This is a genomic window from Arthrobacter sp. Dra40 (assembly GCF_059091905.1).
Genome location: NZ_JBNHHB010000011.1, coordinates 1 through 56,374 on the forward strand (window position 1 = coordinate 1; position 56,374 = coordinate 56,374).

53 protein-coding genes, 3 tRNA genes and 1 pseudogene (1 of these 57 cut by a window edge) are annotated in these 56,374 nt (G+C 67.0%); 24 read left to right on the forward strand and 33 right to left on the reverse strand.

The genetic code is table 11. The annotated features are described in order from the left end of the window. From AC5RWT_RS07725 to AC5RWT_RS07770, 10 genes and pseudogenes are all read left to right on the forward strand, one after another. On the forward strand, positions 1-2,006 hold a 2,006-nt coding region (locus AC5RWT_RS07725; protein ID WP_494079781.1), incomplete at its 5' end, for an RNA degradosome polyphosphate kinase. Then, the gene (locus AC5RWT_RS07730) at positions 2,006-2,965 is read left to right on the forward strand and encodes an NUDIX hydrolase (protein WP_494079782.1); all 960 of its coding nucleotides are present in this window, start codon (positions 2,006-2,008) and stop codon (positions 2,963-2,965) included. The genes AC5RWT_RS07725 and AC5RWT_RS07730, both read left to right, overlap by 1 nt. Positions 2,966-3,084: 119 nt before the next feature. After that, entirely contained in the window at positions 3,085-4,941 is a 1,857-nt protein-coding gene (locus tag AC5RWT_RS07735; RefSeq protein ID WP_494079783.1) for a hypothetical protein, read from the forward strand. After that, positions 4,938-5,345: a GntR family transcriptional regulator gene (locus tag AC5RWT_RS07740; RefSeq protein ID WP_494045872.1), complete on the forward strand. Its 408-nt coding sequence runs from the start codon at positions 4,938-4,940 to the stop codon at positions 5,343-5,345. The genes AC5RWT_RS07735 and AC5RWT_RS07740 overlap by 4 nt, the downstream gene beginning before the upstream one ends. 98 nt (positions 5,346-5,443) lie before the next feature. Then, on the forward strand, positions 5,444-6,205 hold the full coding sequence (locus AC5RWT_RS07745; protein WP_494079853.1) for a thymidylate synthase: 762 nt from the start codon (positions 5,444-5,446) through the stop codon (positions 6,203-6,205). A 191-nt stretch (positions 6,206-6,396) separates the two neighbouring features. Next, positions 6,397-6,921: a dihydrofolate reductase gene (locus tag AC5RWT_RS07750; protein WP_494079854.1), complete on the forward strand. Its 525-nt coding sequence runs from the start codon at positions 6,397-6,399 to the stop codon at positions 6,919-6,921. A 171-nt stretch (positions 6,922-7,092) separates the two neighbouring features. After that, positions 7,093-8,250, forward strand: coding sequence for an aspartate-semialdehyde dehydrogenase (gene asd, locus AC5RWT_RS07755; protein WP_494045871.1), 1,158 nt, complete (start codon positions 7,093-7,095; stop codon positions 8,248-8,250). Positions 8,251-8,447: 197 nt separating this feature from the next. Then, positions 8,448-9,714, forward strand: a pseudogene (locus AC5RWT_RS07760) (IS3 family transposase). 372 nt (positions 9,715-10,086) lie between these two features. Next, complete coding sequence (locus AC5RWT_RS07765; RefSeq protein ID WP_494079784.1) at positions 10,087-11,856, forward strand: HNH endonuclease; 1,770 nt, start codon at positions 10,087-10,089, stop codon at positions 11,854-11,856. A gap of 34 nt (positions 11,857-11,890) precedes the next feature. Then, positions 11,891-12,394 (forward strand): hypothetical protein, encoded by a 504-nt coding sequence (locus AC5RWT_RS07770; RefSeq protein WP_494042588.1) that lies wholly within the window; start codon positions 11,891-11,893, stop codon positions 12,392-12,394. A gap of 62 nt (positions 12,395-12,456) precedes the next feature. On the opposite strand, the gene AC5RWT_RS07775 is transcribed toward AC5RWT_RS07770, so the two are convergent. The 7 genes from AC5RWT_RS07775 to AC5RWT_RS07805 form a co-directional block, all read right to left on the reverse strand. Then, positions 12,457-13,536, reverse strand: coding sequence for a UDP-N-acetylmuramate dehydrogenase (locus AC5RWT_RS07775; RefSeq protein WP_494079785.1), 1,080 nt, complete (start codon positions 13,534-13,536; stop codon positions 12,457-12,459). Between the two features lie 35 nt (positions 13,537-13,571). Next, a complete protein-coding gene (locus AC5RWT_RS07780; protein WP_494079786.1) occupies positions 13,572-14,000 on the reverse strand; it encodes a MaoC family dehydratase in 429 nt (142 codons plus the stop codon). Further along, entirely contained in the window at positions 13,997-14,458 is a 462-nt protein-coding gene (locus tag AC5RWT_RS07785) for an FAS1-like dehydratase domain-containing protein (RefSeq protein WP_364644091.1), read from the reverse strand. Before AC5RWT_RS07785 ends, AC5RWT_RS07780 begins: the two co-directional genes overlap by 4 nt. 33 nt (positions 14,459-14,491) lie before the next feature. Beyond that, positions 14,492-14,746 (reverse strand): hypothetical protein, encoded by a 255-nt coding sequence (locus AC5RWT_RS07790; protein WP_494079787.1) that lies wholly within the window; start codon positions 14,744-14,746, stop codon positions 14,492-14,494. An 81-nt stretch (positions 14,747-14,827) separates the two neighbouring features. Further along, on the reverse strand, positions 14,828-15,736 hold the full coding sequence (locus AC5RWT_RS07795; RefSeq protein WP_494079788.1) for a DUF2797 domain-containing protein: 909 nt from the start codon (positions 15,734-15,736) through the stop codon (positions 14,828-14,830). A gap of 135 nt (positions 15,737-15,871) precedes the next feature. Further along, positions 15,872-15,945 (reverse strand) — tRNA-Met (locus AC5RWT_RS07800). Between the two features lie 57 nt (positions 15,946-16,002). Then, positions 16,003-16,074: transfer RNA gene (locus AC5RWT_RS07805), tRNA-Thr, on the reverse strand. A 287-nt stretch (positions 16,075-16,361) separates the two neighbouring features. On the opposite strand from AC5RWT_RS07805, the gene AC5RWT_RS07810 reads away from it, so the two are divergent. Next, the gene (locus AC5RWT_RS07810) at positions 16,362-17,162 is read left to right on the forward strand and encodes a putative protein N(5)-glutamine methyltransferase (protein ID WP_494079789.1); all 801 of its coding nucleotides are present in this window, start codon (positions 16,362-16,364) and stop codon (positions 17,160-17,162) included. Between the two features lie 136 nt (positions 17,163-17,298). Here AC5RWT_RS07810 and AC5RWT_RS07815 read toward each other — a convergent pair whose 3' ends face one another. The 7 genes from AC5RWT_RS07815 to AC5RWT_RS07845 form a co-directional block, all read right to left on the reverse strand. Next, positions 17,299-19,260 (reverse strand): DEAD/DEAH box helicase, encoded by a 1,962-nt coding sequence (locus AC5RWT_RS07815; protein ID WP_494079790.1) that lies wholly within the window; start codon positions 19,258-19,260, stop codon positions 17,299-17,301. Between the two features lie 365 nt (positions 19,261-19,625). Continuing rightward, a complete protein-coding gene (locus tag AC5RWT_RS07820; protein WP_494079791.1) occupies positions 19,626-20,174 on the reverse strand; it encodes a PadR family transcriptional regulator in 549 nt (182 codons plus the stop codon). Between the two features lie 16 nt (positions 20,175-20,190). Continuing rightward, positions 20,191-22,215: an oxidoreductase gene (locus AC5RWT_RS07825; RefSeq protein ID WP_494079792.1), complete on the reverse strand. Its 2,025-nt coding sequence runs from the start codon at positions 22,213-22,215 to the stop codon at positions 20,191-20,193. A gap of 169 nt (positions 22,216-22,384) precedes the next feature. Further along, a complete protein-coding gene (locus AC5RWT_RS07830) occupies positions 22,385-23,044 on the reverse strand; it encodes an MOSC domain-containing protein (RefSeq protein WP_494079793.1) in 660 nt (219 codons plus the stop codon). A 31-nt stretch (positions 23,045-23,075) separates the two neighbouring features. After that, positions 23,076-23,531: a VOC family protein gene (locus AC5RWT_RS07835; protein ID WP_494079794.1), complete on the reverse strand. Its 456-nt coding sequence runs from the start codon at positions 23,529-23,531 to the stop codon at positions 23,076-23,078. Between the two features lie 119 nt (positions 23,532-23,650). Beyond that, positions 23,651-24,811, reverse strand: coding sequence for a cystathionine gamma-synthase (locus tag AC5RWT_RS07840; protein WP_494079795.1), 1,161 nt, complete (start codon positions 24,809-24,811; stop codon positions 23,651-23,653). A gap of 11 nt (positions 24,812-24,822) precedes the next feature. Then, positions 24,823-26,199, reverse strand: coding sequence for a cystathionine beta-synthase (locus AC5RWT_RS07845; RefSeq protein WP_494079796.1), 1,377 nt, complete (start codon positions 26,197-26,199; stop codon positions 24,823-24,825). Positions 26,200-26,352: 153 nt separating this feature from the next. On the opposite strand from AC5RWT_RS07845, the gene AC5RWT_RS07850 reads away from it, so the two are divergent. Next, complete coding sequence (locus AC5RWT_RS07850; RefSeq protein WP_494079797.1) at positions 26,353-27,396, forward strand: DNA-3-methyladenine glycosylase family protein; 1,044 nt, start codon at positions 26,353-26,355, stop codon at positions 27,394-27,396. A gap of 105 nt (positions 27,397-27,501) precedes the next feature. Here the strand turns inward: AC5RWT_RS07850 and trxA are convergent, their stop codons facing one another. Continuing rightward, complete coding sequence (gene trxA, locus AC5RWT_RS07855) at positions 27,502-27,891, reverse strand: thioredoxin (protein WP_494079798.1); 390 nt, start codon at positions 27,889-27,891, stop codon at positions 27,502-27,504. A gap of 213 nt (positions 27,892-28,104) precedes the next feature. Between trxA and AC5RWT_RS07860 the strand changes: the two genes are divergently transcribed. Next, complete coding sequence (locus AC5RWT_RS07860) at positions 28,105-28,512, forward strand: hypothetical protein (RefSeq protein WP_494079799.1); 408 nt, start codon at positions 28,105-28,107, stop codon at positions 28,510-28,512. Positions 28,513-28,586: 74 nt separating this feature from the next. Here the strand turns inward: AC5RWT_RS07860 and AC5RWT_RS07865 are convergent, their stop codons facing one another. From AC5RWT_RS07865 to AC5RWT_RS07875, 3 genes are all read right to left on the reverse strand, one after another. Further along, positions 28,587-29,660, reverse strand: coding sequence for a lipid II:glycine glycyltransferase FemX (locus AC5RWT_RS07865; RefSeq protein WP_494042605.1), 1,074 nt, complete (start codon positions 29,658-29,660; stop codon positions 28,587-28,589). A gap of 175 nt (positions 29,661-29,835) precedes the next feature. Continuing rightward, positions 29,836-29,917, reverse strand: a tRNA-Tyr gene (locus AC5RWT_RS07870). Between the two features lie 95 nt (positions 29,918-30,012). Next, positions 30,013-30,453: a hypothetical protein gene (locus AC5RWT_RS07875; RefSeq protein WP_494079800.1), complete on the reverse strand. Its 441-nt coding sequence runs from the start codon at positions 30,451-30,453 to the stop codon at positions 30,013-30,015. 165 nt (positions 30,454-30,618) lie between these two features. On the opposite strand from AC5RWT_RS07875, the gene AC5RWT_RS07880 reads away from it, so the two are divergent. Then, the gene (locus AC5RWT_RS07880; RefSeq protein WP_494042607.1) at positions 30,619-31,110 is read left to right on the forward strand and encodes a YajQ family cyclic di-GMP-binding protein; all 492 of its coding nucleotides are present in this window, start codon (positions 30,619-30,621) and stop codon (positions 31,108-31,110) included. 74 nt (positions 31,111-31,184) lie between these two features. On the opposite strand, the gene AC5RWT_RS07885 is transcribed toward AC5RWT_RS07880, so the two are convergent. The 4 genes from AC5RWT_RS07885 to AC5RWT_RS07900 form a co-directional block, all read right to left on the reverse strand. Then, a complete protein-coding gene (locus AC5RWT_RS07885) occupies positions 31,185-32,354 on the reverse strand; it encodes an NAD(P)/FAD-dependent oxidoreductase (protein WP_494079801.1) in 1,170 nt (389 codons plus the stop codon). 174 nt (positions 32,355-32,528) lie between these two features. Continuing rightward, the gene (locus AC5RWT_RS07890; protein ID WP_494079802.1) at positions 32,529-33,212 is read right to left on the reverse strand and encodes a histidine phosphatase family protein; all 684 of its coding nucleotides are present in this window, start codon (positions 33,210-33,212) and stop codon (positions 32,529-32,531) included. Between the two features lie 7 nt (positions 33,213-33,219). Beyond that, entirely contained in the window at positions 33,220-34,089 is an 870-nt protein-coding gene (htpX, locus tag AC5RWT_RS07895; RefSeq protein ID WP_241914637.1) for a zinc metalloprotease HtpX, read from the reverse strand. A 135-nt stretch (positions 34,090-34,224) separates the two neighbouring features. Then, positions 34,225-35,505 carry an MFS transporter gene (locus AC5RWT_RS07900; protein WP_494079803.1) on the reverse strand — a complete coding sequence of 427 codons (1,281 nt, stop codon included), beginning with the start codon at positions 35,503-35,505 and terminating at the stop codon, positions 34,225-34,227. Between AC5RWT_RS07900 and AC5RWT_RS07905 the strand changes: the two genes are divergently transcribed. From AC5RWT_RS07905 to AC5RWT_RS07915, 3 genes are read left to right on the forward strand one after another with little or no spacing between them, the layout of a single operon-like run. Then, positions 35,504-35,671: a hypothetical protein gene (locus tag AC5RWT_RS07905; protein ID WP_494079804.1), complete on the forward strand. Its 168-nt coding sequence runs from the start codon at positions 35,504-35,506 to the stop codon at positions 35,669-35,671. The two genes, AC5RWT_RS07900 and AC5RWT_RS07905, sit on opposite strands and share 2 nt — an antisense overlap. A gap of 28 nt (positions 35,672-35,699) precedes the next feature. Next, positions 35,700-36,161 carry a Fur family transcriptional regulator gene (locus AC5RWT_RS07910; protein ID WP_494079805.1) on the forward strand — a complete coding sequence of 154 codons (462 nt, stop codon included), beginning with the start codon at positions 35,700-35,702 and terminating at the stop codon, positions 36,159-36,161. Then, on the forward strand, positions 36,162-37,661 hold the full coding sequence (locus AC5RWT_RS07915; protein WP_494042612.1) for a catalase: 1,500 nt from the start codon (positions 36,162-36,164) through the stop codon (positions 37,659-37,661). It begins immediately after the preceding gene. A gap of 99 nt (positions 37,662-37,760) precedes the next feature. On the opposite strand, the gene AC5RWT_RS07920 is transcribed toward AC5RWT_RS07915, so the two are convergent. Beyond that, positions 37,761-38,150, reverse strand: a complete 390-nt coding sequence (locus AC5RWT_RS07920) for an ankyrin repeat domain-containing protein (RefSeq protein ID WP_494079806.1) — start codon at positions 38,148-38,150, stop codon at positions 37,761-37,763. A 107-nt stretch (positions 38,151-38,257) separates the two neighbouring features. Beyond that, positions 38,258-38,860 (reverse strand): TetR/AcrR family transcriptional regulator, encoded by a 603-nt coding sequence (locus AC5RWT_RS07925; RefSeq protein WP_494079807.1) that lies wholly within the window; start codon positions 38,858-38,860, stop codon positions 38,258-38,260. Between the two features lie 329 nt (positions 38,861-39,189). Here AC5RWT_RS07925 and AC5RWT_RS07930 point away from each other — a divergent pair, with 329 nt between their 5' ends. Beyond that, positions 39,190-39,375: a hypothetical protein gene (locus AC5RWT_RS07930; RefSeq protein ID WP_494079808.1), complete on the forward strand. Its 186-nt coding sequence runs from the start codon at positions 39,190-39,192 to the stop codon at positions 39,373-39,375. A 58-nt stretch (positions 39,376-39,433) separates the two neighbouring features. On the opposite strand, the gene AC5RWT_RS07935 is transcribed toward AC5RWT_RS07930, so the two are convergent. From AC5RWT_RS07935 to AC5RWT_RS07975, 9 genes are all read right to left on the reverse strand, one after another. Continuing rightward, positions 39,434-40,861 carry an FAD-dependent oxidoreductase gene (locus AC5RWT_RS07935; protein WP_494079809.1) on the reverse strand — a complete coding sequence of 476 codons (1,428 nt, stop codon included), beginning with the start codon at positions 40,859-40,861 and terminating at the stop codon, positions 39,434-39,436. Between the two features lie 191 nt (positions 40,862-41,052). Next, the gene (locus AC5RWT_RS07940) at positions 41,053-41,574 is read right to left on the reverse strand and encodes a hypothetical protein (RefSeq protein WP_494079810.1); all 522 of its coding nucleotides are present in this window, start codon (positions 41,572-41,574) and stop codon (positions 41,053-41,055) included. Positions 41,575-41,741: 167 nt separating this feature from the next. After that, positions 41,742-42,644, reverse strand: a complete 903-nt coding sequence (locus AC5RWT_RS07945) for a hypothetical protein (RefSeq protein WP_494079811.1) — start codon at positions 42,642-42,644, stop codon at positions 41,742-41,744. Between the two features lie 106 nt (positions 42,645-42,750). Continuing rightward, positions 42,751-43,206 carry a hypothetical protein gene (locus tag AC5RWT_RS07950; RefSeq protein ID WP_494042619.1) on the reverse strand — a complete coding sequence of 152 codons (456 nt, stop codon included), beginning with the start codon at positions 43,204-43,206 and terminating at the stop codon, positions 42,751-42,753. A gap of 73 nt (positions 43,207-43,279) precedes the next feature. Beyond that, complete coding sequence (locus tag AC5RWT_RS07955) at positions 43,280-43,735, reverse strand: hypothetical protein (protein ID WP_494079812.1); 456 nt, start codon at positions 43,733-43,735, stop codon at positions 43,280-43,282. A gap of 81 nt (positions 43,736-43,816) precedes the next feature. Then, entirely contained in the window at positions 43,817-46,645 is a 2,829-nt protein-coding gene (locus AC5RWT_RS07960) for a hypothetical protein (RefSeq protein ID WP_494079813.1), read from the reverse strand. A gap of 119 nt (positions 46,646-46,764) precedes the next feature. Continuing rightward, positions 46,765-47,142, reverse strand: a complete 378-nt coding sequence (locus AC5RWT_RS07965) for a DUF6507 family protein (RefSeq protein ID WP_494042622.1) — start codon at positions 47,140-47,142, stop codon at positions 46,765-46,767. A gap of 71 nt (positions 47,143-47,213) precedes the next feature. After that, a complete protein-coding gene (locus AC5RWT_RS07970; RefSeq protein WP_494042623.1) occupies positions 47,214-47,519 on the reverse strand; it encodes a hypothetical protein in 306 nt (101 codons plus the stop codon). A 108-nt stretch (positions 47,520-47,627) separates the two neighbouring features. Beyond that, positions 47,628-47,975, reverse strand: a complete 348-nt coding sequence (locus AC5RWT_RS07975; protein WP_127512820.1) for a hypothetical protein — start codon at positions 47,973-47,975, stop codon at positions 47,628-47,630. A 269-nt stretch (positions 47,976-48,244) separates the two neighbouring features. Between AC5RWT_RS07975 and AC5RWT_RS07980 the strand changes: the two genes are divergently transcribed. The 6 genes in view from AC5RWT_RS07980 to AC5RWT_RS08005 are tightly spaced (at most 20 nt apart) and all read left to right on the forward strand, a layout consistent with a single transcriptional unit that may run on beyond the window. Beyond that, on the forward strand, positions 48,245-48,574 hold the full coding sequence (locus tag AC5RWT_RS07980) for a hypothetical protein (protein WP_494042624.1): 330 nt from the start codon (positions 48,245-48,247) through the stop codon (positions 48,572-48,574). Positions 48,575-48,576: 2 nt separating this feature from the next. Further along, positions 48,577-49,902: a type VII secretion integral membrane protein EccD gene (eccD, locus tag AC5RWT_RS07985; RefSeq protein WP_494079814.1), complete on the forward strand. Its 1,326-nt coding sequence runs from the start codon at positions 48,577-48,579 to the stop codon at positions 49,900-49,902. A gap of 20 nt (positions 49,903-49,922) precedes the next feature. Further along, the gene (locus tag AC5RWT_RS07990) at positions 49,923-51,023 is read left to right on the forward strand and encodes a nucleotide-binding protein (RefSeq protein WP_494079815.1); all 1,101 of its coding nucleotides are present in this window, start codon (positions 49,923-49,925) and stop codon (positions 51,021-51,023) included. Further along, positions 51,020-55,066 (forward strand): type VII secretion protein EccCa, encoded by a 4,047-nt coding sequence (gene eccCa, locus AC5RWT_RS07995; RefSeq protein ID WP_494079816.1) that lies wholly within the window; start codon positions 51,020-51,022, stop codon positions 55,064-55,066. Before AC5RWT_RS07990 ends, eccCa begins: the two co-directional genes overlap by 4 nt. Then, positions 55,059-55,496: a hypothetical protein gene (locus AC5RWT_RS08000; RefSeq protein ID WP_494079817.1), complete on the forward strand. Its 438-nt coding sequence runs from the start codon at positions 55,059-55,061 to the stop codon at positions 55,494-55,496. Before eccCa ends, AC5RWT_RS08000 begins: the two co-directional genes overlap by 8 nt. After that, positions 55,493-56,374: the 5' portion of a DUF6177 family protein gene (locus tag AC5RWT_RS08005; RefSeq protein ID WP_494079818.1), read on the forward strand. The gene runs 117 nt beyond the window's last position; only the first 882 of its 999 coding nucleotides appear in the window; the start codon lies at positions 55,493-55,495; its stop codon lies beyond the right edge, outside the window. Before AC5RWT_RS08000 ends, AC5RWT_RS08005 begins: the two co-directional genes overlap by 4 nt.

Below are 56,374 nucleotides of genomic sequence, written 5' to 3' on the forward strand. Positions count from 1 at the left end.
TGCTGGAACGGCTGAACTTCCTGTCCATCTTCGCCTCCAACCTGGACGAGTTTTTCATGGTCCGGGTGGCCGGCTTGAAGCGCCGGATCGCCACCGGACTGGCCGTGCCGTCCGCCGCCGGCCTCTCGCCCAGCGAGCAACTGGAACAAATCAAGATCGCGGCGCACAAGCTGCAGCACCGCCATGCCCGGATCTTCGCCGAGCAGATCCGCCCGGCGTTGGCGTACGAGCACATCCACATTGTGCGCTGGGATGAGCTGGACGAGGCGGCCCGCACCGAGCTCTCCGTGATGTTCCGGGAGCGGGTCTTCCCGATCCTGACCCCGCTGGCGGTGGACCCGGCCCACCCGTTCCCCTACATCTCCGGGCTCTCGCTGAACCTGGCCGTGATTGTGCGCAACCCGGTGAGCGAGAAGGAACTCTTCGCCCGGCTCAAGGTTCCCGACCAGCTCTCCCGGCTGATCTCCGTAGACGGCCCCCGCGCCGGATCGGTCCCGGGCCGCACCGCACGGTTCATCCCGCTGGAAGACGTCATCGCCCAGCACCTGGACCTGCTCTTCCAGGGCATGGACGTGCTGGAACACCACACCTTCCGGGTCACCCGCAACGAGGACCTGGAAGTCGAAGAGGACGACGCCGAGAACCTACTGCAGGCGCTGGAAAAGGAACTGCTGCGCCGCCGCTTCGGCCCACCGGTGCGGCTTGAAGTGGCCACGGACATCAACCCGAGCGTGCGCGAACTGCTGGTGCGCGAACTCGGCGTCGAGGAATCCGAGGTGTACGCGCTGCCGGCACCGCTGGACCTCCGCGGCCTGGAAGCCATCTACCGGATCGACCGGCCGGACATGAAGTACCCCAAGCAGTTGGCGCACACCAGCCGCTTCTTGAACGAGAGCGAAACGTCCAAGGCCGCGAATGTGTTTGCTGCCATGCGCCGGCGCGACATCCTGCTGCACCACCCGTACGATTCGTTCTCCACCTCCGTGCAAGCCTTTTTGGAGCAGGCCGCCGCAGACCCGAAGGTGCAGGCCATCAAGCAGACGCTCTACCGGACCTCGGGCGATTCACCGATCGTGGACGCGTTGATCGACGCCGCCGAAGCCGGCAAGCAGGTGCTGGCCCTGGTGGAGATTAAGGCCCGGTTCGACGAGCAGGCCAACATCGACTGGGCCCGGAAGCTGGAGCAGGCCGGCGTCCACGTGGTCTACGGCATCGTAGGCCTGAAGACCCACTGCAAGCTCTCGCTGGTGGTGCGCCAGGAGGGCGACGGCCTGCGCCGCTACTGCCACATCGGCACCGGCAACTACCACCCGCGCACGGCCCGCTACTACGAGGACCTGGGCCTGCTGACGGCCAATTACCAGGTGGGCGAAGACCTCTCCAAGCTGTTCAACCAGCTCTCCGGCTACGCCCCGAAGTCCACCTTCAAGCGCCTCTTGGTGGCACCGCGTTCGGTGCGTTCCGGCCTGATCGACCGGATCGAGAAGGAAATCGCCAACAGCAGGGCCGGCCTGGCCGCCCGCGTGGTGATCAAGGTGAACTCCATGGTGGACGAGGCCATCATCGACTCGCTCTACCGCGCCTCGCAGTCCGGCGTGAAGGTGGACGTCATTGTCCGCGGCATTTGCGCCGTCCGCCCGGGAGTGCCGGGGCTCAGCGAGAACATCCGCGTCCGCTCCATCCTGGGCCGGTTCCTGGAGCATTCCCGCGTGTTCAGCTTCGCCAACGGCGGCGACCCGGTGGTCTACATCGGGTCCGCCGACATGATGCACCGCAACCTGGACCGCCGCGTGGAGGCCTTGGTGCAGCTGAACTCGCGCGAGGACATCAACGACCTGCTGGCCGTGTTGGACCGGTACATGGACCCGGGCACCGCCAGCTGGCATCTGGACAGCGACGGCACCTGGACCAGGCACCACAAGGACGACGACGGCAACCCGCTCTCGGACATCCAGTCCTGGCTGCTTGCCTCCCGGTCCCGCCAGCGCACCCTCGCCCGCCGCTGATGACGCAGAACAAAACCGTCGACGCCGGTGCTCCCCCGGGCGTCAAGGTCACCGCTGCGGGGGCTCTGTGCTGGCGCGTCCGCCAGGGCCGGCTCGAAGTACTGCTGATCCACCGGCCGCGTTACGACGACTGGTCCTGGCCCAAGGGCAAGCTGGACAGCGGTGAAACCACGCCCGAGTGCGCCGTCCGCGAGGTCGACGAGGAAATAGGCGTGCAGATCCGGTTGGGCATTCCGCTGCCCACCATCTACTACAAGGTGAACCCCGGGCTCAAGCAGGTGCTGTACTGGGCTGCCAAGCTGGACAAACAGGAACCGGTTCCGGACGGCAGCGAGGTGGACCGGGTGCTCTGGTGCGCGCCGGCCAAGGCCCGCGAGCTGCTGACCAATCCTTCCGACGTCGAACCGCTGGACGCGCTGGAGGCCGCGCACCGGCGGGACGAGCTCGATACCTATCCATTCGTCGTCGTCCGCCATGCGAAGGCCAAACCGCGGTCCGCGTGGTCCCAGGCCGAAGGCGAGCGCCCGCTGGTGGCCACCGGACGGCGGCAGGCCCTGGCGGTCTGCCGGATGCTCTCCGCGTGGAAACCCAAGCGGATTGTTTCCAGCCCGTGGCTGCGCTGCGTGCAGACCGTCACCCCGTACGCCATGCATACCCAGACCAAACTGCGGACCGTCGAGGCCATCACCGAACACAACAACGAGCGCAACCCGAAGAAGGCCCGGGCCGCGCTGGTCCAGATGCTGGAGAAGGGCAAACCGACGGCCGTCTGCACCCACCGGCCCGTGCTGCCGAACCTGTTCAAGGTGCTGGCAACCCGGATGGACCCCCTGCTCGCCGCGAAACTGCCCACCGAGGACCCCTACCTGCGGCCCGGAGCCGTGCTGGTCTGCCACATCTCCAAGAAGAAGAACGGCAAAATCGTGGCGATGGAGATCCTCGACGCCTACGACGACTGACGGCACCTGGCCGGCGGCGGTCCTTCAGCCCCTTCGCGGTCGGTGCCTCCTGAGCCCGAACCCTTGACCCCTTGCCGCTTTGTATCAAATACTTGATCCATTGATACAGCACGAGGGGGATGGTGGACTCACTGACCAGCACCATCAGCGGCCTGCTGATCGGCGCCGTCATCATCTACGGCGTGCTGCGGATCATCGCCGGCAGGGCGGGCGCAAGTACCGCCGCCCTCGCGGTGCCCGGCTCCGGCGTGGACTCCGGCCCTTCGGATCAGGCCGGACGGGATGCCGCCCGGATGCACGCGTTCTGGACGGCCCTCATCGCGTTCTTCGCCAGCGGCCTGTCCGCGGCCTCCGACGTTGGCTTGGTCCCCGCGCACCATTACGCCCCAGGCCACGAACCGGAACCCTCGTGGCTTGCCGGACTGCTGACCGTCCTGGTGCCGCTGGTCAGCTTGGCCGGAATCTACATCATCGGCCAATACACCTGGCCCAAGCCTCGCGGCAGGGTCCGCCGCGCCGACATCACCATCCGGCGCATCCGCGACTACCTCCCCACGGCACTGCTCTCAGTGATGATTGCGGCGGCGGTGCTGGCCGTGACCGCGGCGACGGCCGTCTGGGACCTGCCCGGCATGGAAGGTTTCAGCGGCTCCCGATCCTTCGACGGTGTTGAAGTCTCCGGCGAGCACAACGGGCGCCAGCCCGGCAGCTACTTTGCTCCGGTCCTGCTGATCGGCATCCTGACGCTCGCGGCCGGCGTCGCCACGGCGACGGCGGTCATCGTGCGGCGGCGCTCCGTGGACTCCCTCAACCGCGAGGACAACGACATCTTGCGGCGCATCCTGATCAACCGTCTGTTCCGCACGGCCACCCTGCTTTTCGCCTCGCTCGGCACCATGGCGGTCAGCTTCGCCAATCAACAGGTGCCGGCCCTCATCCTCGACGGACCCGCACCGGCCACGGGCTGGGAACCAGTCCGGCAACTGGCAGGCTGGCTTGCGGTCGCACTGATGATCGCCATGGCCCTCTGGCGCCCGCCCCTGTTGGCCCCCGATGGCACTCCGGGCCGTCCGCTCATTTACCCGGGCAGCTATGCCGCGGGGCAGGAGATCACGGAGTCCATGCATACTGTCGCGATGGTCTTCACCGCAGTTGCGCTGGTTGCTGTGGGAGGCTGGGCCGGTTTCCTGGTACCTGAGGCCACCCTCTCTGACGACGGGAACCCCGTCATCGCTGCGTCGCCTCTACAACTACTGCCTCTGGCGTTTGCCGTGCCGGTCGCCGTGTTTTTGGCTGTTGTTTCAGCCGGTGAAGTTCGGCTGTGGCGCGGCCACACCAGAACGTCCGACCGGTCCGCTTCCGGCTCGCCCGGTCACGGCCGGCCGGTGCCTGTGTCCCGGCCGGTCCCGCGCCCGTTCCTTGCCGCCCTTGCCGGCGGCGCGGTGCTGCTGGCCGCCGCCATCGGCTTCAATGCTGCCGCCCCGGGCCGACAGCCCGGCCTGCTGGCAGCCTTCGCCGTGGCCGGTGCCGGCCTGCTCTTGCTCGGCGCAGCGGCCCTCCTGGTGGTGCACCGCCGTCCCCGGCTGTTCGAGGCAACCCGGGAGGCGGACAACCTGCTCCGCTGCATCTCCGGCTTCCGTGTTGCGCGGATGACCGCCGCCGGGCTGTTCGCCCTGACCGCCCAACTGCTCAACGCACATCCCGCGGGCTGGGGCTGGTTCCTTAACGGCAGCATCTCGATGAACGTGCACCAGCTTTCCCCCGGCCTGCACACCGCGCTCCGCATCACCACGGCCGTGCTCTACCTGGCCGCCGTCGTGCTGGCGCTTCTCCCGGGAGCATCGCACCCGCGCCGTTCGGTGGCCGGTTACATCGGCCACCCTGTTTCGCGCCACTCCGGCAACACCGTCGGCGGCCCTCCCAGCCTTGGCCAGGATTCCGACCGGCCCGCTGTCCGCCGGGACCGCACGCCGTGAGCACCCAGATCCGGGTGGACCTGGCCGCACCGACTCCCCCGTACGAACAGATCCGCAGCCAGGTGGCCTCGCTCATCGCGGTGGGCACGTTGGCCGCCGGACAACGCCTGCCCCCGGTGCGCAGTCTGGCCGCAGACCTGGGTGTTGCCGCGGGCACCGTGGCCCGGGCGTACAAGGAGCTTGAGGCCGCGGGACTGCTCATCAGCCGCCGGCGGCATGGCACCACGGTGGCCGATACGGCTGCCGCCCCGCACAAAACCGCAGCCCGCTCCGCCGAGGTGAGCCTCGCCGTCGTACATCTGGTGCGCTCCGCCCGGGACGCGGGACTGGACGATGAGACGGTCCTGAACCTGGTCCGCGGCCAGCTTCAGCGCCCGCGCGGGAATGCACCCGACGCGCTGTGAGCCTGCACTCCGTCGGCCCGCCGCCGAAGCACCGCTCAACTACACTGGACGCTGTGAACGCGATTCCCACCCCGTATGAGGACCTGCTGCGCGACGTCATGGCCAACGGTACGGCCAAATCGGACCGCACCGGCACCGGCACCCGCAGCGTCTTCGGCCGCCAGATCCGCTACGACCTGGCCCAGGGCTTCCCGCTGATCACCACCAAGCGCGTGCATTTCAAGTCAGTGACGCTGGAGCTGCTGTGGTTCCTGCGCGGCGACTCGAACGCGAAATGGCTGCAGGAACGCGGCGTCAAGATCTGGAATGAATGGGCCGACGCCGACGGCGAGCTCGGGCCGGTCTACGGGGTGCAGTGGCGCTCCTGGCCCACGCCCGACGGCGGGCACATCGACCAGATCGCCAATCTGGTGGAAGAGCTGAAGAACAATCCGGACTCGCGCCGGCACATCGTCTCGGCGTGGAACGTAGCGGAGATCAAGAACATGGCGCTGCCGCCGTGCCACGCGTTCTTCCAGTTCTACGTGGCGGACGGCAAGCTCTCCTGCCAGCTCTACCAGCGCAGCGCGGACATGTTCCTGGGCGTGCCGTTTAATATCGCCTCCTACGCGTTGCTCACCCTGATGCTGGCGCAGCAGGTGGGCCTGGAGCCGGGCGAATTCGTCTGGACCGGCGGCGACGTTCACGTCTACGACGACCATGTGGAGCAGGTCCGCGAGCAGTTGTCGCGCGAGCCCTACCCGTACCCCACGCTCAACATCCTGCGGAAGCCGGAGAGCATTTTCGACTACTCGCTGGAGGACTTCGAAGTGGCCAACTACCAACACCACCCGGCCATCAAGGCACCGGTAGCCGTATGAGCGCCGACTACAACGCCGGCCCCGCCAGCGCCGCCCCTCACGCCAGCGCAGCCGGCCTCGCCGCCCCTCACGCCAGCGCAGCCGGCCTCGCAGCCGGCCCGCGCCCCTATCCGGACAGCGTCGCCGAGGCTGTGACTGCCGCCGCAGCCGCCGCCGACGGCGGGCAACCGCTGCCGGCACCGGTGGTCGGCATGATCTGGGCCCAGACCACCAACGGCGTGATCGGCCGCGACGGCGGGATGCCCTGGCACCTGCCCGAAGATCTGGCGCACTTCAAGCGGACCACGCTCAACCATCCCGTGATCATGGGCCGCAAAACCTGGGAGTCCTTTCCGGACAAGTACCGGCCGCTGCCCGGGCGCACCAACATTGTGATCAGCCGCAGGCCGGAAAAGCGCGAGCAGCTCGTGGCCCAGGGCGCTGTGGTCGTCGATTCCGTGGAAGACGCGATGGCCGAGGCCGCAGCCAGTCCGGGCGGCGACGAAATCTGGATCCTTGGCGGCGGCGAGATTTTCAACCTCACCACACAGCATTCCAACGCGGCCTCGGTCACGGTCATCGACATGGAGACCGACGGCGACACCTACGCCCCGCAACTGGGCCCCGATTGGAAGCTCGACGGCGTCTCCCCCACCGAGGGCTGGAGCACCGCGGCCAACGGCACCCGCTACCGCATCTCCCTCTGGGTCCGCGGGGAGGACAGCCGGGCGCTGTAGCCGGGCCTCACTGATCCGCGGAAAGCCAAGGCGGTCAGCGCGGCCGGGCCGCAGCTACGCTGCGCGAAGGCAGCCAAGGGGAGCCCCGTCGTCGTACGCGTACCCTAGCTGTGCCCGCAGCGGCACGTAACCCACGGCAGCCAGATTGACCCTGCCCGTAAACTAGATGGCATGACTTCACCCGCAGCCACTTCCTCTCCACAGTCCGTCGGCCTGATCGGTTGGCGCGGCATGGTCGGTTCCGTCCTGATGCAGCGCATGCAGGATGAAGGCGACTTCGACTTGATCAACCCGGTCTTTTTCTCCACGTCGAACGCTGGCGGCGACGCCCCGGCCTTCGCTGGTGCTGCCGCGGGTGACGCAGGCAAGCTGCAGGACGCGTACGACGTCGAGACGCTCGCCAAGCTGCCGATTATCGTCACCGCACAGGGCGGGGACTACACCTCAGAGGTCTACCCCAAGTTGCGCGATGCCGGCTGGGACGGCCTCTGGATCGACGCCGCTTCCACGCTGCGGATGCAGGACAGCTCCATCATTGTGCTGGACCCGGTGAACCGGGACGTGATCGACGCCGGTCTGGCGCGAGGCGTCAAGGAATTCATCGGCGGCAACTGTACCGTTTCCTGCATGCTCATGGGCCTGGGTGGGCTGTTCAAGAACGGCTTGGTCGAGTGGGGAACCTCCATGACCTACCAGGCAGCCTCCGGCGGCGGCGCCCGGCACATGCGCGAACTGCTGAACCAGTTCGGCTCGCTCAACGCCGCGGTGACCGCCGAACTGGCAGATCCGGCCTCTGCCATCCTGGAAATCGACCGCAAGGTCCTGGCCCAGCAGCGCAATCCCGAGCTGGACTCCTCCCAGTTCGGCGTGCCGCTGGCCGGTTCCGTGATCCCCTGGATCGACAAGGATCTGGGCAACGGACAGTCCAAGGAAGAGTGGAAGGCGCCGGCCGAGACGAACAAGATCCTGGGCCTCAGCAATGACCAGCGCATCCCGTTCGACGGCCTGTGCGTGCGCATCGGCGCCATGCGATCCCACTCGCAGGCCCTGACCCTGAAACTCACCGAAGACCTTCCGGTGGCCGAAATCGAGCGGATCATCGACGCCGACAACGAGTGGTCCCGCGTGGTGCCGAACACCAAGGAAGCCACCATGGAGCACCTTACCCCCGTGGCGGCCAGCGGCACCCTGGAAATCCCGGTGGGCCGCATCCGCAAGCTGGAAATGGGCCCCGAGTACATCAGCGCCTTCACCGTCGGCGACCAGCTCCTGTGGGGCGCCGCCGAGCCGCTGCGCCGCATGCTGCGCATCGCCACCGGCAACCTCTAGGAGAGCCACCGCCTTCGCCAGCCAGCATTGCTGGTGGCCTAACGCTGATGGAGCCCGTCCCTTCTGAACTGCTCCCCGGAAGTTGGACTGAGAAATTCAGTTCCGACTTCCGGGGAGCAGTTTTATGCATGCACGTAGTTCGTTTTCCGAGGATCAACGCGAGGCCGCTGTAGCGTGGTTCGAAAAGGGCATCGCAGATAGTGCAACGGCCAGATTGCTGGGTGTGCCACGGGACCCGGTCAAACGGCTTTATCGGCGATGGAGGATTCATGGCCGAGGAGCGTTGATGACCAAACCGATAAAACGTTCGTACTCGTTTGAGTTCAAGCTCGCATTGGTTGAAAGGTTTCTTGCCGGCGAGACTGCTCAGGATCTCGCAGCAGAAGCCGGCTTGTCCTCACCCGCACTACTGAGAACGTGGGTAGGGGCGTATCGCCGGGAGGGCGCGGATGCGTTGCGTCCACGGCCTAAAGGCAGACCTAGGAAGCCTGACGCGCCGCCGCCGGCGGAGTTGCCCGAAGTGGAGCGGTTACGGCGCGAGAACGAACGGTTGCGGGCGGAAGTGGCCTATCTGGGAAAATTGCGGGCCTTGAGGGCGCAGGAACGACGGTGAAGGCCCAAGCCATCATCGCCCTCAAGGCTGACTTTCCCCTCCCTGTCCTGCTGCAAGTCGCCGGCCTTGCCCGATCGACGTTTTTCTATCATCAGGCCCGCATCGAGGCTCCGGACCCAAAGGCAGCGCTCAAGGCCGCCGTCGCGGAGATCTTCGAAAAGAACCACGGCAGATACGGTCACCGCCGCATCCACACCGAGCTGGCCAAGCGAGGGTGGACGATCGCGAAGAAGACCGTACTGAAGCTGATGCGCTCCCTGCGACTGGTCTGCAAAGTCCGGCGCAGGAAGCGCTACAACTCCTACCCAGGCGAGCAGGGCACTACGGCCCCCAACCTGCTGAACCGCGAATTCGACGCCGATGCCCCGAACCAGAAGTGGGTAACGGATGTGACCGAATTCAGCGTCGGGGAACGAAAGCTGTACCTCTCACCGGTCTTGGACCTCTTCGACCGGCAGATCATCTCCTACACAATCGGCACGTCCCCGAACCTGGAGCTCACCAACACCTCACTGCGTCAGGCTCTGGCAACGCTTGAGTGGGGGCAGAAACCGCTCGTGCATTCCGACCAGGGCTTCCAGTACCAGCACCTCTCATGGCGGCATCTTCTGCAGAAAGCCGGCGCCGTCCAGTCGATGTCCCGCAAAGGCAACTGCTACGAGAATGCGGTGATGGAGAACTTCTTCGGACACCTCAAGGAAGAACTCTTCCACCATGTCCGGTTCCTCAACACCGACGCACTGGAAACAGCACTGCACGAGTACATCCACTGGTACAACAACGAAAGAATCTCAATAAAGCTCGAGGGCCTGAGCCCGGTGCAATACCGTGCTCAGGCCCTCGCCGCCTAGGCTCTTACTTAGCCGGTCCAACTTTCGGGGACCAGTTCATTCGGGGGCGGGCTCCTGTTGTTAACTCCTCAGTCCGCCGTGCACCCTTTCTAGCGAGCGACGTCGCTTCGCCTTTAGCGTCACCCGACCCTGCCATCGCTCCCTGCCCGGACCATCGGTGGCCATGGACTACTCCCTCACCGGCGCGCCATGTCCTCCGACCCGATCTCCTCCTCCCCTGCTGCTGTCTTGTCCTCCACCGGTGTCCTCCTACGTTGGCCGCTCCTTCCTCCGGAGGCCGTCTTGTCCTACACAGGGCCGCTCCGGCTGGTGTTTGTGCACATACCTCGAACACCCGTTCTACCCGGAGCTTGCGCTGCGTAGCGTTGAAGTATGGCAGCGGAACCGTTCGACGAGGCGAAGGAGCCGCAGGATCTCTCCGGCTCCAAAGCCACGCCAGACGAGATGCCAGAAGCTGTGCACGGCGCTGAGCCGGTCCCCAGCCCCGACGCCGCCGCCCCATCTGAATTCGCGGCCGATCCTGCCACAACGGAGGACGAACCAACATCAGATCTTGCCGCCTGTGGACCTGCTCCTGGAGCCAGCGGAGCTCCTGATGCCTCCTACCCGGCAGGCGATACTCAGGCAGGGACTCCGCCGGGGCGGGAGTTGTGGGAGGAGGACTGGCGGGAGCTGGAACCGGCGGAACTGGCCGGGCTGCTCGCCGGCACCGACCCCGAGACCCTGGACGACTGGTCCGTGTTCGAATACCTCAAAGCCGTCCGCAAGCACGAGGCCTGGACCCAGTCCTGCCGCACCCGCGGCATGCACCGGATGGCCGTGCTCCGGCCCGCGACCGGCAGCGACGTCGGGGCGCCGGACGGGATCTCCCGGCACGCCGCCCAGGAACTGGCCCCCATCCTCGCCGTACCCCGCCGGCAGGCAGCGGCGGAACTGGCCGACGCGCACCAGATCGCCATCCATCTGCCCGCCACCCTGACCGCCCTCGACCGCGGCGCCATCGACCTGCCCCGCGCCGCGGCGATCGCCCGCAAAGGCGCCGACCTGCCGCCGGACACCCTGGCCGAGTTCGAGCACACGGTCCTGCCCGGCGCCGGGGCCATCACCCTCGAATCCGTCCAGGCCCGCGCCCGCACCGCCCGTGACCGGCTGCACCCCGTACCTCTCGAGATCCGGCACCGGGCCGCGATGGAACGGCGCACTGTCCAATACTTCCCGCAGGACGACGGCATGGCCGAACTCTACATCCGCACCTCCGCGGACAAAGCCCTGCTCGCCTACAACCTGTTCCAGGCCCACGCCCGGAAACTGCAGACCGCCGAGGAGACCCGCACGCTCGGCCAACTCCGCGCCGACGTCTTCACCGACATGCTCCTGCGTTACCCCGACCACGCCTGCCAACCCGCCCCCACCACCGCGGACAGCGCCACGACCGCGGCGGCGACCACCGGGGAAGCCGGGACCACCACGACCGAACCCGAAACCGCCGCCAACGAACCGGCCGCCGCGGACGCGGCACCCGGCAACCTAAACCCGGGCCAGGGCCAGGGCCAGGGCCACTGCACCTGCTGCGGCGCGAACACCACCACCTCGGCCGCGGTCACCGCGCCGCTGAGCACCCTGCTCGGGCTGGCCGAAGACCCCGGCGAACTCACCGGCTACGGACTCATCCCGCCCGAGATGACGCGCAACCTCACCGCGCTGGCCAAATCCTGGCTCCTCGTGCTCACCGACGACTACGGCCAAGCCATCGCCGCCGCCAAAGACCTGCGGATACCGCCCGAATGGCTCAAACGCCTCATCCGGCTACGCGACCGGCACTGCCGCGACTTCGGCTGCACCGTCCCCGCCGACCAATGCGAGATCGACCACACCATCGCCTGGGAAGACGGCGGCAAAACAGTGCCCGAGAACCTCGCCGCCCGCTGCAAACCCGGCCACAAAACCAAACACCACGGCGGCGGCACCGTCACCCAAGACCACGACGGCACCCTGCACTTCACCACCCGCTCCGGACACACCCACACCACCACCCCCGACGAAAACTGGGCCATCACCTACCCCACCGCCGATGACCACGCCGATCCTCCAGCCGGCAACGGGCAGGGCGAACGATGGGACGAAACCCCTCCGCCCTTCTAGAAGGCGGATTCGAACCAAGCGGAAAGGGACCAATGTGAGCAGGCACAACCACCTGAAGCCGACAATCGACGATGTTCTCCGGGAATTCTTCGCCCAGCAGCGTCAATCTCGTCCGATTCGGGAAGATCGTTCGCTGAGGCTGGAGGCGCATTTACGGAGGTGTATCGAAGCCTGCGGCCCTGCCTACATCTCCGAGGAATGGTGGCTGATGTTGCAGATTGAACAGTGCTTCGAACCGAAGGACACGTTTGCCAGGCTTTTGCCAGCAGACTTTCTCCTGCCGCCGATGCACGATTTTTTGTCGCCGGAGTGGCTGCTGGACCATGGCACTGACCGGTTGGTTCAGGTGAATCACAGCTACCGCTTGGTCTGCTGGTTATGCGGCAGCGGCCTGGTCAATCTGCGTGCGCTGCGGCCAAGCATCATCCAATTCATGATCCGGCATGATGAACTGGCCGTCCGTTCCAGGGGCCGCAAGGGACCGGAACGTCCGCTCCAATCGGCCGATGCCCCGATCACCCGCGAAGATCTGCCCTAGAAGACCGTGCAGGGAAGGAAGCGCTATCCCCGCCTTACCCCTATTACCGCCTGCGCTCGACGTTAGAGGCTGCAACCGATCAACAGGGGCTCGGGCTGCAGCCGGATACCAAAGGTACGGTCAACTCCGTCGCGTACAGCTCGGGCGATCGCCAGTATGTCGTCTGCGCTGGCTTCACCGCGGTTGGTGATTGCCAGCGTGTGCTTGGTCGACAGCGACGCGCGGCCGCCCGCCAAAGCGAGCCCGTCCAGGTCACCGTTTGACGTGCCCTCGAGACCGAAGCCCTTGGAGAAGCCCGCATGGTCAATGAGCCAGGCAGCGCTCAGCTTGATCTGGTCACCGGCCGGCCACCGCGGTGCGTTCGCGGGAAGTCCTTCCGCGGTTGCGGCATCGACAATGGGATTGGTGAAGAAAGATCCCGTGCTGAATGTGTCCCGGTCGGCAAGATCGTGGACCATCCCCTTGGACGCGCGCAGCCGGAGTACTTCACGTCGAACGTCCGAGGCGTTCGCGGTTCCACCGATCTCGACTGCCAACACGCGGGCCAATTCGGCGTAACGGATCGGAAGGCTCTGCCGCCCCGCCGTCAGCCGGAACTCTACTTCCAGCACCACGAAGCGCGGCGAACCGTTGACGGTGCTTCGTTTCAAGACCGAGTCGCGATAGCCAAACGCGAGGTCGCTATTGTCGAATTCCTGAATCGAACCAGTGTTACGGTCCCATGTTCGGACCCGAGTGATGGTCTGCGAGACGTCGGATCCGTAGGCGCCGACGTTCTGTACCGGTGTGGCACCCGTGAGCCCCGGGATACCGGAGAGAGCTTCCAGCCCGGCCCAGCCGTTCGCGACGGTCAAGGCAACGAGGTCGTCCCACGGCTCACCTGCTTGAACCGTGAGCGTCACGGCGCCGTCTCTTTGCTCGACGGTGTAGCCGGTGTTGGCGACCCGGATGACGGTCCCGGGGTAGCCGTCGTCGGAAATCACGAGGTTGGACCCGCCGCCGACGATCAGCAGGTCGTCGCCGGAGTCGTCGGCAGCCTTGACGGCATCAACGATCTCGGACTCGGAGCCAGCCTCGACGTAACGCCGGGCCGCGCCGCCCACGCCAAGCGTTGTCAGCGGAGCAAGAATCGTTTCCGTCACGGCGCCGGCCTCGCCGCTGCCGGGTTCAGGGCGGGTTACCAAACCTTGACGACCGCCTGTGCTTTGACCAGTACCTTCACGCCTGCAGCGGTCACCGTCAGGTCGACTCGCGCCGTCCCGTTGTCTGAGTCGATGGCGCCGATGGCGCCGATGACTTCGATGCTCGCACCCGGGCCGTCAACGTCCTCCACGAGCACCGGCTTGGTGAACCGGGTCTGGTAGTCAACGACGGCGGCCGGGTTGCCGATCCAGTCCGTTACCAGCTGCACGGCAGCGCCCATCGTGAACATGCCGTGTGCGATGACGCCGGGAAGCCCCACCTGCTCGGCGAAACGCCCGTTCCAGTGGATCGGATTGAAGTCGCCCGATGCTCCGGCGTACCTGACCAAGTCTGCGCGGGAGACCTCGATGGCTCGTGAGCCGATGTCCTGTCCAACGGTAAGTTCGTTCAGTTCGACGCTCACTGGCCTTCCCCTCTCACCAGGATCGACGACGTGGTGGTGGCCGTCTTCTCGCCAGCCACGGTGCTGATCTCGGCGCGGGTGGTGATCATGGCCCCGCCGCCCATGGCGCGGACTTGGTCCACATGGAGCTCAGCCACGAGTTCGTCGCCGGCGACGATGGGCCGGTGGTGCACAAACCGCTGGTCGGCATGGACGACGCGGGAGAAATCGATGCCGGAATCCGAATCCTCGATCAGCTGAGCATCTGCGCGTTGGGCCACGATGATGGCGAACGTCGGCGGTGCCACCAGATCGGCGTAGCCGAGGGCGCGCGCGGCTTCAACGTCGAAGTGCGCGGGGTGCGTGGCTTTCACCGCCGAGGCGAACTCCCTGATTTTCTCGCGGCCCACAGTGTAGGCAGCGCCAGCCGGGTACACGCGGCCGGCGAGGTCGGGGTTGACCCCGGCTTGCTCGGACATGGATCTCCTTCAGGTGGAGCGGGCGGGAATGGACTAACGTCGCTTGGCCGGAGGCGTACTGCGCGGATTTGCGGCCGCCTGACGGGCCCGGGCATCGCGGAATCGGACGAACAGCCCCGCCAGATGGGTCAGCAGTCCCGTAGCAATGACCGCAATCGCCGCCCAGATCAGCCACTGGATGCCGGCCGAGGCCCCTATGACAGACAGCAGGATCCCGACACCGATGAGCGCCATGGCAGAGATCACCAGCTTGCGGTACAGCGGCGAGCCGAGGTCCCAAGGATTCATACTTCAAGGTTACCGGCCGCGCCGCTGCCGGCCGAACCGCAGGGCGGTTTGTCGTGTTTCGGGGCAGAGCCTGATCTTTCGCTAGAACAGTTGTTCCTGCATGGCGGGCAGCTCGGAGACAAAGTCCCCCAGCGCGATTCGGCGGCCCTTCAGTCTCCCGAGGTCCGCCAGGAAGCGCGGTCCGCCCTCCGTCAGTTGCGCAGCCGCGACGCTGCCCAGCATGCCTTGCACGGTGAGCCCATGGTCGCCTGAATCAAAGCTGGCCGGGTAGCTCCTCCTGATCCCGTCCGCCAACACCGGCCCCGCGAGCTCCGGCAGCTGCCACTGTTCGTCGACGACGTCGAAGCCCTCGAGTTGAGCGGCAGGCAGCAAGTTGCGAACAGTGGCAGCGTGGCTCGCATTGATCCGCTCCAGATCGTCGGCAGGCAGCGGGGTCAGGAGCCCGGCATACTTGGCGGCGCTACGCACGGCTTGCGTCAGTTCGGTAGCTCCAGAAACCATGTCCTCCAGCACCCGGACCACCCGCCCATCACGCGTCTTGGCGACGTAACGTGCGACCACGGCGCCTTGCTCGGCCAACCGCAACGACTTCCGTATGTTGGCCGCCGTTCCCACCTTGCTGGCACCGTTGGCGAACGTCGCCACGTAGAGCCAGTGTGGCTGCCCGAGGTACAGCAACAGCCCCTCAGGCGCCCGGCCGCTGCGATGGCTGTCATGCAGGAAGCGCAAGTCGTCGTTGAGGAAGCAGTTCACACATTGGTAGCCGCGCTCGGCCGGCGCCTGCAACCGGCATGGCACATGTGTCCGGTCCTCTGCGGAATGCACCCGGTGGCCGCCCAGGCAGAAGACTTGTGGATCCAGCACGCGGAAGCCCAGACGGGTCCCAGCTCTCACCGGGATGCCCTCCGGTGCGCCATCCGGAGATGCCAGGCGCAGCTGGGGCCCCGCAGTGGTCCAGGCGATGCCGTGGACAAGATAGAGGGCGGGCATGGCGTCCACTCTAGTAAAAGGGATGCGCGGCACGGGCCGGCGGGCAGACGGGCCGCACAACGGACCGGCAGACCCTTTAACAAGCTGAAGGACCCGTCCTGAACCGTAGTTCCGATCGGGCCCTTCAAGGCTTTGTAGCGGTGCCCGGACTCGATCCGGGGACCTCACGATTATGAGTCGTGCGCTCTAACCAGCTGAGCTACACCGCCACGAATGGGAGCGCCCGCGCTGCGTCTCGCGACGCAGACGCGGGCTTTGCCATTCAGAGCCCCCCACCGGAATCGATCCGGTGACCTCGTTCTTACCAAGAACGCGCTCTACCACTGAGCTAGGGGGGCAACGGAGAAATACATTACCAGCAATTTGCCCCGGGATGAAATCGAATTGAGGACCCGTGGTGAACGCCACACCGCAGGCTTGGGGTTGGGCTGCGATCCTGCCTCGGGTTCACCGATTTAGCCCGTGGAATCGACCCTTGGGCCGCCGAAAGCAGAACTGAAGTCGTGCTGCGGAATGGAACGTGCGGAGGCGGGAAATGAGCCCAAAAGTGAAGCCAAGATCACATGGAAGTGGGGGTTAAGCGGGTGCCTGTGGGTAGTCTGGGGGCACCACCCGAAAGGAACCCATGCAGGTTTCCCAGTCATCCGCGGCCCGGGATGGAATCGTCTCCCGGCTGCGTGCCGCGGGCTGCGTATTTGCTGAGGAAGAAGCGGACCTGCTGCTGGCCGAAAGCGGTCACCCGAGTGTCCTGGCTGCAAGGGTGGAACAGCGCGCTGCCGGCATGCCTCTGGAACAGGTATTGGGTTGGGCTGAGTTCTGCGGCCTGCGCATTGCCGTGGCTCCCGGAGTTTTCGTCCCGCGCCGGAGAACAGAGTTCCTGGTCCAGCGGGCAGCCGACCTTGCCCCGGCCAGCACCGCCGTGGTCGTCGACCTGTGCTGCGGCTCCGGGGCCGTGGCGGCGGCGCTGGGCAAGCTGCTGGCACCCGCCGAACTGCACGCCGCTGACGTGGACCCGGCGGCGGCCGCCTGTGCGCGCAGGAACCTGCCGGCCGCGCGGGTGCACGAGGGGGATCTATTCGACGCGCTGCCCTCGGGACTGCGGGGCCGGGTGGATATCCTGGCCGCCAACGTGCCCTATGTTCCGACACAGGAGATCGCCCTGCTGCCGGCCGAGGCCCGCCTGCATGAAGCGGCGTGGGCGCTCGACGGCGGTGCGGACGGTTTGGCGGTCATGCGCCGCGTTGCGGCGCGCGCACCGGAGTGGTTGGCACCCGGCGGGTCGGTCTTGGTGGAAACGAGCGAGCGCCAGGCGGAGGCCGCTTCCGGCATCTTTGAAAGCTGCGGACTGGCAGCCGCAGTGGCCTATTCCGCCGAGCACGGGTCCGCGGTGGTCTCCGGCACCCGGAGAAGCTCCAGCAGGCGCTGATGCGGAGGATGCTGACGCCCCTGCACCAGCTTTGTCGTCACACTATCTGGGCTCTGGCCGGAAGGCGGGTTAAACGCCTCCGGGGCACCTGTCCATGACAGATGCCCCGGAGGGTGGCTAGAGGATCCGGGTTGGATCAGCCGCGGGTGTGGCGGGGCTTGCGCGGCCCGCCGAAGCTGCGGTCGCGGTCGCCGCCGAAGCCACCGCGATCGGCGCGGTCGGCGCTGAAGCTGCGTTCGCCGTCGTTCTTCTTGTACGGACGGTCCCCGTCAAACTTCTTCTTGTAGGGGCGGTCGCCGTCCGACTTCTTGGTGAACGGCCGGTCTCCCCGGTCGCTGCGGAAGCCGCCGCGGTGGCCGCCTCCGAAGTCGTCGCGGTCCTGGCGCGGCTTGCGGCCGGCGTCGAGCTCCAGGTGGATCAGCTCCCCGCCGATGCGGGTCTTGGACAGTGCGCGCAGTTGGTCCTTGCTCAGGTCCGCGGGCAGCTCGACCAGCGAGTGATCCGAGCGGATGTCGATGCCGCCGATCTGCGCGGCGGACAGGCCGCCCTCGTTGGCGATGGCGCCGACGATGGAGCCGGGCATCACGCGGTTGCGGCGCCCGACGGCGATCCGGTAGGTGGCGTTGCCCTCGGTCAAGGTGCGGGACGGGCCGCGCGAATTCATGCTGTCGCGTCCGCCGCCGGCGCGCTCGCGCTGGCCCTTCGGTGCTTCCGGCAGGTCCTGGACCATCAGCGGGCGTCCGCCCTGGGCCATGACGGCCAGGGCAGCGGCAATTTCGGCTGCTGGAACGTCGTGCTCGGTCTCGTAGTTCGCGATCAGGTCGCGGAAGATCGAGACGTCCTCGGAGGCCAAGGTCTCGGTAATCTTTTCCGCGAACTTGCTCATCCGCAGGTTATTGATGGTCTCGGCGGAGGGCAGGTGCATCTGCTCCACCGGCTGGCGGGTGGCCTTCTCAATGGCGCGCAGCAGGTACTTCTCACGCGGGGTCATGAACAGGATGGCGTCACCCGAGCGTCCGGCGCGGCCGGTGCGGCCGATGCGGTGCACGTAGGACTCGGTGTCGTGCGGGATGTCGTAGTTGACCACCAGGGTGATGCGCTCGACATCCAGCCCACGGGCGGCAACGTCGGTGGCGACCAGGATGTCGATCTTGCCGTCGCGCAGGGCCTCGACGGTGCGCTCACGCTGCTGCTGCGGGATGTCGCCGTTGATGGCGGCGGACCGGTAGCCGCGGGCCTTGAGCTTGTCGGCCAGGTCTTCGGTGGCCATTTTGGTGCGCACGAAGGCGATCACGCCGTCGAAGTCTTCGGCTTCCAGGATCCGGGTCATGGCGTCGAGCTTGTGCGGGCCCATGACCTGCAGGTAGCGCTGGCGGGTGTTGGTGCCCGTGGTGGTCTTGGCCTTGACCGTGATTTCGGCCGGGTCCTTCAGGTACTTCTTGGCGATCCGGCGGATGGCGGTCGGCATGGTCGCCGAGAACAGGGCAACCTGCTTATCTTCCGGGGTCTTCGAGAGGATCTGGTCCACCTCTTCGGCGAAGCCCATGCGCAGCATTTCGTCGGCCTCGTCCAGCACCATGTACTGGAGTTCGGACAGGTCCAGCGAGCCCTTTTCGATGTGGTCGATCACGCGGCCGGGGGTACCGACAACAACCTGGGCGCCGCGGCGGAGTCCGGCGAGCTGCGGGCCGTAGGCGGAGCCGCCGTAGACCGGCAGCACGGTGAAATCGTCCATGTGTGCGGCGTAGGAGGAAAACGCCTCCGCCACCTGCAGGGCCAGCTCGCGGGTGGGGGCCAGCACCAGGATCTGGGTCTTCTTGGTCGGCGGCAGTTCGGCCATCCGGGACAGCGCCGGAACCGCGAAGGCAGCGGTCTTGCCGGTGCCGGTCTGGGCCAGGCCCACGACGTCGCGGCCTTCGAGCAGCACCGGGATGGTGGCGGCCTGGATCGGCGAGGGCTTTTCGTAGCCGACGTCGGTCAGTGCGGCCAGGACGCGGCCATCGAGGCCGAAGTCGGTGAAGAGTACGGTGTTCTCGTCTTCGACGGCCGGAGCGGCGTCGGTATTTTCGGGCAGGGTATTAACAGTGTTTTCAGACACGGGGCAGTTCCTCGTATTCAGCTGGGGACCGGTGGCCGCGGCACATCAATGTCCGCGGTCCTCTGACTCAAAGCCCGGCGCTATTACAATCCCGTGGCAGGGCTTTCCGCCGCTTCGCTGGCTGCCCGCACGTTGCGGGGAAACCTAGCGGCGTTTTCTTTAGCCGGCGCTCCCAAACATGAAACTGCCCGCCGTTTAGAGGCGGACCCACACACCAATCAGACGCTTCGACAAGACCGTACGTGGCATTATCGCGCAGAACTAAGGGAATACCGACAGTGGGGGATGTATCCAGTGTACGTCATGCGGGCGGCCCATTTCTGCGGAAAGGCACGACGACGGCCGGTGACGTTCGGCACAGCATCTCACCTTGGGGTGCTGGTCGCGCGATCAGTCGCCGCCGCAGGCTGCAGCGCCAGCGTTTGTTCCGCCCAGTCGATCCAGGTCTGCTCGAACATGATCCCGGCCTGCAGCACGGCGCGCTGCAGCCGGTTGGCGTTGTTCCAGGTGCCCCGTTGGTCCAGTTGCTGGTAGGTGGCCAACTGCGCGCGGTGCAGGCCGAGATGCCGCTCGAGTTCGTCGGTGATGGGGGCATCGCCCAGCACCGAGGAAGCGCGCAGCCGGATCATCAGTTCCTCGCGGACGGGACGCGGCTCCTGCTGTTCCAGCGTCCACCGGCTCAATTCTTTCCGGCCGGCGGCGAGCACGGTGTAGTCCTTGGCGCGGCCACGGCTGGAGTCGCGGCCGCTGGACTGGACCAGCCCGTTCCGTTCCAGCTTGGCCAGTTCGCGGTAGATCTGTTGGTGCGTGGCCGGCCAGAAGAAGCCGAAAGACTTATCGAAGCGGCGGGCCAGTTCCGCCCCGGATCCGGGTTGCTCCAGCAGCGCGGTGAGGATGGCGTGCGGCAGGGACATGGTCGGGTTTCTTCCGCTACAGCGCCGCGGCGAGCCGGCTCGCCTGGTTGATGGCGCGTTTGGCATCGAGTTCGGCGGCGACATCCGCGCCTCCCACCAGATGGACCGGCAGGCCCAGGCCCTCCAGCGCTTCCAGCAGCTCCCGCTGCGGTTCCTGCCCGGTGCAGAGCACCACGTTGTCGACGGCGAGGACCGAGTCGGTGCCGTCGACGGTCAGGTGCAGTCCGTCGTCGTCGATTTTGCGGTAGGTGACGGCAGGGATCATGTGTACGCCGCGGCTATTCAGCTCCGCCCGGTGGATCCACCCGGTGGTCTTGCCCAGCCCGGCGCCGATCTTGGCTTCCTTGCGCTGCAGCAGATGGACCGTCCGGGCCGGGCGTCCGGGCCGGGGTTCAGTGAGGCCGCCGCGGGCGGCGGGGTCCTCGTCGATCCCCCAGTGCTCCCGGAACCGCTCCGGCTCCAACGTGGCGCTGGGACCTGCTTGGGTGATGTACTCGCTGACGTCGAACCCGATGCCGCCCGCGCCCAGCACCGCCACCGTTGCGCCGAGCTCCCGGTGGTCGCGCAGCACGTCTTGGTAGCCGAGCACACTGGGGTGGTCCACGCCGTCCAGATCCGGGATCCGCGGCACCACACCGGTGGCCAAGATGATCTCGTCGAACTCTCCACCGGCCAGATCAGCGGCCGTCGCCCGGGTCTTGAGCCGGACCTCGACGCCGAGCAGTTCCAGCTGGCGGCCGAAGTAGCGGATGGTTTCGTGGAACTCCTCCTTGCCGGGGATCTGCTTGGCCAGGTTGAACTGGCCGCCGATTTCCTCCGCAGCTTCAAAAAGCGTGACGCGGTGGCCGCGCCCGGCGGCGGTCACGGCACAGGCCAGGCCGGCGGGTCCGGCGCCGACCACGGCCAGCGTCTTCGGTTCAGCCGCCGGCTCGATCACCAGCTCGGTTTCGTGGCAGGCGCGCGGGTTGACCAGGCAGGAGCTGACTTTGCCGGCGAACGTGTGGTCCAGGCAGGCTTGGTTGCAGGCGATGCAGGTATTGATGTCGTCCGCCTGTCCGCGCGACGCCTTCAGCACAAACGCCGGATCGGCGAGCAACGGCCGCGCCATGGAGACCATGTCCGCGTACCCGTCGGCCAAGAGCTGCTCGGCGGTGTCCGGGTTGTTGATCCTGTTGGTGGCCACCAAGGGAATTCCGACGGCGCCCATCAGCCGGCGGGTGACCCAGGCAAAGCCCGCCCGGGGTACCGAGGTGGCGATGGTGGGCACCCGGGATTCGTGCCAGCCGATGCCGGTATTGATGATGGTGGCACCCGCCGCTTCGACGCCGCGGGCCAGTTGGGCAACTTCCTCGAAGGTGGACCCGCCTTCCACCAGGTCCAGCATGGACAACCGGTAGATGATGATGAAGTCCTCACCCACGCGCTGGCGGATGCGGCGGACGATCTCCAGCGGGAAGCGGATCCGGTTCCCGTAGCTGCCGCCCCAGCCGTCGGTGCGCTGGTTGGTCCGGGCCACGATGAACTCGTTGATCAGGTATCCCTCGGAGCCCATGATCTCCACGCCGTCGTACCCTGCGTCGCGGGCCAGCGCCGCGGCGCCGGCGAAGTCCTCGATGGTCTGCTCAATGTCTTCTTCGCTGAGTTCACGGGGACTGAACGGGCTGATCGGAGCCTGCACCGGGCTGGGCGCCACGGGCTTTGGGTGCGCGGCGTACCGGCCCGCATGCAACAGCTGCAGCGCAATGCGTCCGCCTTCGGCGTGTACTGCATCGGTGATGGTCCGGTGCCGGCCAGCCTCTTCCGCCGTCGTCATCATCGCCCCGCCGGGCTGCAGCCTGCCGTCCGCGTTCGGGGAGAAGCCGCCGGTGACGATCAGCCCGACGCCGCCGCGGGCGCGTTCGGCGTAGAAGGCGGCCATGCGCTCGAATCCGCCGGGCAGCTCCTCAAGCCCCACGTGCATGGAGCCCATCAGCACCCGGTTGGGCAGGACGGTAAAACCGAGGTCCAGCGGTTCGAACAGCTTCGGGTAGGCCAGGGCCATACTGCACTCCTTTGCACAACAAGTTGCATAAAGACTACGGCGGCGGGGGTCAGCGGACAAGCGGTGGCAGGGCGTGTATTTCAGGCGGGTGGAAGATTCACTCCGGCCGGCTGGACCGCGGCCCGGCAGCAGCTAGCGCGCGGATCCGATCTGTTAGCAGCTCGTGCCGTCAGACGTGGACCCGGCCTCGGTCCAAAGCCCTGCGGACCGCCTTGCTGACGTTGCCGTGCAGCGCAATCTCGCCGTTGGCCTCGGACGTCCGAAGCGCCTGCGCTTGCTCCGGGGTGAGCCCCAGCGATGATTCCGCCACGCTGACGCCGTGCCCCGGCCGGAAGAGGACGTTGATGCTGTCGCCGGCGGCAAGGGAGCCGGCTGTGACGACCTTGAGGTAGGCGCCGGGCATTCCTTTCTGCAGGAAGCGCTTGACCCACCGGGGCTCGTTTATGTGCCGGGCAAAGGTGGCGCAGGGAATCCGCGGCATGGTCACTTCGACGACGACCTCCGGGCCGATTTGCCACCGCTCCCCCACCAGCGCACCGCTGACCTGCACGCCGGTGGTCCGCAGGTTTTCGCCGAACAGACCCGGCGGGATGTCACGCCCGAGCTCGGCGGACCATGCGTCGGCATCTTCCTGGGCGTAGGCGTAGAGGGCCTTGAACTCCCCGCCGTGGTTCTTGCGGTCCGCTTGGACATCGGCGCGCAGCCCGATCGAGTGGACCGGGATCCGCCCGTCGACCGGCCGTTTGTCGATGCCGGTGATCCCCACCTTGCTGGCGTCGGGCTTCAGTGCGTGCAGCCGGCAAAGAGCCAGCAGGGATCCGGAACTCATGCAGTGATCATATGTTTAGCCGGGTGCCTGCTTAGGCGTGGCCTTCGTAGCTGACGTCCTGCTCCTTGGCGCCGTTGGAGCCGGGCAGCGGCTGCCCGCGGTACCTGCCGAAGGCCCAGAGGTTACCGTCCGGATCGTTGATCGCAAAGCCGCGGTCCCCATAGTCGGTGTCCTGCAGGTCGCGGATGATGGAGGCGTCCGCGGCCTTCAACCGGGCATAGAGGTCATCAGGATCATGGGTGTACACGTTCAGCTGCGCCGAGCCCGGCTCGCGGGCCCACAGCGTGCCTTCTGCGTGGCTGGAGACCATCACCATGCCGCCTTCCGGCCACAGCAGCTCGGCGTGGAGCACCACGCCGTGTTCTTCGAACCGGGCGTGTTCGATAAACCCGACGGTGCCGGTGAGGTAATCGATCAGTGCGGCCGCCTTGCGCGACTGCAGACCGGGGACAACGCTGGCCGGTAGGTACTGCTTGTTCGCATCCATGGGCACAGTATTCTCTTCTGCCCCGGGACACGCCAGAGGCCTACGGCCCGGTCGCCCGGGACCCTAGGCCCCTGCCGCTGGTCTAGTGCTTCTGCCCGCCAAAAGCCGCCTGGATCCGCCTAGAGCTGGGCGAAGGCCTGTTCCAGGTCGGCGATCAGGTCCTCGATGTCCTCAATGCCCACGGACAACCGGATCAGGTTCTCCGGCACGGCCAGTTCGGTACCCTTCACCGAGGCGTGGGTCATCTCCGACGGGTAGTTGACCAGCGACTCGATGCCGCCCAGCGATTCGGCCAGTGTGAACACTGTGGTGGACTCAGCCACCTTGCGGGCCGCCGCCTCGCCGCCGGTGAAGGACACCGAGACCATGCCGCCGAAGCCGCGCATCTGCTTCTTGGCCAGCTCGTGGTCGGGGTGCTCAGGCAGCCCCGGGTAGAACACGGCCTCCACTTCGGACCGGCCCTGCAGCCATTCGGCCACGGCCTGAGCGTTGGCCGAATGCCGGTCCATCCGCACGCCCAGCGTCTTCAGGCCGCGGGTGGTCAGGAAGGCATCCATCGGCGCGGACACGGCGCCCACGGCGAACTGAACGAAGCCGATCTTCTCGGCGAGCGCGTCGTCGTTGAGTACCACGGCGCCGCCGATCACGTCCGAGTGCCCGCCAATGTACTTGGTGGTCGAGTGCACCACGACGTCGGCGCCGAAGGCCAGCGGGTTCTGCAGGTACGGCGAGGCGAAGGTGTTGTCCACCACCAGCAGCGCACCGGCGGCGTGGGCCAGTTCTGCCAGCGCGGCGATATCGGTGACCTTCATCATCGGGTTGGACGGGGTCTCCACCCAGAGGAAGCGGGCCTTGTGCTCGTTGACCGCGGCGGCGACTGTCGACGCGTCGGACATGTCCACCACGGTATGGCCGATGCCCCAGGCACCCAGCACCCGGTTGATCAGCCGGTAGGTTCCGCCGTAGGCGTCGTTGCCCAGCACAATGTGGTCGCCCGGGGCGAGCAGTGCGCGGATCAGCGCGTCTTCGGCTGCCAGTCCGGAAGCGAACGAGAACGCGTGCTTGCCGCCCTCCACCGCCGCCAACTGCACCTGCAGCGAGTCGCGGGTGGGGTTGGTGCCGCGGCCGTATTCGTAGCCGTTGCGCAGCCCGCCGATGCCGTCCTGGGCGTAGGTCGAAGACTGGTAGATCGCGGGCACCACCGCGCCGGTGGCGTCGTCCGGCACCTGGCCGGCGTGCACGGCCCGGGTGTTAAAACCCTGGTTGTTCTCTGCGCTCATTCTTCTCTCCTTCAGCTCGTGAGGTAGGACAGCAGGTCGTGCCGGGTCAGCACGCCCACCGGCGCTCCGGCCAACGTGACCAGCACGCTGTCGGCCGCCTGCAGCTTCTCCCGGGCGGCGGACACCGTCTCCAGCGATCCGACCAGCGGCATCGCCGCTCCCAGGTGGTCGCCGATCTTGTCGGTCAGCTTCGCTTCGTTCTTGAACAGCTTGGCGGTCAGGTCCCGTTCGTTCACGGCGCCGACCACCTCGCCCATGACCACCGGCGGTTCCTGCGACAGGACCGGCAGCACGGAGACGCCGTATTCGTTCATGATCTCGATGACGTCGCGCACCGTCTCGTAGGGATGGGTGTGCACCAGATCCGGCAGCCGGCCGCTCTTGCCCTGCAGCACCTCGCCCACGGTGGCCTCTTCTCCGCCGGCAATGAAGCCGTAGGACTTCATCCACTCGTCGTTGAAGATCTTGCCCAGGTAGCCGCGCCCGGAATCCGGCAGGATCACCACCACAATGTCGTCCGGCCCCAGGTCCTTGGCCACGTTCAGCGCCGCCACCACGGCCATGCCGGAGGAGCCGCCAACCAGCAGTCCCTCTTCCTGCGCCAGCCGGCGGGTCATCGCGAACGCTTCCGCGTCGTTGACGGCCAGGACCTCGTCCGGAACGGACTTGTCGTAGTTGTCCGGCCACATGTCCTCGCCCACGCCTTCGACGAAGTACGGCCGGCCGGTGCCGCCGGAGTAGACCGAGCCCGCCGGGTCGGCGCCGATGATCTTCACCGGGCCGCCGGGGCGGTCGGCGGAAATTTCCTTCAGGTAGCGGCCGGTTCCCGTGATGGTTCCGCCGGTGCCGGCGCCGATCACCACGTGGGTGACCTGGCCGTCGGTATCGCGCCAGATCTCCGGGCCGGTGGTCTCATAGTGGCTGGCCGGAGCCGCCGGGTTGTTGAACTGGTCCGGCTTGTAGCCGCCGTCCACCTCGGTCACCAGCCGGTCGGAGACGCCGTAGTAGGACTCCGGGCTGTCCGGAGCCACGGAGGTGGGGGTGACGACGACGTCGGCGCCGTAGGCCTTGAGCACGTCGCGCTTTTCCAGCCCCACCTTGTCCGGGGTCACGAAGATGGACTTGTAGCCCTTCTGCTGGGCCACCAGGGCCAGGCCCACACCGGTGTTGCCGCTGGTGGGTTCGATCACCGTGCCGCCGGGCTTCAGCCGCCCGTCCTTCTCGGCTTCCTCGATCATCTTCACCGCGATGCGGTCCTTGATCGATCCGCCCGGGTTGAAATACTCCACCTTCGCCAGGACGGTGGCAGCAATACCTTCGGTCACTTTGTTCAGCTTGACCAACGGAGTGTTGCCGATCAGGTCCAGAACAGAATTGGCATATTTCATGGGCCCAAATCTACCTGCCAGCCCAGACCGGGGCACATCCGACGTAAGACGGGTTCACGCCGGCACCTGCGGGTGGCCTGTGAGTTGGCCTTTGGGTGCGCCCGGAGAGCCGGCCGGACCGGAACTGTCCGCCCCGCGTGCGACGATTAATCCATGCTGTCCACTGCCTCTGCGTCCGGCGCCACCGGACTCACCAGCGAGGTGGAGTTCCCGGAGCCCTATGACCTGCCCGGGACGTTGTCCATCCTGTCCCGGGGCAAGCAGGATCCCACCGCCCGGATTGACGACGCCGGTGCCTGGCTGGCGCTGAACACCTCCTCTGGCGCGGCGACCCTGCGCATCACCCGCCGGCCGCGCCGGGAAGACGAAACCGGCAGGGGGAACGACACTACTCGGGAAGGCGAAACCACCCAAGGCGCAGCCGAGGCAGGCAGCCGGGGCACCGCCGTCGTTCTGGGACAGGCCTGGGGGCCGGGCGCGGAGGAGGCGCTGGCCGGGCTACCGGCCCTGTTGGGGGCCCACGATGACTGGTCGAGGTTTGACGAACCGGAGTTTCACGCGGGCCTGCCGCGGCTGGTGAGTGTGCCGCGGCGGCGGCATCCCGGGCTGCGCCTGCCGGCCACCGGGCGGATGATCGGTGAACTGGTGCCGGTGATTCTGGAGCAGAAGATCACCACCATCGAGGCGCGTTACTCCTACAAATACCTGGTCCGGCGGCACGGGACGCCGGCGCCCGGACCGGCTCCGGCCGGGCTCATGGTCCCGCCGACCGCCCACGGTTGGCGGCGCATTCCGTCCTGGGACTGGCACCGCGCCGGGGTGGACTCGAAGCGCTCGGCCACCATCATGCGCGCCTGTTCCTCCGCCGGCGCCCTGGAGCGTTTGGCGTCGCTGCCGGCCGGCGCGGAACTGGCGAGCAAGCTGTGCACCATACCGGGGATCGGGCCGTGGACGGCGGCCGAAACCGCGCAGCGCACACACGGCGACCCGGACTCTGTGTCGGTTGGCGACTTCCATCTGGCTGCGTTTGTCGGCTACGCCCTCACCGGGCGCAAGACGGACGACGCCGGCATGCTCGAACTCCTTGAACCGTGGCGGGGGCACCGGCAACGGGTGGTGCGGATGCTGGTGCTCAGCGGTTTCCGCAAGCCCGCCTTCGGGCCGCGGCTGGCGCCGCAGGACCACCGCCGGCACTGAACCCGGGATTACGCAGCGGGCGAGTCACCGAGGGTGCAGGCGTTAACGCACCGAGGGAGCAGGACCGTTGCCCTGCTCCCTCGGGAGGTTCGTGATTGCCGTGCGCTACTCGGCTGCCTGACCGTCCTGCGCGGACTGCTGCTGGGCAGCGACCTGGGCGTGGACTTCCTGCATGTCCAGGCCTTTAACCGCGTCCACCAACTGGGTGAACTGGCTGGAGTTCAGTGCGCCGGGCTGGGAGAACACCAGCACCTTTTCGCGGAATGCCATCAGGGTCGGGATCGAGGTGATTCCGGCGGCTGCCGCGAGGCCCTGCTCGGCTTCGGTGTCCACCTTGGCGAAGACGATGTCGTCGTGTTGCTCGGAAGCGGCGTCGTAGACGGGGGCGAACTGCTTGCAGGGACCGCACCAGTCGGCCCAGAAGTCAACGAAGACAATGTCGTTCTCTTCAATGGTCTGCGGGAACTGGGCCTCGGTGATATCGATGGTTGCCATACCTCCACGCTACGCGCCGGGCTTCCGCCTGTCGCCCCGTGTTCGCTCAGCGCATGAGCCTCCGGCGTGCCGCGGAGTCGGGGTGGGCTCGGCGGCGGCCCGCCGGCTGAGGTCACCCCGGCCGTTATCCACAACCTGAGCCGGCGGCTTCCGGCGGCAGTGTCCGGCTACCTAAGGTCGATTCCACCAGACACCGCTAACGGAGGGAACGCCATGAACCGCTGCACCGTGCTGATTGTCACCGCCGGGCTGGAGCTCGACGCCGCCATCTCCCAGAGCATCGGTTTGATGGACGAGCTGAACGACATGCTCCCGTTCGCCAATGATCCGTCGAAGAACGAGCTGTACGCCGTGGGCGACGGCGCCTCGCTCAAGGACAGGATCGGCCTGCCACATGGCAAGCCCGGCGCCGGGCCCGCAGCCACTTACGTGGGCGACCTGCACTACATCTGGAGCGATGGAAAGTGGTACACGCCTGCCGACTGTCCACCTGCTCCGGCCGACCACAACGACGCAACCGACTGGCAGTGGTTGTACTACAACGTCCTGCACAACTCCGGGCCGACCACGTACTGCTTCCTCTGGGACATCCATCCCCTCCCCCTGTCAGAGGCGGCGTGAGGTCGGGGTTGATGGGGGCAGGGTTTATGGTCGCGATACTGCCCAGGAGCTTGGTGCCTCCCCCTGCCTGCTGCTCAGTAGAACGGCTGGTGGCGGCGGCGCACGTAGAGTCCGCGGGCGATCTTCTCCCCCGCAGCTGACCACAGCTTGTACTTGAGCGGGGAGATCACCTGGTCATAGCAGCCGACGAAGTCGGTAATCGTCTTAGTGAAGCTGGTCTTGAACAGGCCCAGCCCGTAGTACTCATGCTCGGGGTTCTTGAGTTCGGAGGCCGGCGGGGTTCCGCACAGGTCGTAACTGGTGATGCCCAGCTCCTTGAGCTGGTTCATCGCCGTCCACTGGATCAGATGTGAATCGCCGTACTGCTTGCGCCGCGGCAGCGATCCGCCGTCCTTGTAGGTGCCCTTGCGCCCGTAATTGACCACGAACGCGCCAACGGACGGCTTGCCGTCTTCGTAGGTGAACAGCAGTCTGCCCTGCCCGGCGGCAATGAAGTTGCCCCAGAACGCCTTGAAGTATTCGAAGGAGCGGACCTGCACATTTTTCTGGCCCTGCTGCACCTGCCCCATCAGGTTGAACATGGCCCGGAAGTTCTCCTCCGTCGGCTCGGCCGTGACCACTTCGGCGCCCTCGCGAATTGCCCGGCGCACGGCGTTGCGGCCGCGGGAGGAGAAGCTCTTGAGCACCACCTCCGGGTCCGGGGCAATATCCACGATGGCGGTGTGATCGTTCGGCTGCAGGTCCGGCATCTTGACCAGGCCTTCGCGGGCCAGCAGGGCGCGCGTTTCCTCGGTGGCCTCGACGTCCGGCTCGATCCGGATCGCGAAGACACCGCGCGCCTGCTCCTGGCAGAAGCGCCGGTTGGCTTCGAAAATACCGGGCAGGTCATCGGGGGACGCGACGTCCGGGCCCTTGATCATGTACCAGTACTTGCCCAGTAGCGGAACCTGCTTTTCCAGCACCAGGTTGAAGCTGGTGTAGTCGTCGGTTTCATACGCGAGGTACAGCGGCTTCCACCCGTGCTCCGCTTTCACCGCCGCGTAGGCCTTGGCCTGCAGCATGTTGCCGCCGTTGGGGTTCGCCGTGACATGGCTGTCCCATGCCTCGATTTCCTCCGGCGTTGCGAAGCGGGCGGTGAATTGTCGCAAGAGAACTCCTCGTTCTGGCGGCCAGTCGCCGCCGGTCACATCCGCGGTCAAGTCTATCGACGCCGGTCCCGGCCCGCCGTCGCAGGTGAACCAGCGGCGGCCGGTGAAACCGGCTAGTACGGAAAAACCCCGTCCGACCAGTACATCACTTGGTCAGACGGGGTTTCCCGTTCGGTGGCAGATGAGGGATTCGAACCCCCGTAGGCAATGCCAGCTGATTTACAGTCAGCCCCCTTTGGCCGCTCGGGTAATCTGCCGAACGCCTTCTTCAGAAGAAGACCGCTTCCCCGTGAGGAAGCAAGACAACTTTACACAAAGATCGGCCCAAGAATCGAATCGGCGTTCTTCGCGGCTACAAACCCCGGAGAATCCGCTCCTCCATTTGGTTCACAAAGCGGTCGGCCTGGTCCGCGGTGACCATCTGCAGCTTCACCGCCTGATCCATTTCCTGCCGGATGCCTTCCAAGCGGGACACCGACTCAGCTCCGAGAAGTTTGCTTGCTTCAGCGGCCGCACCGCCCGCGCTGATGCGGTCCCCGCCCGGGCCGTCGGCGCCCGCTGTGGAGTCGGTAGACCCTGGCCCCGGTTGGCGCTCCAAGTCCTCCGTATCCCGTGGAAGCAACGGAACAGCACCGACGGCCCTGACGGGGGGCTGCACTGAGGACAGGGAGGCAGTGGCGGCCGAGGCCGGCGCGGAACCCATCACAACCACGGTGGCGACGGCGGTGGCCGTCATGAACGAACCCGCGGCAACCCTTATCGACGTGACTATGTACCGCGGGCGGGCTCCCATGTGCGCTTCTCCTGAAGATCGGTGATTGATACAACACAGCGATTCTGCCGGATCCGGATGAAGGAACGATGGACGGAAGCTGCGTGGAAGCTGGGAAACCTGCGCCGTCGCTACGCGATTCAGTAGGCTGGTGCCAAGCACAAACGCCCCGACCCAGGAGGAACCATGGCCAGCGAGTCTTCGTTCGACATTGTCAGCAAGGTGGACAAGCAGGAAGTTGCCAACGCCTTGAACCAGGCGCAGAAGGAAATTGCGCAGCGCTATGACTTCAAGGGAGTCGGTGCCGAAGTCGACTTCAGCGGCGAGAAGATCCTGATGAAGGCGAACTCCGAGGAGCGGGTGAAGGCCGTCCTGGACGTGCTGCAGTCCAAGCTGGTCAAGCGGGGCATCTCGTTGAAGTCGCTGGATGCCGGCGAGCCGTTCGCCTCGGGCAAGGAATACCGGATCGAGGCCGGCGTCAAGGAGGGCATTGCCCAGGACCAGGCCAAGAAGATCTCGAAGATCATCCGCGAAGAGGGCCCCAAGGCCGTGAAGGCCCAGATCCAGGGGGACGAACTGCGCGTCACATCCAAGTCCCGCGACGATCTGCAGGAAGTCATTTCCCTGCTCAAGGGCTCTGACCTGGAAGTCGACCTCCAGTTCATCAACTACCGCTGACTCCAGTACGACGACGGCCGCGCACCTCAGGTGCGCGGCCTCGTCGTACTTTGGCTCGGCCTGCTTTGCCGCTGCTACTGGGCCTTGACGGTACGCGGGCCGCGCGGCCAGCTGTAGGAGCCGCTGCGCCGCCGCTCTCCCCTGATCCACGACAGGGTCATGCGGCAGATCTGCTCCTTGACCACTGCACCTGCCCGCCGGCCCACGGCAAGACGGCGCGGGGCATCGTCCGCCCGCACGGGTTGGACCAGCCCGGAGCTGCGGCCCAGGCTGATGCAGCGCAGCATGAACCCGGCGGACAACTCCTGAGGGCTGCGCTGCCGGATCCGGGCGATGACATTGTCGGCGGCGTGAGCGCCCATGGGCATGGCCATCGCACAGCTCATCCGCAGGTGCGAGGCAACCGCGTCGGGGGCATGGACGGCGTCGCCGGCGCCGAAGATCTCCGGGAACTCGGGACAGGCCAGGGTTGAGTCGACGATTAGCCTCCCGTCAGCATCGGTAACCAGCCCGCTGGCTCGGGCGAGGCCCGGGGCGCTGAAGCCGGCCGTCCAGACGGTGCAGTCCGAGGCCAGGGACGTGCCGTCCGACAGCGTGATGTGCTGCCCGTCCGACCGGTCCACGCGCTCCCCCTCCGTGATCTGGACCCCGAGGTTCCGGAGTTGGGCGAGCAAGGCGCGGCGGCCGCCATCGGACAGGTCCTGCCCCAGCTGCCCGCGCGAGACCAGCCGCACCGTCAAACGCGGATGTGCCTCGGCGATTTCAGCAGCTGCCTCAATGCCGGTCAGGCCGCCGCCGATCACGCTGACGACGGCGCCCGGCGCCAGCTGCTCCAATGCCGGCCGCAGGCGCTTAACAGACTCGGCGTCGTGCAGCGCGAAGCCCCCGGACCCCGAGGGTGCGGGCTGGCTGGCGCTGCCGGGCGCATAGACCAGGAAGTCATAGTGCAGCGGGGCGCGGCCGTCGTCGAAGTGGACGGTCTGTGCGCGCGGATCGATCCGTGAGGCCTGGCCGACCACTAGCGTGGCGGCCGGGTGCAGCACCGATTCCATCGGAACGTAGGCCGACTCCCGGCTACCCGCCGCCACCTGGTGCAACCGGATCCGCTCCACGAAGTCCGCCAGCGGGTTGATGACGGTTACACCGATCTTGCCTGTGAGTTCCTTGCTGCCGGCCAGCCGGTTCGCGGCCATAACTCCGGCATATCCTGCCCCAATAACGACGATCCGTTGACGTGTAGTCACCGCGAGCTCCCTTTGTTTTGTGGTTACAAACATAGGACACCGCGGAGGGCGGAAGTGTGACATGTGAGGGCAACCGGCCGCAGCCGCCGGCCAGGCTCCTTGGCCGGGCTCAGTCGGGAACGGCCGCGGACAGCCCGGACAGCTGAGGGCCCGTCGTCGGGCCGGGAATCTGCGTCAGTTCCGGTCGGTGGGGATGCGGTCCGGGTTGATCGCATCGGCGGTGGGACCGTCGGCGAGCGGGGCGGCCAGTTCGGGCCCGCCCACGGCTTGCCCCATCCAGGTGAGCGCCTCCCAGCCGTCCGGGCCGCCGTCGAGGACCACCACTCCGGTGTTGCTCAACTGGTTCTGAGCCACGAACGGGACCGTCAGGTTCGATGCTCGCGCGCCGGCCCAGCTGCGGATCATGGCGCCGTGGCTGACCACCGCCAGGGTACCGATGCCGGCGGCTCGGGCCTCGTCGATGACGGCATCGAAGCGGCCGAACGTTTCATGCCCGTCCGGGCCGCCGGGCATCCGCCGGTCCAAGTCACCCGAGGCCCAGGCAAAGACGGTGGTCATGTAGGCAATGATGGCGTCGCGGTCGCCGCGCATTTCCAGCTCGCCGGCCGAGATTTCGCGCAGCCCGTCGTGGACGCCGGTCTCGAGCTTGCGTGCGGCAGCCAGCGGGGAGGCGGTGAGCTGCGTGCGCACGAGGGTGGAGACCAGGAGCGCGTCGATCGGCTCGCCGTCGAGCGCCGTCGGCAGGGAACGGGCCTGCTCCTGGCCCAACTTTGTCAGTTCCGCCCCGGGGGCCCCGGTATCCAGCAGCCCGCGTACGTTGGAGGGGGTCTGGCCGTGCCGAATCAGCAGCAGTCGCATGCCGGCCTCAGTAGCCCAGTGGCCGTCCGGCCATCCGTTCCAGCCGCGCCACGCGGTCGTCCATCGGCGGGTGGGTGCTGAACATCTTCTTGACGCCGCCGCCCTTGAACGGGTTGGCAATCATCAGGTGGCTGGTGTTGACCAGCTTCTGGTCCTGCGGTAGTGGTGCCTGCTGCGTGCCATACTGCAGCTTGCGCAGCGCGGAGGCCAGCGCCAGCGGATCGTCGGTCAGGGTGGCGCCGTCCTCGTCCGCGTCGTACTCGCGGGTGCGGCTGACTGCCATCTGGATCAGCATGGCCGCGATCGGGGCCAGCAGGGACATGGCGATCAGCGCCAGCGGGTTGGCGTTGCGGTCGCGGCCGCCGAAAAACAGCAGGAACTGGGCGACCGAGGTGATGACACCAGCCACCGCGGCGGCAACGGAGGACGTCAGGATGTCCCGGTTATAGACGTGCATCAGCTCATGGCCCAGCACGCCGCGCAATTCGCGCTCGTCCAGCAGGCGCAGGATGCCCTCGGTGCAGCAGACCGCCGAGTTCTTCGGGTTGCGCCCGGTGGCGAAGGCGTTCGGCGCCATGGTCGGGGAAACGTAGAGCCGGGGCATCGGCTGGTTGGCCCGCGTGGATAGCTCGCGGACGATTCGGTACATTCCGGGCTGGTCGGCTTCGGTGACCGGATAGGCCTGCATGCTGCGGATGGCCAGCTTGTCGCTGTTCCAGTAGCTGTAGGCCGTGGTGCCCACGCCGATCAGGGCCATGATCCAGATCCAGCTGGCACTGCCGGTCCCGCTGGCCAACAGCGCGCCGATCGCCAGCAGCAGGGCGAAGAGACCGCCCAGCAATCCTGCCGTTTTCAGTCCGTTGAAGTGGTTGTGCACAGCGTGTAAGTCCTCTCCCGCGCCGGTGCGGCCCTCTGCCGCTGCGGGCGCAGCATGTCCGGTTTCAGTGTATCTACCGCACACTTATTCCAACGCCGGTATCCGGCGCCAAGTTCCGTAGCGCTCCGGCACCAGCTACGGCTCGGGGTGCCTGTCGTCATAGCGGGCGAACCTCGGCTGCAGCCGGTGCAGCAGCCCAACCACGCACACGCAGGCGATACCGCCGGCGAGGGCGGCGAACCCCTCGCCCAGCCATTCGCCGCCGCCGCCGGCGACGGCATCGCCCAGCCTCGGGCCGCCGGCCACCACCACGATGAAGATTCCCTGCAGCCGTCCGCGCATCGCGTCGGGCGTCGCCGATTGCAGGATGGTATTGCGGAAGACGCCGCTGACCGTATCCGCGCCACCGGCAACCGCGAGGCAAAGGGCGGCCGGCAGCAGCCACTCACTCACGTCGCCTGCAGCGGCGGCGTCGGAACGGCCTGCCATCACGACGACGGCGCCGAACCCCGCAACGGATATCCCCCAGACCACCACACACCACAACACCGCCAGCCCCTGCCGCCGGATGCCTCCCAACGGTCCGGAGAACACGGCCGCGACGAAGGAGCCTGCGGCCACCGCAGCCAGCAGGATGCCTGCCGTTGCCTCGCCGCCGCCGATGATCACCGCGCCGATGGCCGGCATCAACGCACGCGGCTGGGCCAGCACCATCGCGGCCAGGTCCACCAGGAACGTCATCCTGATGTTGGGGCGGGTACGCAAGAACTGCAGGCCTTCCACCACCGATTGCAGGCCGGCCTTGCGCACTTCGCCCTCGGGCGGGATCGGCGGCAGCTTGACCACCGCCCAAATGGCCGCCGTGAACGTCAAGACGTCCAGGGTGTAGGTCCAGCCGAAGCCCACGTTGGCCACCAGCACACCCGCAGCCAGCGGCCCGATGGTCATCCCCAGACCGAACGTCATCATGGTCAGGGCATTGGCCGCCGGCAGCATCTCGCGCCGCACCAGCCGCGGCACAATCGCATTGCGCGCCGGTTGATTGATTCCGACCGCGGCCGAGTGCACCGCGATCACCAGATACAACAACCACACCTGCTCCAGCTGGAACCAGGCCTGCAGGGCAAACACCGCGGTGCAGGCCCACAGCACCAGGCCCGAATAGAGCGCCACTTTTCGTCGGTCGTGGGCGTCCACCACCGAGCCGCCGTAGAGCCCGGCCAGCACCAGCGGAACCAATCCGACGACCCCGACGGCGCCCACCGCCCAGGTCGAGCCGGTGAGCTGATAGACCTCCAGGCTCACCGCCACCGCCGTCAACTGTGCGCCGATGGCAGAGAGCGACGTGCCGATCCACAACCGGCGGAATTCCGGGCTCTCCTTCAGCGGCGCCGTGTCGGCTAACAGTTTGGGCATGGCGGAGATTCTAGTTGCCCGCGGCACCTTTCTTCGGTTGGCGCGGTGCAAGCGCGCAGCGTGGCGGCGTGCCGACAAACCGGAGGCGGGCACCGCCGTCGAACTGATTCGACACCCGGCGTTCACCGACTATTCTGGACTCGTTCCAAAACATATTCTGGACTGAGTCCAGAAAAGCTGCGAGAATGGCTGTCATGGTCGATATGAGGGAACCCGAGGACATGTTGCGCGAGGCTTCGCTCCGCGTCACCCGTCCGCGGACCGCGGTGCTGGAAGCAGTCCGCGCGCACCCGCATGCCGACGCCGATGCCATCACCGGCATGGTGCGGGACGAGCTGGGCGGGGTGTCGAAACAGGCCGTGTATGACGTGCTTGCCGCGTTGACCGACGCCCGGTTGCTGCGCCGGATCGAGCCGTCAGGCTCCCCGGCGCGCTACGAGGCCCGGGTTGGCGACAACCACCACCACGTGGTGTGCCGGCGGTGCGGCAATATTGCCGACATCGACTGCACGGTGGGCGAGGCGCCGTGCCTCACGGTGGGCGATAACCACGGTTTCGCGATTGACGAAGCCGAGGTCACGTTCTGGGGCATCTGTCCCGCCTGCAGTGCTACGAAAGACCTTCAATTGGAAGATCCGACAAGGAGCGATAACTAAATGGCTGATAACACCAAGCCGTTGACAACCGTTGCGGGCGCGCCCGTAGTGGACAACCAGGACAGCCTGACCGCTGGTCCGCGCGGCCCGATGCTGCTGCAGGACGTCTGGTTCCTGGAAAAGATGGCGCACTTTGACCGCGAGGTCATCCCCGAGCGCCGCATGCACGCCAAGGGCTCCGGTGCGTTCGGTACCTTCACGGTGACCAACGACATCACCAAGTACACCAAGGCCAAGATTTTCTCCGAGGTCGGCAAGAAGACCGAGCTGTTCGCCCGTTTCTCCACCGTTGCCGGTGAGCGCGGCGCAGCCGACGCCGAGCGCGACATCCGCGGCTTCTCGGTCAAGTTCTACACCGAAGAGGGCAACTGGGACCTGGTGGGCAACAACACCCCGGTCTTCTTCTTCCGCGACCCGCTGAAGTTCCCCGACCTCAACCACGCAGTGAAGCGTGACCCGCGCACCAACCTGCGCAGCGCCGAGAACAACTGGGACTTCTGGACCAACCTGCCGGAGGCCCTGCACCAGGTCACCATCGTCATGTCCGACCGCGGCATCCCGGCGTCCTACCGCCACATGCACGGCTTCGGCTCGCACACCTACAGCTTCATCAACGACGCCGGTGAGCGTTTCTGGGTGAAGTTCCACCACCGCACGCAGCAGGGCATCAAGAACCTCACCGATGCCGAGGCCGCCGCACTGGTCGGCGAGGACCGCGAGTCGCACCAGCGCGACCTGCTCGAGTCGATCGACAAGGGCGACTTCCCGAAGTGGAAGCTCATGGTCCAGATCATGCCCGAGGCCGACGCGGAGACCTACAAGTACCATCCGTTCGACCTGACCAAGGTCTGGTCGAAGAAGGACTACCCGCTGATCGAGGTTGGCGAGTGGGAACTGAACCGCAACCCGGAGAACTACTTCGCCGACGTGGAGCAGGCTGCCTTCACCCCGGCCAACGTGGTGCCGGGCATCAGCTTCTCGCCGGACCGCATGCTGCAGGGCCGCCTGTTCTCCTACGGCGACGCGCAGCGCTACCGCCTGGGTGTCAACCACCACCAGATCCCGGTGAACTACCCGCGCGGCGCAGGCCTGGTCAACTCCTTCCACCGTGACGGCTCCATGCGCGTGGACGGCAACCAGGGCGCTACCCCGGGCATCGAGCCGAACGGCTACGGGCGCTGGCAGGAACAGCCTGCGTACCGCGACCCGGCCCAGGCCGTGGGTGCCGTGGCCGACCGGTTCAACTTCCGCGAGGACGACGACAACTACTTCGAGCAGCCCGGCATCCTCTTCCGCGAGAAGATGACCGCCGAGCAACGCCAAGTGCTGTTCGAGAACACCGCCCGCGCCATCGACGGTGCTTCCGCAGCCACCATCGAACGCCACATCGCCAACTGCACGAAGGCCGATCCGGCCTACGGCGAAGGCGTGCGCAAGGCCATCGAGGCCCTGCAGGCCGGCAAGATCTCCCCGGTGGATGTGAACACCGACTCGGCGTAATGCCCCTCGCCTGACGGCATAAAACTGCCCGGGACCAGCCATTGCGGCCGGTCCCGGGCAGTTTTTCGTTACTGAGAGTTTGTTACTGAGAGCGGGAGTTTACTTTTCCAGCAGGTGCTCGCGGCCGAACATCTTGGCCGCGTCCCGCGCGGTCGGGGTGCCTGCATCCACGTCCGCGCCGGCCGCCAGCAGCTTGGCCACCACCGCGTCCTCGCCCTTGAACAGGGCACCGGCAATCGGGGACTGGTCGCGGACGTTACGGATGTCCGGATTGGCACCCCGGTCCAGCAGCATGTCCAGGGTCTCTTCCTGCCCGTGGTAGGCAGCCAGCATCAACAGGGTGTTGCGGTCCGGGTCCAGCGCATCGACGGGCAGGCCGTGGTCGAGGAACTCGGCCAGCTCGCCGGTTTTGCCTTCGCGGGCCAAATCCATGGCGATGCCAACAATCCGTTGGGTCTGTTCTTCATTGAGCGGCATTTCATTGGTCACTCCCCCAGAGTAGTTGGTCACTCTCCCTGACTGTTCGATCCCGTGCCACATGACGACGGCGGAGCCCGGCTTAGGTTGTTGCGGCGCCTTGCCGAGGGAAGGCAGCGTCAGGGGGCTGCTTGCAGGAGACGCTCCAGCAACAGGTGGAACGCTGCCGTGGCCCCCTCCGGCGGATCGGCGGCGGCTACCTGCCCGAACCACAAACCGCACAGCCCGGCCGCGAAGAGCGTCCCCTCGACCGCCGCCTTCTGCTCGTCTGCCCCACGGGCGCGGAGCCAGCCGGCGGCGGCTTCGCGCCAGAGGGAAAACCCGGGCGGCCGGAGCGCGGCTCCGGCGGTGGCTTGCTGACTGGCCGCCTGCTGGATGGCTGCCTGCTGAATGGCCGCTTCGAATCCCAGCCGCTGGAGCACGCGGCTCTGCGGAGTCTGCGAACGCTCCCAGATCTGGAGCAACTGCTGGCGCAGCGCCGGGGCATCCAGGTTGGCCAGTTGCTCCGGCGAGGGCGCCGGTAGCTGTGTCTGCACCCGGTGCACAATCTCCTCAAGCAGCTGTTCGCGGTGCCCGAAATGGTAGACCAGCATGTAGCTGCTGATGCCCAGAGCTTCGGCCAGCGGGCGGAAGGACAGCTCGGCCAGGTTCTTGTCCTGCAGGTAGTCCAGGATGTCTTCGAGCAACTGAGGCTTGCGCTGCGGGTTCTGCGGCCTGGCCATGCGGTGCGCTTCCTCCTTCTGCTCGGAACCTGTGTGCCGGTACGACGCCGGTCGGTTGCGCTCCCGGCAGCGGCGTTTTCCGGCCGGGTCTCAGCTTAGTCGCTGGCGTCGAGGGCGCGCCGGGACGGGCGGATCGCAGGCACTTCCACGACTTGCCGGAACGCCTCGCACATATACGGCCCGCGGCTCCCATACTTGGTAAAAGGGCCGACCCTGGGGAATCGGACCGGCCGGCCGCCGGCAGTGAAGCGAGCAAGGAAGCGGGCAACAAGGCGATGGTGGCTCCAGTACAGTCTCTGCTGCAGCGGTGTGGAGGGCGGTTTCGGGCCTTGCTCAACCGCCCCGCCCCAGAAATTCAACCCGGGCCGGATCTTCGGCCCACCGATCCGTATCAAACGCTGCTCAACAGCCTGCGTTCCGCCTACCCCGGAGCGCGCCTCAGCATGTCCGGCAATGGCAACGTTCGGGTGGAGCTGCCCGGCGGAGACGTGCTGCGCTTCTACGTCAAGGGTTAGTCAGGCCACCACCGGCACGGCCGGACCGCCGGTTTCCCCGACGGCCCGGCCGCTGATGTCAGCGGTGCGAAATGTTGATCATGTCTTCGCGCGGGACCACCTTGACGCGCTCGCGCTCGACGGCGGGAGCACCGCCGTCGTTGTTTTCCGCCACGTAGGAAGCCCCGAGCTCCCGCTCATGAGCGTCCAGCTTCAGCCAGCCTTCCCACGTGGTGTACGCGACGCCGCGCTCTTCGAGCAGCTTGATTATGGCGTCCTCGTCCGGCTCTTCGGCGGCCGGCAGGTCTAGCCGGTCCTCGAGCAGGAAGCCTATGGTCTCCAGGGCATCGCCCTTGGTGTGGCCGATCAGGCCGACGGGGCCGCGCTTGATCCAGCCCGTGGCGTAGATGCCCGGAACCGGGTTTCCGCTCTCGTCGATCACCCGTCCGCCCTCGTTGGGGATCACACCGCGGCGGGCATCGTAGCCGACCTCGGGCAGCTCCGAGCCGAAGTAGCCGATGGCCCGGTAGACCGCTTGGACCGGGTATTCGACGATTTCGCCGGTGCCTCGGACATTGCCGGTGCCGTCCAGTTCGTTGCGCTCGAACTTGATTGCGGCGACATGGCCCGCGCCATCCCCGGTGCCCTCGACGATCTCCAGCGGCGTGTGCAGGAAGTGCAGGTGCAGCCGGCGGGAGGCACCGGTGTCTTGTTCCTCCACCAGCCAGTTGGTGAGCGTGTTGACCATGGTCTTGGTCTGGTTGTTGGTGCGGATGGCCTCGTCGGATCCCTCGTCGAAGTCGAAGTCCTCCGGGTAGAGCACAATGTCCACGTCGCGGGAATGCGAGAGTTCGCGCAGTTCCAGCGGCGTGAACTTCACCTGGGCCGGGCCGCGCCGGCCGAAAATGTGCACGTCGGTGACCGGCGAGCCCTTTAGGCCGCGGTAGACGTTGTCCGGGATCTCGGTGCTGAGCAGGTCGTCGGCGTGCTTGGACAGGATCCGGGCCACGTCCAGCGCCACGTTGCCGTTGCCGATGACCGCGATCTCCTTGGCCTCCAGCGGCCACTCCCGCGGCACGTCCGGGTGGCCGTCGTACCAGGAGACGAACTCGGCGGCACCGTAGGATCCGTCCAGCTCAACGCCCGGGATGTCCAAGGCCGCATCCTTGATGGCGCCGGTGGCGAAGATCACGGCGTCGTAGAAGTGCCGGAAGTCGCTCAGGGTCAGGTCCTGGCCGTAGTCGACGTTGCCCAGGAAGCGGATGTCGCCGCGGTCCAGCACCTTGTGCAGCGCGTTGACGATGCCCTTGATCCGCGGGTGGTCCGGTGCCACGCCGTAGCGGATCAGGCCATACGGGGCCGGGTAGCGGTCGAAGAGGTCGATGCTGACCTCGAAGTCCCGCTCCGCCTTGGTGAGGATGTCAGCGGCGTAGACGCCGGCTGGTCCGGCGCCGATGATAGCCACCCTCAGGGGACGCTGGGTGATGGCCTCGGCTGGGTTAGACACGGGCAGTCCTTCTTCTTTGTGGAATCCTCCTGCGCAATAAGCGCACAGTTTCCTATTCTAAATGCCCGCGGGTTCGCCGCCTAACAGTGTGCCGGGCGTCTCATCGGTCCAGCGCATCAGGAGCAGAGCTTCCTAGCTGCCCGCTCCCGGCAGCCCGGCCAGCCGGTTCTGCACGAATTGCAGATTCTGGCTCAGGGCCGAGGCTCACGGCCTTCTGCAGGACGGTCTGCGTCAGCTGCCAGTTCCACTCGTTCCGACTTGATGTCCGTCAGCGCATTCTGGGGGACCCACCCGAAGACCCACGAACGGTCGTACTCTTCGAATCCGTAATCCCGGATCAGCGCATCCCGATGGTGGCGGGGTTCCCGGGGCATGGTCTCAACTGCCAACCGGCCTTCTCCGTCCTGGGCGATGATGCGCACGTGGGCCTGGATATCGTTGCCCGTACTGTCGGTGAGCGGAACATACCCCGTAGCAGCAATTTCATGGAGACCGGATACCTCGGACTCGGGAACGTCCAGGTAGTACCGGATAGGCGTCCTGGCAAACCGGTTCGGAAACTCCAGTGTGGACCATTCCGGCGAAGGCTTCTCGCCGCCGTCCTGAATGATCGTCAGCCTCCCCTGATAGGGGGTTCGTCGCTGGAGTTCCACCACCCGCCCGGTCCACGTTCCGTAGATTCCGTCCAACGGAGTTCCATCGCGTAGCCACATAGTTACACCCTTTCCAGAACCTCTTGTCCCGCCCGGCTAAGGACCACATCTCCGCGCCCGGCTGTGAGTAGGAGGGAGAGATCGATCTCTGCGGTGCCGGCGGCTTAGGCCGGTCGCGCTTGCCGCCTAAAGATAGTGCCGGGCTTCCCAGCTCACGCGGGGAGCGCTCAGCGGCCGGAGCCCGGCAGACCGGCCAGCCGGTTCTGCACGAACTGCAGATCCTGCACGTCGCCCTCGGCCGCAATCGCCCGATACACCCCGGCATCCGCCTTCTCGAGCTGCAGGCCCTCGGCAAAGTCGGCATTGTGACCGGTGTAGGAGAGCCTGAAGAGGCGCCGGTCGCCATCCATTGCGGTATCGAGGACGCGGAAAGGAAGCCCGTTAAAGGTGCAGGAGACGTTCAGTTCGTAGAGGTCGGTGATGTCCGACAGCGGTACTTTCGCCCGCCAGACTCCGCGCGGGGTCCTCTCGAAACCCGACACTTCTGCCGGGGGCTCTCCGGGCGACGAGAGCACCACGGTGTTGCCGTCGTCGACCACGTCCGCAACGAACTCTGCCTCGCGCCAGGTAGCACGCCAGCCCAACAACGACGACGGCGGTACGGGCTTCGGCTCCACCTTCGCCTCAGCGGCGACCGCCGCCCAACCGCGGGCTACATCGACGTAGACCGCGAGCAGATCCTCCGAGCCGTTCCGGCCGATGCGCCAGAGTTCAGCCCCGGCCGGCAGCCGCACTTCGTCGAGATAGAACAACGGCGCCCGCCCACCGTCCCAAGACGTGAATCCGGTTCCGGTAAACGGCTCGCGGTCCACAAACTCCGGAGCAAGCGCGTCGTGCAGGTAGTTCCCGACCGGGGACTGGAACCGGAGCACATCAATGGTTTCCGAATCCCGCTGCCACGGTGATCCTGAAAACCCCAGTCCATGGGCCTCGAACAACAGGTCCGGGGTTCGCGCCCCGACGACGTCAGCCGCCCGCAGCACGTAGCCAGCCACGGTGTCCGCGGAGTTGGCCCGATAGTCACGGCTCAGGGACGGGCTCACGGCCTTCTGCAGGATTGTTCGGGTCATGCTGCTTGCTCCACTTGTGTCACCTTCATGTCTGTCACCGCTCCAACCCTAATCCAGCCGGTCAGACCCTGCCTACGAGCATCGAGGACGCCCCTGCTTCGGGACGTCATCCATCACGCTCTGTGCGTTCGACGGTGATATCAGCAAGAGCCTGTCGGGGAACCCACCCGAAAACGAAGGCATTCTCATAACGCTCAAACCCGAATTCCTCCACGAGCCCGTCCATGAAGTTCGGTGCGGCCTGGCCAAAAGTCCGTACGGCGAGGCGACCCTCGTCATCCTCCGCCAGCAGTTCGACCGACACAGCGTCCAGCTTTGCCATGGCGCGAATGGAATGTACGTCCGAAACCTCGTCCGCGTCCACGGTGCGTCGGAAATGAACCGGGGTGCGCGCAAACCGGTTCGGAAAATGCTGCTCAGCCCACTCCGGCCCCGGGCTGTCGCCCCCATCCTGAATCAGGACGAGCTTCCCCCTGAACGGCCGGGTGCTGCCCAGTTCGAACTCCTCGCACCTCCACGTGCCGTACGAGCCTGAAAGCTTGGTTCCGTCATTCATCCACATGCATTGCACCATGCCGTTACTGATTCGCGCCGCGACCTTGATGCGGGCGGAAGCTCATAGTGTCGAGCCGGATTCATTCCGATATCTCGGTGCGTTCGATAGAGATGTCAGCAAGGGCATGCGGGGGAACCCATCCGAAAACGAACGCGTTCTCATAACGTTCGAACCCGAATTCTTCCACGAACCGGTCCATGAAGTTCGGCGGTACCTGACCCAATGTTTGAACAGCCAGGCTCCCCGCGTCACCCTCAGCCAGAAGCTCAACCAGCACTCCATCAAGTCTGGCCGTTGCCCGAACGGAATGGACGTCGGAGACAGAAGCTGCTTCGACGTCTTTGTAAAAGCGGACCGGTGTCCGGGCGAACCTGTTGGGATAATCCAAGCGCTTCCAGTCCGGCCCTGGTTGCTCCCCGCCGTCCTGGACCAAGGTCAGGTTTCCGCGATCGTTGGCAGAACTCCACAGCTCCCATTCACGCCCATGCCAAGTCCCATAAGTACCACTTAGTTTCGAACCGTCGTTGCGCCACATATGTCGAATTCCAATCCAGTCGTCCTCCTACGCATGGGAGAAGCGCCCCCATGGCTTTGCGCGATTCTATTGGCGCCCGGGCTAGATGGTGGCCCACTTCCTGCCGTCGAAAATGCCAATCAGCACTTCGTCGCCTGCCTTGTTGAGGCGCCACATTTCAGCACCGCGGCGCAATGGCACACCGCCGTTTACCTGAAGCTCCGGAATGACAGGGGCACCATCAACACGGCTGCTGGTGTATCCGTGCCCGGTATTGGGCCACACTGCTTTGTCCGTCGCTGTCTTGACCGGGAGTCCGCGAGCATTCGCGTTTTCGAGTTTTTCACGGACTAAATCCTCTGTCGTGGGCGACTTCCCGGAGACCGTCTCTGCGGCGCGATCCCGCTGGAGTTCCCCGACGCGTTCACGGTTGGATCCGTCCGGGATCTCGATATTATTCCAAGCGTCGGTTTTTGCAGCTTGGAAGCGGATCGCCACGACTTCGTCCACATCGCCGGCTTTGTAGGCGATGTACGGGCGATCGGCGCCATCCTTCATCCAGTAATCGAGCCGGAGGCCATTGATGACGTCATCGACGGACTTCAGCCGAGCCGTATCCGAGGCCTGGCTGACGAAGCCTCCGACCGATCCCGGATAGCGGTCGGCGCCTGCGAGGACCTGGGCGGCATCGTCTACCGACATGACCTTTTGGTACAGGGTGTCAGCGTTCCCGGTTCCCATGGCATGGCGCAGGTCGTGGATCAGCGTTGCCTGGGAGTCGGTCAGGTCGTAGTAGTAGCGGTTGGTGAACGGGGCCAGGGCACGTTCGACGGCGCTGGCATCCTTTGGCGGCTCCGGCCAGTTGCCGTCCGGGGCACCGAACTCGCGTTCGATCAGGCCTGCCAGTTGGTAGTCGAGGACGTCGTCCGGGAGCTTTCCATCCGGTCCCCGCAGATCGTCCAGACGCGCGAGGTCGCTCTCCGGAAGGTGCCGCTGCAGGACTGATTCTGCATCGGCCCAGTTGGCAGGCTTGGTGGAACGAGGGAGTTCGGCGATCTGGTCGGAGCGGGTGGAGACCGTGTGGGTCTCACCGTCGATGACCACCTCGGTGGGCCTGCCGGAGTCGTCGCGGCGTACGGTGACCTCGGGTTCGGGCTCCGGGCCAGAGGTAGGCCCGTCGGTGTCGCGGGTGTTCTGCACGGCGTCCGCGTCCTGGGCAGCCTGCCGGGTGTCCGGAGTGTTCTGCGAAACGTCCGAATCCGGGGTGATGCGGGGCGCTTCCGCATCCGGGGTGGTGCGGGGCGCTTCCCCGTCCGGTGTGTTGCTCGGCGCTTCAACATCCGGGGTGGTGCGCGGAGCCTCGGCGTCCGGCGTGGTGTGCGGCGTTTCTGTGTCCGGGGTGTTGCCCCGTCCGGAGTTGGTCTCCGGGGTCTCGATCCGCTGGCCGTACTGCGGCGGTGCGGAACGGTCCGGAAGCGTGTAGCCGGACTGGCCGGAGGGCGGCTTGGGCCCGTCGGCGTCGAAGTTCATAGTGCTGTTGGAATTCCGGCTGGACGGCATCTCCACGTCAAACCGGTGCGGTGTGGTGAAGCCGCCGCCGGCGGTAGCCAGGCGCGGGCCGCCTAGCGCATTGGCGAAGTTGTCAGCGCTGGTGCGCACCGACGTCGTGAGGTTGTCCATGCCGGTGCGGAGGCCGGTGGAAGCGTGGCGCAGCCCGTCCGTGATGGTGTGTCCCGCGGTGCTGATGTACGGGCGGACAGTGTTGCTGACCGTCTTGAAGCCGCTGGTGGTGACGTCGATGGCGGTGAACTTGAGGTTGCTGGAGAAGTCGAGGGCGCGGGTGGTGACGCCTGCGGTCTTAGTCAGGCCGGAGAAGTCCAGCACCTTGGAGGCCACGCCGCCGGCCCTGCTGACGGCGGTGACCTTGTTGGCCACGCCACCGACCTTCGCGGCAGCTCCGCCGCCGGCAGTGAGAAGGATGGCGGAGAGATCGAACGCGGTTGCGCCGGCGGCGTAGGCCGGGTCGCGCTGCCAATCGTCCCAGTGGATGGCTGCCTTGCCGACGGCGAGCAGTTCTTCGCCGGCCTTCTTGACCGTGCCCGGGCCGCCGATCGATTCGGCCACCACCGCGGTGAGCGGGCTGGAAACGATGGCTACGTTCAGGGCGATCTGGCCGATGCCCTTCCAGGTGGCCGCGAAGGTTTCCCCGTCGGTGAAGTTGACCATGTTCCACAGGCCGGTCACCGTGCCTGTAATGCCGCTCCAGACGCCCTTGCCGAAGGACACCACGCCGTCCCAGGCGTCCCGGTACCAGGGCTTGTCCCACTCGGTGGGCTGGCCCCACGGGATATGGCCTTCCCCGGTGGCGGAATCCAGTTGCTCGGCCGAGTAGCCGTAGGCCTGCTTGCCTGTGCCCGGGCCTTCCTGTGTGGTCTCCACCAGGGTGATGCCGCCGTACAGCGCGGTGATGGCATTGTGGCAGGTGCGCTCGGCCGCCATGTGCTCGGCTGCCAGTGCGTTGGCGTCTTTGAGGATCTGGTTGTCGTCGTTGACCAGATCCTCTTCCTTGCGCCAGTCGTCGCCCTCGCTGGCGATCCGGCGCTGCACTCCGTGCCAGCGGACCACCAGCGCGTCATAGCGGGCCTTGAAGGTGTCGGCCCAGTCGGCAAACGTTTCGATGGCCGACTTGATGGCGGCGGTGTCGGCCTTGATCTCCTCGGCGGTGGTCTTGACCGGCTTGATCGCGACGTAGACCTGCGGCGCCTCCGGCGACTTGTAGACCGCTTCCAGCCCGCTCCAGTCCCCCTCGATCAGCTCGACGGCGTCGACGATCCCCTCGGCGGTCTCATCCAGCGTCCGGGCGTGCGAGCGCAGCAGTTCGGCGTCGGGCCGCGGCGGGTATGCCTCGGCATACGGATCCCAGGCCGTCATGATTTCCCCTTAGGTGGTGCGAGATGTGGTGCGAGACGTGTGGTGGTTCGAGCGACTTCTGGTGGTGCGAGCTGCCGGCACGCGGCGGGCTGGAGACTGCAGCGTGCGGCGCGCCCGGTTCAGACTGCCCGCGGAACCGGGCCGTGCGGGCTGTGCGGGCGCGCGGCCTGCTCCTCCTCCGGCAGGGTGCCGATCAGGTCCTGCGCGTCGCCGGCCATCCGGGCATCTCCGAGGACGTAGGCGTTGACCGCATCCATGGTCCCCTGGAACGTGGTCTGCAGGCGTCCGCCGACACTCTCCAGCCCCGGCTGGACCGTCTTCTCCGCCCACCCGTTCAGCGCGTCCATCACCGGGCCGGATTTTGAGGCGGTGGCCATCTCGGACAATTCCGTGCCGAGCGCCGGAAAATCCTTCTCGAAGCTGTCGGTCCGCCCGCTGGCGGTGCTGACGATCGCCTGGATCTTGGTGGGGTCGATGTCCCAGCCGTCGAGTGCCACTGCTGTCCGCCTTCCGTACTAGATGTTGCCCATGCCCTGGATGTTTCCCGCGCCCGGATACTGCGGGGGTGCTAGATGTTCGCGATCTTTCCGCCGGCGGTCTTGATGGTGCTGCCCGCGGTGCTCTTGGCGTCCTCCAGCAGCTTGTGCACATCGGCCATGATGCCCGCGAAGGCGACCCCGGCGTCGGCCCAGGCCTGCTCCACGCGGTCATACTGCTCGGCGATGTCGGTGGCCTGGAACTTGGCCTGCAGGTCCGCGGCGTCCTTCTTGCGGGTCTCCACCAGCGCGTTGAGCTTCTTCTTCACCCGGTCCAGGTTGTCCTGGGCCTGCGATGCCCCGCCGTCGGAAAAGGCGAATGAATTCTGGTCTGCCATGATGTTTCCTCCCTCATGCCCGGCCTCGGCCGGAAAAAAATCTTCTATGGGTGCGTGCGTCTGTTGGCCGATGCGGGCGGCCGTTTGCCGCTTTACGCGGCGGGAGCGCTAGCCGCGGTTGCGGAAGACGGCGTCGTCCCAAGCAGCCTTGCCCTCGGTGGCGTCGGCGTCGTCGGCCTGCTGCTGCTCGCCCAACTGCATGGTGGTGTTGACCTCGGACTGGCCCTGCTGGATGGACACCAGCGACTTCTGCAATCCCGAGGCCACCATGTTGGCCCGGCCCATGATCCCCTTGAACTTCTCCCAGAAGTCACCGGCCGTGTTGCTGCGCATCGGCTCCGGGACGGCCTCGAGTTCCTTCATCAGGGCCTGCAGCTCGGTGTCGGCCGCCGCGCTGGCCTTGCCGGCGTCGACGAACGCGCTCTTCTCCATTTTGATGAACTGGTTGCCGCTCATTGCTCCACCTCCGTGCCCCATCGGGGCTGTAGCTGCCGCTGTGCCGGCGGGCATGGCTCGTCCGCCGAATGCCGGGTTGCCGCCCGGCCGGTTGTCTTGAGGCGGTTCCCCGCCTTTACCATAGAACGCGCTGGCCGGTACCGGCGTCAATCGACGTTAATGGGTACATCTCCCCATCCTGAGCGGGACAGCAGCGGATTTGTCCATCAATTGGAACGATAAGCTCGAGAAGCGACACACCGTCAATCGCACCACTTGGGAGGAGAGGGATGGCACACGATTACGACAATCAGCTCATCGAGTCCGTGGCTGTCCGGCGGACCCGCCTGGCCACCGCCCTGCTCTACGGCACCAATCCGCTGCAACGGCGGTGGAGGTCCAGCGTGCGCACCTTCTTCTTCAGCGTGGCCCTGGCCGCGGTGATTGCGGCCGTCTGCGTCGGCTATTCGTTTGTGACCAACCTGCTCGAAGACCTGCGGCAGCAACAGCAGCAGCGCGCCCAATCCGCCGTCGTCCTCCAGATCAGTGGTGATTTTGTGGACGACGACGGCGGTGGCGGTATTCGTCTCACGCTCACCCCCCATTCAGGAGCCGCCTGACCATGGCCGAAACCTTTACCCGCGTCACCGTGGCCGGGCCGCAGCGCCATGTTGACGTGTTGCTGCCGTCGCAGACCCCTGCCGGCCTGCTGCTGCCCCAGATCCTGGAGCTGCTGGACGACCAGCCGACCTCCGCCGTCTCGGTCAAGACGCTGATCACTCCGGCCGGGGACCCGGTGCGCGAGGACGCCTCGCTCAGCGACGCCGGGATCGCCGACGGCGCCATGCTGCGGCTGGTGAACGTGTCCGAGGCGCCGCCCGCGCCCGTGGTGTACGACATCACCGACGCCGTGGTGGAACAGACCGAGGACATCGGCGGCCGCTGGACGGAGAAAATCCGCCAAGCCACGGGAGCCGTCTTCGCCGCCGCGGGACTGTATCTGGGCGTGCATTTGCTGCTCGAGGGCGCCGCCATCGGTTTGGCGGCCTCGGTCTTTTTCGGCCTGGCCGCGGTGCTGCTGGGCACCGGCATCTATCTGGGCCGGGCAACGGCCACCGTGCTGGGCCCGCTGCTGGTGGGCACCGGCTGGCTGCTGGCCGTGGGCGGCGTGCTGCGGCTGCCGGCCGGTCCCGGGACGCACGTGCTGCTGGCCGCGGCGGTGAGCGCGGTGGTGCTGGTCGGTGCGGGCCTGATCTCGCAGCGCCCGCGCGCGCTGATGTCCGCCGCCGGCCTGCTGGCACTGCTCACCCTTTTCTGGGCCGCGTCGCTGGCCTTGTTCAGCACCCCGGTGCAGGCCGCCAGCGTGGCCGCACTGCTCAGCTGCGCCACCCTGGGCCTGCTGCCGCAGATCGCCCTGTCCGTCTCCGGCCTGGCCACGCTGGACGACCGCCGGGCCAAGGGCGGCCGGATTGGACGCACGGACGTACATGTGGCGATCGGCTCCGCGCACCGCGGGCTCAGCTTGGGCACCGCACTGGTGGCGCTCTCGGTGGCCGCCGGTTTGTGGATCCTGGGCACGGACACCGCCGGGCAGGTCTGGACCATGCCGCTGATCGGCTGCCTGGCCCTGGCCACCGGGCTGCGGGCGCGCGCCTTCCCGCTGGCGGCGGACCGGATTGCGCTCTACCTGGCCGCGGCAGTCGGCACCTTGGCGCTGGCCCGTTCGGTGCTGGCCTTCGCCCCCGCGCAGGGCTGGCTGGTGGCGGCCGGCCTGCTGGTGCTGGCCGTCGCCGTCATTATTTCGCTGACCGTGACGCTGGCCGACCATTCCGCTGCGAAACTGCGCCTGCTGGCCAACCGGTTCGAGACGCTGGCCATCCTGGCCTCGGTCCCGCTGGTCATCGGCCTGTTCGGCGTCTTCGCATCGCTGCTGACCACCTTCGACTGACTCAGGCTGGGACCGACTCTATGGAACCGATTTCGCGCAGGGACTTGATCGCCCGGGAACAGGCCGCCACCGGCCACCTCACCGCGGGCCAGCCCCGTCCGGGCAGCGTGCCGCTGGGTGCCCCGTCGGGTGTCGGCCTCACGGGTGTGGCGGCTGCGGCCGATCCGTGGAGCTCACCGGCCCCCGCCGCCGGGCCGGTGGCCGCCGGACCGTTCGAGTCCGATGCCGAACAGCGCCGCCGCCGGCTGCGCAGCCGGCCCGGCGAGCCGTGGCTGGTCCGCACCGCGCGCGCCGCGAAGGGCCTGGTGTCCTCCGACGACTACCCGCAGCGGCTGGTCGCGGCCACCGCCGGGGCGCAGGCCGCCGTGAGCACCGGGCGCCGGATGGCCGTGATCGGCAGCCGCGGCGGGGCGGGCAAGACCACGACGGCGGCGCTGTTGGCTTCGCTCTATGCCGCGGCCCGGCAGGACACCATTGCCGCCGTTGACCTGGCGCCCGCCGGCGGCACCCTGGCGCTGCGCCTGGGCGTGCCGGACGCCCCGGCCATCGACGAGGCCGCGGCCGTGCTCCAGCAGAGCCCCGCCGCGAGTGCCGACGACCTGCGCCGGCAGCTGGCTTCCGCCGGCGCCAATCTGTGGGTGGCCGGAGAGCGCGCGCTCGGCGGCCATGCCGGCGGCGCCGCGCTTTCGGCGGCCGGCCAAAGCATCTCCCGGTACTGCCCGGTGGCGGTCTACGACTGTGCCACGGGCCCGGGCGAGAACCCGGACACCAACTGGGCCATCGGTGCCGCCCAACTCGCCGTGCTGGTTGCCCCCGCCTCCGTGGCCGGTGTCCAGGACGTCCGCCGGACGGCCGCGGCCTGGGCCGCCACCCCGGAGCTGGCCGGCACCGGGCTGCTGGCCGTGCTGACCCAGACCGACGCGGATGCCCCGCTGGACCCGATGACCGAAGCCAAGGCGCTGGCCCGGGACGGACTCGCCGTGCTGCCGCTGGGCTACGACCGGCATCTTGCCAGCGGCGTGGAGTTCGAACCCGGACTGATGTCCCGCGCCGTCCGGCTTCAGGCGGCGGAGCTGGCCTCCACCGCCTTGGCCCTGGCGATGGAGCACACGGGCCGATGAGCGTGAAGATCATCCACCGGCCGGCCCGCACCACTGCCCCGGCCCGCGAGGCGGCGCCGTTCAGCCTGGAAGCACCGCCGCCGATGGCGGAAAAGGCCGGCCGGATGAACGCCATGGCGCTGATCCCGCTGCTCGGCGCCGGCCTGTCCATGACCGTGATGATGCTGTTCCGCGGCAACAGCCTGGCCGCCGTCGGCGCCATCGCGATGATCGTGACCGTGGTGGCTTCCATCATCATGATGCTGGGCCAGCGCGGCCGGGCGGCCCGCACCCGGGCCGAAGAACGCGACCGTTATCTGGAGTATCTGGAGGAATCCCGGGCCACGCTGCGCACCGACGAGCAGCGGACCATCACCACCGCCCGTACCAGCAACCCGGAACCCAGCGCGCTCTTCGACATCGTCCGCAACACCCGGCGGCTGTGGGAACGGCGCCGGGGCAACGAAGACTTCCTGCAGGTCAGGATCGGCTCCGGCGAGCGGATCAGCCGGCAGATCACCGTGAACGAGCAGGGCCCCGCCACCGCCCAGCGCGACACGTTCATGGACAACGAAGTGCGGATCCTGCAGCAGCGGTACGAAAGGTCGCCGGACCTGCCGCTGACCCTGCCGCTGGATTCGGCCGGCAACGTCAGCATCATTGGTTCCCGCGAGTTCGTGCTCAACGCCGCCCGGAACCTGCTCATCGAGGCCTGCGCCTTCCACTCGCCGGAAGACCTGCAGGTTGGCATCGCGGCCTGCGAGGACCGGCTGCGCGACTGGGACTGGACCCTGTGGCTGCCGCATCTGGCCGACCAGAAGCAGGCCCATGCCACCGGTTTGGTGCGCCGGATGGCCCGCTCCGTGGACGAGCTCGGTGCCGTGCTGGCCGATGAATTGAACCGCCGCGCCGTGGTGGCGGCCGAATCGTCCAAGAACCTCAAGGGCGCCAGCCAGCACCTCCCCCGGCTGCTGGTGCTGGCCGACTGCTATGGCACCCTGCCCGAAGACCTGGTGCTGCCGGACCGGCACGCCGGGCTGGCCCAGCTGGGCATCACCGTGGTCTATCTGGTGGGCGACCGCGGCCAGGAGCCCGGCGAAGTCAGCGTGCGCGTCAGCCAAGACGGCACGGCCGCGGAAGCCGGCGCCCCGCCGTCGGACGCGGGATTCCTGATCCAGAACTACCGCCAGGATCCGGTGGAACCGGTCGAAGAACGCGGCACCTTGGACGGCCTGGCCGTGGCCACCGCCGAGGCACTGGCCCGCGAGCTGGCCCCGATGCGGCTCTCGGCGGACTCGCTGGAACACAACACCGCCGCCAGTTCGGACAGTTTCCTGGAAATGCTGGGCCTCAGCCCGGCGCTCGACGAGGCGGACATCAGGCGGCTCTGGAAACCGCGCAGCGAGGTGGATTTCCTGCGCATCCCGCTGGGGCCGGACGACCGCGGCCGGCCCGCCCTGCTGGATCTGAAGGAGTCCGCGCAGTTCGGTATGGGCCCGCACGGGCTCTGCGTCGGCGCCACCGGCTCCGGCAAGTCGGAAATGCTGCGGTCGCTGGTGCTGGGCTTGCTGGCCACGCATCCGCCGGAGCTGCTGTCCATGGTCCTGGTGGACTTCAAGGGCGGCGCCACCTTCGCGCCGTTTGCCGACGCGCCGCAGGTCTCCGGCGTGATCACCAACCTGGCCGACGACGCCAGCCTGATCGAGCGCATTTACTCCAGCCTCAATGGCGAGGTGGTCCGCCGGCAGGAAGTGCTCAAGGCCGCCGGCAACATCGCCAACATCACCGACTACCAGCTGCACCGGCAGGAACGGCTGGCCCGTGGCGAGGCCATGGCGCCGCTGCCGCACCTGGTGGTGATCATCGATGAGTTCGGCGAACTGCTCACCGCCCGGCCGGATTTCATCGACCTGTTCCTGTCCATCGGCCGGATTGGCCGGTCCATCGGGGTGCACCTGCTGCTGAGCAGCCAGCGGATCGAGTCCGGCAAACTGCGCGGGCTGGAAACGTATCTGTCCTACCGGATCGGGCTGCGCACGCTCTCGGAATCCGAGTCACGCACCGTGCTGGACACCCCGGACGCCTTCCACCTGCCGCCCATTCCCGGTTTCGGCTACCTGAAGGTGGACACCACCGTCTACACCCGGTTCAAGGCCGGCTATGTGTCGGGCCCGCTGGAAGACGTGCAGGTTCAGGAAGCGCAGGAAACTGCCGACGACGACGGGCCCTTGGTGCTGCCGATGCCCACCTACGCGGCCAGCCTGGAGAAGGCGAACGACGACGGCAAGTCCGCCGGCAAACCGGCCCGCACCGGAGCGTCCAAGCGGACCACCGGCCCCACCGTGATGTCCACGCTGATGGACACCTTGGCCCGGTTCCCGCGCGCGGTTGATCCCATCTGGCTGCCGCCACTGCCCGCCGCCGTCGCGCTGGACACCGCCGCCGGTTCGGTGACCAGCACCAGCCAGGGCATCCGGCTGACCAGCGGCGGATCGCTGAAGATCCCGGTGGGCCTGCTGGACGACCCGGCCAAGCAGTGGCAGGGCGTCTGGGAGCTGGACCTGAAGTCCGCCGGCGGCAACGTGGCCATCATCGGCGGCCCGCAGTCGGGCAAGAGCACCGCGCTGCGCACCATCGCGGCCTCGCTGGCCATGACCCACAGCCCGCAGGAAGTGGGCATCTACTGCGTGGATCTGCTGGGGAATTCGCTGATTCCGCTGGAGGGCCTGCCGCATGTGGGCGGCGTGGCCGTGCGCACCAACCGCGAGGTGGTCCGCCGCACGGTGGAAGAACTGCTCGTCATGCTGACCGTGCGCGAGAACGTCTTCGAGAAATACCAGGTGGACTCGCTGGCCACGCTGCGCAAACTCTGCGCCCAAGGCAGGATTCCGGAGCTGCCCAGCGCCGACATCGTGCTGGTGCTGGACGGCTACGGCCTGCTCACCGACGAGTTCGAGGACATCGAACCGGCCGTGCACGCCTTGATCGCCCGCGGCGGCGGCTACGGCATCCACGTGGTGACCACCGCCAACCGGCAGAATGAGATCCGGCTGGCCCAGCAGTCCTTCTTCGGCACCAAGATCGAGCTGCGGCTGGCCGACCCGGCCGACTCCTCCTACGGCCGCAAACTCGCCGAGACCATGCCCGCGGACCGGCCCGGCCGGGCGCTGACCGACGCCAAGCTTTTCGGCCACTTCGCACTGCCGCGCATCGACGGCACAGCCGACGCGGACACCGCTACCCAGGGCACCCGGGACATGGTGGCCGCCGTCGCCGCCTCCACCGATGCCCGCGCCATGCGGGTGCGCATCCTGCCGCAACTGGTGGAAGCCGCGGAGATCGAGGTCCCGCCGCTGCCGGGCCTGCTGCCGCTGGGCCTGCGGGAGACGGATCTGGGGCCGGAAATGCTGGACGTGGTCCGCGGCGAACACCATTTGATCGTGATGGGCGACGAGCAGTCCGGCAAGACCAACGTGGTCCGATCGCTGGTCTCCTCGCTGGTGGCCCAGTATCCGTCCCGGGACCTGGTCTTCGCGGTCTTCGATCCGCGCCGAGCGCTGGCCGATGTGGTGCCGGATGCCTATCTGGGCGGCTACGCCCCCAGCGCCGCGCAGGCCGAACCGCTGGCGAACGCCATCGCCTCCGAACTGTCCAAGCGGACCGCCGGCGGTGACGCCATGCAGGACAGCATCGGCGAGCCGGACAGCATCCCTCGGATCGTGCTGCTGTCCGACGACTACGACATCCTCACCGCCGGCGGCGCCGGGCCGCTGCGGTCGCTGATCGAGTACCTGCCGATGGGCCCGGAGCTGCAGCTGAACGTGATCCTCACCCGCCGCGTGCGCGGCGCCGGCCGTGGCATGTACGAGCAGTTCTTCGCGGCACTGCGCGACTCGGGCAGCACCGGCCTGATCCTTTCCGGCGACCGCTCCGAGGGCGGCCTACTGAACAACGTGCGCGCTCGCCGGCTGCCGCCCGGCCGCGGCCTGCTGGTCCGCTCAGGCGGACCGGTACAGACCGTGCAGACCCTGTGGACCCCGCTGGAGGCAACCGCCGATGTCTAACACCGTCACCGTCGTCGCCCTCGACGAACCGGACCAGGACGTGGTCATGGTCTCGCTGCTGGCCGTGGTCCCGCAGGAGTACGTCCGGCAGGCCGCGGACAGCACCCTGCTGGAAGTCGAGGACGGCAACGGCACCACCATGTTCGCCGTCGAGCTTCCCCGCCTGATCCGCGTGCCCGGAGAGGTGTCCCGGCTGCTTGCCGGAGCCAGCGTAAACGCCGTTGAAGGTGCGCCGATCCCGTCCGTCTTCTCCGACGATCCAGACTTCGCCGACCCGGAGCACCAGGACCTGTGGTGGCAGGAGATCACCATCCGCAACGGCATCCCGGACGGCGAAGCGCTGGGCTACCGGCTGGCGCAGAACATCGCCGTGCGCTGCCGCGGCGCCGTCGTCGGGCACCAGCTGCCGGGATCCGGAGAACAGGGATGACCATGCACGCCTCGGCCTTCGATTTCCACACCGAACGGACCGCCGTCGTCTTCCAGGACAAGCCGCTGGCGTTCCTCTCCCCCGCGCTCACCCGCGCCTACGTGGCCGCGCGCGACTCGGAGCGCCAGTTCGTGGTGATGACGCCCAGCGCCAGCAAACTGACGCTGCCGCTGTACCAGTTGCTGCAGCGCGAGGGCTGCATCTGGATGGCCAGCGCGGCCGACGGCACGTTCTACAACGGCTTCACCGGCCAGCAGTACCGCTGGAACGGGGACGTCTTCGCCGCCGAGGAACAGCTCGCAGCGGATTACTTGCAGGCTCCGGCCGGATCCGACGGCGTGGTCCAGGCCCGCGGCGAGATCCTGCATCCGGCCAGCGAATCGACCCGGATCGGCGACTTCACCGCGGCGTTGTTCCGCGAGCTCACCGCGGCTGAGCCGGTCGGCTGGGGCATCCACGAGCCGGTCAGCGAGCCGTGGGACACCGCCGAACTGACCCGCTACTGCTACGAGACCGCGCCGATGACCAGCAACATCATCGTGGTCGGCCGGCCCCGCCCCGGCACCGAGGTGCCGTCCATCGGCGTGCTGACGGTGACCCGCTCCTCCACCGGCGTGCACGAGTCCGTGGAGCTGTTCTGCGAATCGGTGGACCCGCTGACCGAGGACGAACTGGCCTCCTTCGGCTCCGCCATGCACCGCGCGCACGCCCGCACCGCCCTGGCCGGCCACACCATGCTGCTGGACCGGCTCGCGTTCCCGGCCCGCTTCACCGGCGTCAGCGTCCCGGCCTGTTCGTTCTTCGGGCCGGAGTCGCTGCAGCTGTTTGGCCCGCAGCAGGCCTTGGCCGCGGCCGGCCAGCGCGCCCGGCTGGTGGGC

Excerpts from the sequence above, each read along its gene's own strand:
- AC5RWT_RS07745 (WP_494079853.1), top strand. The coding sequence starts at position 5,444 with ATGGCCAACGGTACGGCCAAATCGGACCGCACCGGCACCGGCACCCGC.
- AC5RWT_RS07890 (WP_494079802.1), bottom strand. The coding sequence starts at position 33,212 with ATGCGACTGCTGCTGATTCGGCACGGCCAGACCCCCTCCAACGTACGC.
- AC5RWT_RS07810 (WP_494079789.1), top strand. The coding sequence starts at position 16,362 with ATGCAGGTTTCCCAGTCATCCGCGGCCCGGGATGGAATCGTCTCCCGG.
- AC5RWT_RS07845 (WP_494079796.1), bottom strand. The coding sequence starts at position 26,199 with ATGAAATATGCCAATTCTGTTCTGGACCTGATCGGCAACACTCCGTTG.
- AC5RWT_RS07975 (WP_127512820.1), bottom strand. The coding sequence starts at position 47,975 with ATGAGCGGCAACCAGTTCATCAAAATGGAGAAGAGCGCGTTCGTCGAC.
- AC5RWT_RS07860 (WP_494079799.1), top strand. The coding sequence starts at position 28,105 with ATGAACCGCTGCACCGTGCTGATTGTCACCGCCGGGCTGGAGCTCGAC.
- AC5RWT_RS07960 (WP_494079813.1), bottom strand. The coding sequence starts at position 46,645 with ATGACGGCCTGGGATCCGTATGCCGAGGCATACCCGCCGCGGCCCGAC.
- AC5RWT_RS07830 (WP_494079793.1), bottom strand. The coding sequence starts at position 23,044 with ATGAGTTCCGGATCCCTGCTGGCTCTTTGCCGGCTGCACGCACTGAAG.
- AC5RWT_RS07915 (WP_494042612.1), top strand. The coding sequence starts at position 36,162 with ATGGCTGATAACACCAAGCCGTTGACAACCGTTGCGGGCGCGCCCGTA.
- AC5RWT_RS07790 (WP_494079787.1), bottom strand. The coding sequence starts at position 14,746 with ATGAATCCTTGGGACCTCGGCTCGCCGCTGTACCGCAAGCTGGTGATC.
- AC5RWT_RS07925 (WP_494079807.1), bottom strand. The coding sequence starts at position 38,860 with ATGGCCAGGCCGCAGAACCCGCAGCGCAAGCCTCAGTTGCTCGAAGAC.
- AC5RWT_RS07765 (WP_494079784.1), top strand. The coding sequence starts at position 10,087 with ATGGCAGCGGAACCGTTCGACGAGGCGAAGGAGCCGCAGGATCTCTCC.
- AC5RWT_RS07940 (WP_494079810.1), bottom strand. The coding sequence starts at position 41,574 with ATGTGGCTACGCGATGGAACTCCGTTGGACGGAATCTACGGAACGTGG.
- AC5RWT_RS07900 (WP_494079803.1), bottom strand. The coding sequence starts at position 35,505 with ATGCCCAAACTGTTAGCCGACACGGCGCCGCTGAAGGAGAGCCCGGAA.
- AC5RWT_RS07835 (WP_494079794.1), bottom strand. The coding sequence starts at position 23,531 with ATGGATGCGAACAAGCAGTACCTACCGGCCAGCGTTGTCCCCGGTCTG.
- AC5RWT_RS07785 (WP_364644091.1), bottom strand. The coding sequence starts at position 14,458 with ATGTCCGAGCAAGCCGGGGTCAACCCCGACCTCGCCGGCCGCGTGTAC.
- trxA (WP_494079798.1), bottom strand. The coding sequence starts at position 27,891 with ATGGCAACCATCGATATCACCGAGGCCCAGTTCCCGCAGACCATTGAA.
- AC5RWT_RS07910 (WP_494079805.1), top strand. The coding sequence starts at position 35,700 with ATGGTCGATATGAGGGAACCCGAGGACATGTTGCGCGAGGCTTCGCTC.
- AC5RWT_RS07750 (WP_494079854.1), top strand. The coding sequence starts at position 6,397 with ATGATCTGGGCCCAGACCACCAACGGCGTGATCGGCCGCGACGGCGGG.
- AC5RWT_RS07840 (WP_494079795.1), bottom strand. The coding sequence starts at position 24,811 with ATGAGCGCAGAGAACAACCAGGGTTTTAACACCCGGGCCGTGCACGCC.
- AC5RWT_RS07820 (WP_494079791.1), bottom strand. The coding sequence starts at position 20,174 with ATGTCCCTGCCGCACGCCATCCTCACCGCGCTGCTGGAGCAACCCGGA.
- eccD (WP_494079814.1), top strand. The coding sequence starts at position 48,577 with ATGGCCGAAACCTTTACCCGCGTCACCGTGGCCGGGCCGCAGCGCCAT.
- AC5RWT_RS08000 (WP_494079817.1), top strand. The coding sequence starts at position 55,059 with ATGTCTAACACCGTCACCGTCGTCGCCCTCGACGAACCGGACCAGGAC.
- AC5RWT_RS07735 (WP_494079783.1), top strand. The coding sequence starts at position 3,085 with ATGGTGGACTCACTGACCAGCACCATCAGCGGCCTGCTGATCGGCGCC.
- AC5RWT_RS07955 (WP_494079812.1), bottom strand. The coding sequence starts at position 43,735 with ATGTGGCGCAACGACGGTTCGAAACTAAGTGGTACTTATGGGACTTGG.
- eccCa (WP_494079816.1), top strand. The coding sequence starts at position 51,020 with ATGAGCGTGAAGATCATCCACCGGCCGGCCCGCACCACTGCCCCGGCC.
- AC5RWT_RS07730 (WP_494079782.1), top strand. The coding sequence starts at position 2,006 with ATGACGCAGAACAAAACCGTCGACGCCGGTGCTCCCCCGGGCGTCAAG.
- AC5RWT_RS07950 (WP_494042619.1), bottom strand. The coding sequence starts at position 43,206 with ATGTGGATGAATGACGGAACCAAGCTTTCAGGCTCGTACGGCACGTGG.
- AC5RWT_RS07970 (WP_494042623.1), bottom strand. The coding sequence starts at position 47,519 with ATGGCAGACCAGAATTCATTCGCCTTTTCCGACGGCGGGGCATCGCAG.
- AC5RWT_RS07905 (WP_494079804.1), top strand. The coding sequence starts at position 35,504 with ATGGCGGAGATTCTAGTTGCCCGCGGCACCTTTCTTCGGTTGGCGCGG.
- asd (WP_494045871.1), top strand. The coding sequence starts at position 7,093 with ATGACTTCACCCGCAGCCACTTCCTCTCCACAGTCCGTCGGCCTGATC.
- AC5RWT_RS07945 (WP_494079811.1), bottom strand. The coding sequence starts at position 42,644 with ATGACCCGAACAATCCTGCAGAAGGCCGTGAGCCCGTCCCTGAGCCGT.
- AC5RWT_RS07795 (WP_494079788.1), bottom strand. The coding sequence starts at position 15,736 with ATGCCCGCCCTCTATCTTGTCCACGGCATCGCCTGGACCACTGCGGGG.
- AC5RWT_RS07850 (WP_494079797.1), top strand. The coding sequence starts at position 26,353 with ATGCTGTCCACTGCCTCTGCGTCCGGCGCCACCGGACTCACCAGCGAG.
- AC5RWT_RS07875 (WP_494079800.1), bottom strand. The coding sequence starts at position 30,453 with ATGGGAGCCCGCCCGCGGTACATAGTCACGTCGATAAGGGTTGCCGCG.
- AC5RWT_RS07990 (WP_494079815.1), top strand. The coding sequence starts at position 49,923 with ATGGAACCGATTTCGCGCAGGGACTTGATCGCCCGGGAACAGGCCGCC.
- AC5RWT_RS07880 (WP_494042607.1), top strand. The coding sequence starts at position 30,619 with ATGGCCAGCGAGTCTTCGTTCGACATTGTCAGCAAGGTGGACAAGCAG.
- AC5RWT_RS07980 (WP_494042624.1), top strand. The coding sequence starts at position 48,245 with ATGGCACACGATTACGACAATCAGCTCATCGAGTCCGTGGCTGTCCGG.
- AC5RWT_RS07825 (WP_494079792.1), bottom strand. The coding sequence starts at position 22,215 with ATGGCCCTGGCCTACCCGAAGCTGTTCGAACCGCTGGACCTCGGTTTT.